Below are 56,812 nucleotides of genomic sequence, written 5' to 3'. Positions count from 1 at the left end.
TACGGACAGCGCGCTGAAAACGAGCACCATGCGGATCATCCGCGTGCCGAGTTGATGCGCGCCGGCCAGCACATCCTCGAGCGGTTTCGCGAGACCGAGCACGATGAAGCGGTTGCCCGCCGAGCCGCTGAACGGGCGGCGCGCGAACGCGAGCACCTGGCCGGCCGCCTGATGCGGGCGCGCGAGACCATTGGCGAGCACCGAGCCCTGGGTCTGGTCGAACAGCGGCTTGGTCACCGGGAAGCTGTCCTGCATCAGCACGCGCCGGCCGCGGTCGAAGCCGAACGTCCTGGACGGGTCCGGATGGACCAGGAAGTCGCCCCATTCGTTCGCCAGATAGACCTGGTAGTCGCTCGGCAGGTCACTCTGCAAACGCCGCAGCATGCCGGCCAGATCGATATCGATCACGACGACGCCGACCACCGTGCCGTTCGCATCCGCGATCGGCGTGCCCAGGCGCAGCGTCGGCCTGCCCTGCGCGGCGTGCGTGCCGTATTCGTGATTGACTCCGATCGGCGACGTATAGATGCGACCCGGCGAAAACGCGAGCGTCTCGAACACGTACGCGAACTGGCCTTTTTCCTGCAAGTCGTCGCCTTGCACGCGCATCAGGCCGTCGCGGTCGCGATCGAAGCGGATCAACTCGAGCCCATGATGCTGGCGCGTGATCAGTCGCAGTTGCAGATATTCCGGGTGATGCATCATGAAGCTCGAATACACCTGCGCGAGACGCTCACGCGCGGGGTTGCGGCCGAAGCCGTCGTCAGTCTGCGCGACGCTCACGGAAGACGGCATCGTCGCGAGCACGAGCGCGTCCGCCGACGCATCGTCGATCGAAAACCCGATGCGCTGGCCGAGCAGTTCCGTCGACGTCAGCAGGCTGCGCTCCGCTTCGTTGACGAGCATCGTGCGGTTCGCGCGATACGCGTAGTAGCCGGTCGCGCCCGACGCGAGCACGCCGATGCACGCGAGCAGCACCGAGAGCTTGAAGGTCAGGCCGCGTCCCCACATCAAAAGCGCCCCGAGCGGTCGCCCGACACGATCCGCGCCCAGAGTTCTTCGCGCCGCTGGATGTCCTCGACTGGACCGATCCACACGATATGCGCGTTGCCGCTCGCTTCCGCCGGTTCCGTCAGCGTGTTCGCGAGCCCCTGGCGTTGCGTGAGCAGTGCGCTGACGCCCGGCTCGAGCATGTAGTTGATCCATTCGAGCGCGAGCGGATTGTTGCTCGCCGCACGCGTCATCGACCAGCAATCGAGCCACGCGAGCACACCTTCGTCGGGAACCACATAGCCGACGTCGGCGCCCGCGCGGCGCAGCAACTGAACCTGCTGCGTGCCATAGTTGCCGAACATCAGCGCGACCTTGTGCTGGATGAAGAATGCGGTCGCCTCTTCCGGCAACGTGTAGTACGTGAGCAGGTTGCGGCGCAAGTCAACCAGCTTGTACGCGATCGCGCGCATCTGCTCGGGGTCGAGCTGAAACGGATGCGGATAGCCGAGCGCGAGCGCTGTGAACGAGAAGTTGTGCTGCGCGCTGTTGAAGTCGAGCACCTTGCCGCGATAGCGGGGGTTCCACAACTCACGCATCGAATGCGGCGCAACCGGAATCTGTTTGCGATCGTAGATCAGCCCCATCGTTGAATACGTGAAAGGGACCGCGTACACGTTGCCCCCGGACGTGAGCCCCTGGATCGCGCCGAGCGCCTGAAAACGCGGCAACTGCCGGCGCGTGTTCGGCAGCTTCGCGAGATCGAGCGGCGCGAGCAGGTTCGCCTCCGTATAGCGGCGGATTTCGGCGGTGTTGGCGGCGAGCACATCGAACGGCGGCGTGCCCCGGCTGTGCATCTGCGCCCATAACGCTTCGTCGGAATCGACCAGCGTGACTTCGACCTTCGCGTCGTAGCGCGTTTCGAATGCCTTCACGACGTCGGGATCCGCGTAGCCGGGCCATGCCAGCACACGCAGCACTTTTTCGGCGGCGACCGCGGGCGCGACGGCACCCAACCCGGCGCAAAAGAATACCGCGAGCAAAACCGGCAAAAGAGCGGAAAAAACGATTGATATAACCGCGGCCCATAAACCGGCGCCCGACGTTGGCCAAATTGCTGACGGAAAAATACTAAAGACGACGCGCCTCAATAACGGGACGCGCGCCGAAGCAGAAACGGGTGCGACTTGCCGTTGAAAAACCTGCTTACAACAGTCTTTTTCATCCGCCATCAACATCGTGTGCATGGATAACACCGTTTAGCAGAAGGCTTTTTGACGCGGCGCCGGTGCGCGGCGATTATATCGACGGCTTGCCGGCGACTTTTCTTCAGACCGATACGCCGTTTGTGCGGCGAGCGGCGGCGAACTCGAGGAGCAACGATGATAGCGCCAAAGCCCTGGTTTTTGCCCCTCCCGGAATGGTTTTCTAAGAAATATCCGCGGCCGCGTGATAGCGATAATGCATAAGCGACGGAATGTGGTTATTTAACGGCAGCTTATGGTGAATCTTTAACTGTCTGGAGGTTTGCTTCAGTTCACAAAGTATGGCAACCGTCATCCGCGACAAAACCGCCTGAATACTCGCCGATTACGCGAACCCCCCGCTTTTCAACACCCGTTCATTACATTCCTATTACGCAGCGGCGAAATAGCAGTGTACGCTCGAACTGTACCGATTCACATGCGGTGAAGCTTTAGAGGGTGCTCGCGCGCCATCCGGTGTTTTACTAGCATCCCAATTTTTTTGAACTGATAAGCTTGGCGCGCGCTGCAGGCCAGCCCGGCCGGCAGCATGAACGAAGCCCGGCCGCGAATCGCACCGGGCCACCCGGGGCGGCATAACCGCCGCGGGCGAAATTGAACTACACCGAGGAGTATGAACAGTGAAGAAACTGCTAGCGGCTTTGACGGTTGCTCTGCTTGCCACCGTCTCGATTGGCGCACACGCTAAAGATTGGTCGACGATCCGTTTTGGCGTTGACGCCAGCTATCCCCCGTTCGAGTCGAAAGGCGCGGACGGCAAGCTCGTTGGCTTCGATATTGACCTGGGCAACGAGATCTGCAAGCGCGTGGGCGCGAAGTGCGTGTGGGTCGAGAACGACTTCGACGGCATGATCCCGGCACTGAAGGCGAAGAAGTTCGACGGCGTGCTGTCGTCGATGTCGATGACGCCGCAACGTGCGGAGCAGGTCGCGTTCTCGTCGAAGCTGTTCAACACGCCGACGCGCCTCGTCGCGAAGAAGGGCTCGGGCATCCTGCCGACCGCCGATTCGCTGAAGGGCAAGTCGGTCGGCGTCGAACAGGGCACGATCCAGGAAACCTACGCGAAGACCTACTGGGAGCCGAAGGGCGCCAAGGTCGTGCCGTACCAGAACCAGGACCAGGTCTATGCGGACCTGATCTCGGGCCGTCTGGACGCTGCGCTGCAGGACGCGGTGCAAGCTGAGCAGGGCTTCCTGAATACGCCGCGCGGCGCGGGCTTCACGTTCGTCGGCAAGAACCTCGACGATCCGAAGATCCTCGGCAACGGCGCGGGCATCGGCATGCGAAAGGAAGACACCGATCTGAAGGCGAAGGTCGACAAGGCGATCGCCGACATGATCAAGGACGGCACCTACAAGAAGATCGAGAAGAAATACTTCGACTTCGACGTGTACGGCAGCTAAATCGGGCGGGCGCGCCGCACGGCGCGCCGGCTGGTTGCCTTCAAACGGGCTCCGCGTCGCGGAGCCCGTTTCGTTTTGGGGGCGCGCCGGGGCCGGCGTCGCGAGCCACATCGCGGGCCAATTCGGCTAAGATCGTGCGACACGCGGGGCGCACGACACACCCCGCAGCGCGCCGTCCCCGCGGACTTCGCCCGCATCGTGCCTGGAGCCAGCCCGTCGCGGCGCGCATCTTTCCCCTTCCACTCAACTACATGGCGCGGCTCACTGCGGTGAACCGCGAAGCCGAAAATCATGCAAACGCAAAATCATCCGCTGATCGCCCCATCGCTTGGCACCGCCCGCAGCCTCACGAGCTTCCACTACGGTCCGGGCGGCGGCCAGAAGATCTACATCCAGTCGTCGCTACACGCTGACGAGCTGCCCGGGATGCTGGTGTCGTGGGCGCTGCGCCGCAAGCTCGCCGCGCTCGAAGCCGCCGGCAAGCTGCGCGGCGAAGTCGTGATCGTGCCGGTGCCCAATCCGGTCGGCCTCAACCAGCATCTGCTCGGCCATTTGATGGGACGCTTCGAAACCGGCACCGCGCAGAACTTCAACCGCAACTTCCACGACCTCGCGGCGCTCGTACTGCCGGTCATCGAGTCGCGCCTGAGCGGCGACATCGACGCGAACCGCAACGCCATCCGCGCGGCGATGCGCGAGGCGCTCGGCGCGCAGGAGCCGACCACCGAACTTGCGTCGCAACGTCTCGCGCTGCAGAAGCTGTCGTACGACGCCGACGTGGTGCTCGATCTGCATTGCGACTGGGAAGCGGCGATGCACATCTATACGAACCCGGACCTGTGGCCGGAGGTGGAACCGCTCGCCCGCTATCTGGACGCGAAGGCATCGCTGCTCGCGCTCAATTCGGTCGGCAATCCGTTCGACGAGATTCACAGCTTCTGCTGGTCGGATCTGCGCGGCCGGTTCGGCGATCGCTTCCCGATTCCGAACGGCGGAATCTCGGTCACGATCGAGCTGCGCGGTCAGCGCGAAGTGTCGTACGAGTACGCGGAGCGGGATTCGCAGGCGATCATCGAATATCTGACCTCGCGCGGCGTGATCGACGGCGAGCCGGCGCCGCTGCCGCCACTCGAATTCGCCGCGACGCCGCTCGCCGGCACCGAGCCGCTGGTCGCGCCGATCAGCGGCGTGCTCGTATACCGCTGCGAAGTCGGCACCTGGGTCGACGCTGGCCATCCGATCGCTGACATCGTCGATCCGTTGACGGACCGCGTCGTCACGATCAAGAGCAGCGTGGCCGGCGTGCTGTATGCGCGGCACCTCACGCGCTTCGCGACCGCCGGTCTGGAGTTCGCGCGCATTGCGGGCGCGAACGCATTCAGAAGCGGCTCGCTGTTGAGCAACTGAAATACGACTGAAACGCGGCTGCGCAACTTGCGTGAAAGCCACATAGAACACCACTCGTTCAAACACGTAGGCAGATCCATCGATTGACAAAGAGAATCGCCCACCCCTCTGGTGGGCGATTCTCTTTTGTCCATCCGCGCAGCCGCGATGCGCGCGCGATACGCGAGACGCCAACCGGCGGAACGCGAAAACCGACTGCTTGCGCCCATCCTCGCCACTCTCCCGCCGCACGCCCGAGCAAGCACAGCCTTATGTGACAAAACCCGCGAAGTCCGCAAATGTGTCGCGCGGGCACGACATCGGGCTAGAAAATCCGGGCTGTCACATAGCGTTCTCAGCGTCCCCTTACATTCCCGCCCATCGCACGACATCGCCGCAGAGCAATGCGTCGCGATCGCCCAATTTCTAACTGGAGAGTGTTTTGAATAAGAAAATCCTGACCGCCGCTACGTTCGCCGTGTTCGCCAGCGCCGCTCACGCGCAAAGCAGCGTCACGCTGTACGGCATCATCGATGCGGGTATCAGCTACGTGAACAATTCAAAGACGGCCACCGGCCACGACAGCCTGACCAAGTACGACGACGGCGTCGCGCAAGGCAGCCGTTGGGGCATCCGCGGCACTGAAGACCTCGGCGGCGGCCTGAAGGCGCTGTTCGTGTTGGAGAACGGCTTCAACAGCGGCAACGGCACGCTCGGCCAGGGCGGCGCGATGTTCGGCCGCCAGGCCTACGTCGGTCTGTCGAAGGATGGCATCGGCTCGCTGACCTTCGGCCGCCAGTACTCGTTCTCGACCGATGTGCTGGGCAGCAACTACTCGACCGGCGGTCAGACCGTCGCGGGCAACTACGCTTACCACATCAACGATATCGACCAGCTGACGTCCAGCCGCATCAACAACTCGGTCAAGTACAGCAGCGCGAACTTCTCCGGTCTGACGTTCGGTGCGATGTACGGCTTCTCGAACCAGGCTGGCGCATTCGCAGGCGCGCCGACCGTCGGCACGACGACGGGCTCGTCGCGCGCGTACAGCTTCGGCGCGAACTACGCGAACGGTCCGTTCGGTCTCGGCGCGGCATACACCGACATCACCTATCCGGGTCTCGCCACGCCGGCATTCTCGACGGCAGTAGCGAACGTGTCGATCAGCGGCGTGCGCGATCTGCGCTCGTTCGGCGTGGGCGGCCGCTACATGTTCGGCCCGGCTACGCTGTGGGCGTTGTACACGAACACGCGTCTCGAGCCGACGACCGGCAGCTCGACGACGTTCGCGGCATACGAAGCAGGTGCGAAGTACGCGATCACGCCGGCTATCACGGCAGGCGCCGGCTACACGTACATGCATCTGAGCGACGCGAGCCGCGGCCACTGGAACCAGGTGGACCTGAGCGCCGACTACGCGCTGTCCAAGCGCACGGACGTGTACGTGCTCGGTATCTACCAGATCGCGTCGGGCCGCAACGGCACGCAGGATCTGCAGGCGCAGATCGGTTCGAGCACGAGCTACTTCGGCACGTCGGGCACGGCTGACAACCAGCTCGCGTTCCGTCTCGGCATGCGTCACAAGTTCTAAGGGGCAGCTTGCCGGCGAGGAACGCCTGCGTTCCTCGCCCGAGCGCTTCGATGCGAAAACGCCCCTACCAGGGGCGTTTTCGTTTGGCGGGCGCTTTTTGCGTGATGCGCTTGCGTCAATCCAGCAGCGCGGGATTGTCGATCGCGCCGGTCAGCAGTTCGACGAACGCCTGCATCACGCGCGGCAACGTGCGGCCCGCCATCGTCTGCACCTGCAACGTGCGCTGATGAAGCTCCGGGTTGCTGATCGGGATTGCCGCGAAGCCCTCCGCGTCGAGCCGGCCGCGCACGGTCAGGAGGCCGGTGATCGTGACCGCGTCGGTCTGCAACACGAAGCTGTGCAGCGCCGCGTGATAGTTGCTGACAAACACCGGATCGAACACGAGCCCTTCGAGGCTGCACGCGATATCGAATAACTGACGGATCGTCACGCCCGGGCCGTTGATTGCGAGCGGCCACGGCAGCAGGTCCGCGAGTGACACCGAGTCGCGCGCGCCGAGCGGATGACCGCGCCGTACCAGCGCGAAGATCGGCGCGCGCTGCGAATGCACGACGTTGATGTCCGGTTCGGGCGCCATGCTGAAGCACACGGCGATATCAGCGGTGCCGTCGCGCACGCGCTGTGTCGCGACCGACGGCGCCGACACGTCGAGTTGAAAATGCGCGGCCGGGTGCGTCTTCAGAAAGCGCGCGAACACCTGCGGCAGGAAATGCGGCGCGACGCCTTCGGAACTCGCGATGCGAATCGTCGCGCGCCCGCCGTTGCTCAGCCCGCGAATCTCCTCGGTCACGCGTTCCGCGTCAAGCAGGCTGCGCCGTGCGTAATCGGCGAGCAGCCTGCCCGCGTCGCTGAGCACCATGCCGCGCGGGCGCCGTTCGAACAGCGCGGCGCCCACCTCCTCTTCGAGTTTGGCGATCTGCCTGCTCAACGCCGACACGGCCACGTACAGGTTGCCCGACGCCTTGCTGAGCGAACCGCTGCGCGCGACTTCGAGAAAGTAGCGCAGCGCGGTGTTATCCATCTGGGTCATCGCCATCCCGCTTTGCCGTTTCGGCAACGATATCTGCCAAATATTGTAATTGTCCATAAATATCGTCCACGCGAAGATCGTGACAAGGCTTCGAATTCTGCGCCCCAACCGCGGCCGAGACACCGCGCGCACACCCACACGCCGCCAGAGGACCTCGTCATGAGCACAGACTCCGCCACCACGGCCGACACCATCGCGCAGCATGCGTCGCGATCGGGCATCTCGCGCCTGATCCTTGCCACGTCGATCGGCAATGCGCTCGAGTTCTACGACCTCGTGGTGTACGGTTATTTCGCCGCCGTGCTGTCGCGCACGTTCTTTCCTGTCCACGATCGCACCGTCTCTTTGCTGCTCACGCTCGGGACCTTCGCGCTGTCGTATCTGGCGCGGCCAGTCGGTGCGCTGGTGCTCGGCTCGTTCAGCGATCGCAAGGGCCGCAAGGCGTCGTTGACACTGTCGATCGCAATGATGACGCTCGGCACCGGCATGATCGCGCTGATGCCGTCGTATGCGTCGATCGGTGTGCTGGCACCGATCGGCGTGTTCGCGTCGCGACTGTTGCAGGGCTTTTCCGCCGGCGGCGAATTCGGCAGTTCGACCGCCTTTCTGATCGAGCATCAGCCGCAACGCAAAGGCTTCATGGCCAGTTGGCAGTTCTCGAGCCAGGGCGCGAGCACGCTGCTCGCGTCGCTGTTCGGCGCGGTGCTCACCGGTGTGCTCACGCAAACGCAACTCCAGGAATGGGGCTGGCGCATTCCGTTCCTGTTCGGCCTGCTGATCGGCCCGGTCGGTCTCTACATTCGCCGCCGTATCGACGAAACACCGGAGTTCGAACGCGCGGAAAAATCCGCGGCGCCGGTGCGCGAAGTGCTCGCATCGCAAAAGGAAGCCGTGCTCGTATCGATCGGCTCGCTGGTGCTGACCACCACGGCCAACTACATGCTGCTCTATATGCCGACCTACGCGGCGCGCCAGCTCGGGCTGTCGCCGTCGTCGGGCTTTATCGCGACGCTGGCGGCCGGTCTCATTATGTTCTCGCTCACGCCGATCGTCGGTCATCTGTCCGACAAGATCGGGCGTGTGCGCATCATGCTCGTGGCCGGCGTGCTGTTTTTCACGACGGTCTACCCGGCCTTCGTCTTCATGAATGCGCATCCATCGCTTGGCACATTGCTCGCCGCGGTCGTCTGGGTCGCTCTGCTGAAGACCACGTACTTCGCGCCGATTCCCGCGCTGATGTCCGAATTGTTCCCGACCCGCACCCGCACGACCGGCATGGCGCTCGGCTACAACATCGGCACGACCATATTCGGCGGCTTTACGCCGCTCGCCGTCGCCGCGCTGATCGCGGCGACCGGCAACAACCTCGCGCCCGGGCTTTATCTGATGCTCGCGGCGGTATTGAGCCTTTTTGCCGTGACGTGGGCGCGCGTGCGTCTGCATGCGCGCTAGAACCAACAGGACACTACCGATGCAAGACCGTTTGCAGCAAGCCGTGCAGTTCTCCGTAGATCACGAATCGCTGTGGGATCGCCATGTCAGTGGCGCATGGGGCGTACATGTGAACGACCCGCCGCCATGGAATCGGCTGCTCGGTCCCGTGCACGATCGCGGCCCCGTGTCCGGCGCGATTGCGCTCGACGGCCGTGTGCTGACCACCTGGGGCGAGCCCGAGCGCGCCGACCTGACCTTCAGTGTCGCGAAGATGTACCTCGCGCTGCTCGCCGGGGTCGCGCACGATCGCGGCCTGCTGCCCGACGTCGACGAACCGGTGCGTGCGCGCGTGCCCGACCTCGGTTTCGACGATGAACAGAATGCGCCGATCACCTGGGCACATCTGCTGCAGCAAACAAGCGAATGGCGCGGCACGTATTTCGGTTTGTCGGATCAGGCGGACCACTATCGCGCGGTCAATTTCGCGGCGCCGCCGGATGGCAAAAAAGGCGATCTGCGTCCGGCGCAACGCCCTGGCACGTACTGGGAATACAACGACGTGCGCATCAACCAGTTGTCGCTTGCGCTGCTGTATCTGTTTCGCCAGCCGTTGCCCGAGGTGTTTCGCGAGGCCATCATGCGTCCTTGCGGGGCGAGCGAACACTGGCAATGGGTCGGTTACGACAACGCGTGGGTCGAGATCGACGGGCGCCGCATGCAGTCGGTGCCAGGCGGCACGCATTGGGGCGGCGGCATGTCGGTCAGCGCAAACGATCAGCTGAAGGTCGCACAGATGCTGCTCAACGACGGCGTCGCGAATGGCCGGCGCGTGCTGTCGTCGGAGTGGATCGCGCGCATGCGCACGCCGTGCGCCATCGCGCCGTTCTATGGCTACCTGGTGTGGCTCAACACGGACCGCAAGGTGTTTCCGAGCGTGCCGGCGTCGAGCTATTTCGGTGTCGGCGCGGGCAGTTCATTCACATGGATCGAACCCGAACGGCGCATCACGGCGGTCGTGCGCTGGCTGAATCCGGCCGCCGCGAACGAGTTTTTCGGACTCGTGCTCGATGCGGTCGGTGCGATAGACCGATAGGCGGGCAATGCCGGAGAGCATCGCCCGCACGTTCGGATCGCGATAGGGGGAGACCGTTGCGCGGTGATCGATCACCGCGCAACGTCAGTGCGTCAACGCGTCAGTGCGAATGACGCGGCACCGCCGCGCCGCGGCACCCGACGAGAAAGTCCAGGTCGCAGCCTTCATCGGCCTGCAGTACGTGATCGACATAGAGGCGCCGGTAGCCGCCACCTTCCGGTGGTTCCGGCAACACATACTGCGCAAGACGGCGTTCGAGTTCCGCGTCGCTGATATCGAGGTGCAGCGTGCCCGCATCGCAATCGAGCTCGATCCAGTCACCGTCCTGCACCGCGGCAAGCGGACCTCCCGCCGCCGCTTCCGGGGTCACGTGCAGCACCACCGTTCCGTATGCGGTGCCGCTCATCCGCGCATCCGAAATGCGCACCATGTCTTTGACGCCCTGACGCAGCAACTTCGGCGGCAGTCCCATGTTGCCGACTTCGGCCATGCCCGGATAACCCTTTGGGCCGCAGTTTTTCATCACGAGCACCGACTCTGCATCGACGTCGAGCGCTTCGTCGACGATGCGCGCCTTGTAGTGCTCGAGGTTTTCGAACACCACCGCCCGGCCGCGATGCTTCAGCAATTCAGGCGTCGCCGCCGAGGGCTTCAACACCGCGCCGCGCGGCGCGAGATTGCCGCGCAACACGCGAATGCCGCCATCGGCGACGAGCGGTTTGTCGAGCGGACGAATCACTTCGTCGTTGGTGTTCGGCGCATCCTTGACGTTGTCCCACAGCGACTTGCCGTTGACGGTCAGCGCGTGCGGATGCGGCAGCAGGTTCGCTTCGCCGAGCCGGCGCAGCACCGCTGGCAAACCGCCCGCGTAATAGAACTCTTCCATCAGGAAACGGCCCGACGGCATCAGGTCGACGATCGTCGGCGTATCGCGGCCGATACGCACCCAGTCGTCGAGTTCGAGATCGATGCCGATGCGGCCCGCGATCGCCTTCAGATGTATCACCGCATTGGTCGAGCCGCCGATCGCAGCGTTGACCCGAATTGCGTTCATGAATGCGTCGCGTGTAAGGATCTTCGACAGCTTGAGATCTTCATGCGCCATCTGCACGATGCGGATGCCCGACATATGCGCGAGCACGTAACGGCGCGAGTCGACAGCGGGAATCGCCGCGTTGTGCGGCAGTGACGTGCCGAGTGCTTCGGCCATGCAGGCCATCGTCGACGCGGTGCCCATCGTGTTGCAGGTGCCCGCCGAACGCGACATGCCGGCCTCGGCCGACAGGAACTGATGCAGGTCTATCTCCCCGGCTTTCAGCGATTCGTGCAGTTGCCACACTGCTGTGCCCGAGCCGATGTTCTTGCCGTCGAGCTTGCCATTGAGCATCGGGCCGCCGGTCACGACGATCGCCGGCACATCGCAGCTCGCCGCGCCCATCAGTAGCGCCGGGGTGGTCTTGTCGCAACCGGTGAGCAACACGACCGCGTCGATCGGATTGCCGCGGATCGCCTCCTCGACGTCCATTGCCGCGAGATTGCGCGTGAGCATCGCGGTCGGACGAAGATTCGATTCGCCGTTCGAAAACACCGGAAACTCGACCGGGAAGCCGCCCGCTTCATAGACACCGCGTTTCACATGCTCGGCAAGCTTGCGAAAGTGGGCGTTGCACGGCGTGAGTTCCGACCATGTGTTGCAGATGCCGATCACCGGGCGCCCGTCGAACTCGTGATCGGGAATGCCCTGATTCTTCATCCAGCTTCGATACATGAAGCCATTCTTGTCAGCCGTGCCGAACCATTCGGTTGAGCGCAGTTTCCGCTTTTTATCCGACATGCTATGTCCTTGATGCATAGGCCGGGGGACCAACGCCGGCCAGTTTGACCGAACCGGCGCGGCGCGACCGGCGATACGACGGAAGCTGTCGCTCAGGCTCTGGGGATGGTGAAGTGTACGGAGCGGGTCGATATCTTTCCAATTACATTTTTTGCGATATGAATATCAGTTCTGGTATAGATCGGCGGCCCGCCGCGGCGCTGACTCGCTGCGGGCTCACCCGCGCCCGCCGTCAGGCAGTCTTACTGTTCGCTTTCGCCGGCGTGGACCGTGCGTTCGTCTTTCTTGATAATCGTCCGCAGTAACCAGGAGACGACGATGAACGCGATTCATGAAGTCTACGCGTACCTTCGCGTGCGCAGCGCCGTGGAGGCAATCGAGTTTTACACGGAGGCATTTGGCGGCGTCGAACAGTTCCGGCTGACCGAACCAGGTGGCCGCATCGGGCACGCGGAGGTAAAGCTTGGACCCGCGATCGTGATGCTGTCGGACGAGTACCCGGAGCACGGGATGCTTGGACCGAGCGCCGACAGCAGAACGAGCGTGCTGCTGCATATCCATTGCGACGATGTCGATCAACTCGTCGAACAGGCGGTGAATGCCGGCGCAACGGTGATCCGGCCGCCGACCAATCACTTTTATGGCGAACGCTCGGCGACCGTGCGCGATCCGTTCGGCCACGAGTGGATGCTCGGCTCGCAGATCGAAACGCTGACGCCCGAAGAAATGCAGCGCCGTTATACGGCACTGTTCGATGAATAACCGCCGGGTAGTCGCCCCGGCGAGGACGACTCGAAGACTGAAATCGCGCTTACTGTTGCGACGCGTGTGACATCAGAAACGGCACATAGCCGTTCTGCGTCGTCAGGATCTTCTCCGCGCATTCGTCGTAGTCCGAGCCTTTCGCGCTATCCGGACCGTACATGCCCCGACATTGCGCGAACAGCGTGAGCGTCGCGCCGCCGCCGCTCTTTTGGGCGCGGGTTGCCGAGAAAGCGGCCTTGCCGGAATCGTCGGGGACGTCGGTATCGATCGCCACCGCGTCCGCATGCGTGATGTGGGTATCGGAATGCTGCTGGATATAGCGCTTGGTCAACGCCCACGCGGCATCGCAATTGGCCGGCGTGCAATCGATCACCGCGGCGCGTTGCGCGGCCGCAAGATTGGGTTCGCTATGAAGGATTTGCTGCTGGGCCCGCTGCGCCTGTTTTTCCGGAGACGAGCAAGCGCTGAGTGCAAATGCAACGAGTGCAAAGGCAGTGATCTTTTTCACGAGTGACTTTCCTGAACATGTTCGAGCGCGATTATAGCCGCGCGGGACAGGGCGCTCGCAGATCGACAGTGCGCGATCTGGCGCGCCGCACGAGGGGTCGGATACACTGAAGCGTGCCGTGCAGCAACGCGCTGCAGCAACGCCACACAGCAATCCAACGGCTATTTCTTTTCATGCCCTTTCACACCGCCGAAGCCACCATGTGGCAACTCGTGCAGCGCCATACCGGCCAGGTCGGCTATCGCAGAGGCGTAAAAGCCGAAGGACTGTCGGCAACGCCAGCGGTGATCGACTGCTCCGGCTGGGTCGCGCTGCTTCTGAACGAGGCCATGCGAGCGAAAAACGACGCGGCCGGCCGCCCGTTGTTTCGCGCCGACGATATGCGTGCGTTGCACACATGGTCCGATCGGATGATCGACGTGATAGAAACGCGCACCGCATTCGTTCTGGCCGGGCAACACATGACGATGAGCAAGCTGCCGCGCTGCGCAACCCTCGGATTGAAAATCGGCGAACCGGCGTGGGCGAACAATCATCCGCGGCCGCGCGGCATCACGCATATCGTGCAGGTGGTTCGCCGGCCGGAGGATGACGCGCCCTTCGTGTCGGAGTCTTTCGGCGGCTCGGTCGCGCCGGGCATCAGCCTCACGCCGCTCGCGCAATGGCTCGCGCAGATGCAGCCGCATCTGCGTGCCGGCGACACATGGGCGGTCGATCCCTTCCGCCTCGCCGGGCGCTCGCCGCTGTCGCCGCGCTGACTGCACAGTGAGCGGCAATAACCGCTAGGTACTCGCGACCAGCAATTCCTCGGCGTTGCCCGGCGGCCGCAAACCGTCGGTCCGGCCCAGGAAATAGCGCTGCGTCAAATCTTCGGCCGACACGTGCCGCGCGTCGCTGAAGCCGGCTTCATGCGCGATCGTCGTGATCTGTTGCGGCGTGAAGAAGCTGATGAACGGCGTGCCGCTCGCGCGCGCGCCCTTCTCCGCCATCTCTAGCCCCGGACGCAGGTCCGGGTCCGCCATGTCGAGCGGCAACAGGAACGTCATCGCGAACGTCGAGCCGCGTGCGAGCGCGGCCACTTCGCGCAGCGTCGCCGCGTTGGCGTCCTTCGTCAGATACATGCTGACGCCGGTCGATACGACGACGGCCGGTTTGCCTGGATCAAAGCCCTCGGCAACCAGACGCTGCCGCCAGCTATCGCCCGCTTCGAAATCGACGGACACGAAACGCAGCCAGTCCGGCACCCCGAAGCCCAGCTCGAGCAGACGCTGGCGCTTCCATGTCTGCGGCCCCGGCGGATCGACTTCGAACACCGTCAGCCGCGACGCGATGTCGGGCCGGCGTTGCGCGAAGCTGTCGAGACCGGCGCCGAGAATCACATACTGCTGCACGCCGCGCCCGGCCTGCTCGACGACCATATCCTCGATAAAGCGTGCCCGCGCGACGATCGACGCGCGAAACGGCCGCGTGAAGCGCGGGTCCATGTCGCCGCGGCTGCGCCAGTCCTCGGACGGCGCCAGCAGTTGCAAACCGATTTCATCTTCGAGCACGTGCGGTGGCGCATCGGCCTGTACATGCAACGCGCGCCACAACGCGACGCGCGCGGCGGTGCTATCGGGTGCAATCTGTCGTTGGTCGGGCATGGCAGTGTCATTCCTGTTCACTGGTTGCAGCCTGCAAGCGGGACCGCGAGGCCGGACTCAGTACATTACTTCATAAACTCTACGTCGCTTGCGTGCGATTGCGTCGATCAAGCTCCATGCAAGAGCGGCAACACGAGAAACAGCTTGGTGACGACATCGTGGCTGGCGGCGATTGAACTCTGCTACGCTGCGTCCTTCACTATCCTTGCATTGAACCGATGGACAACCCTTTCAACGACCGTGGCGTGTCCGTGACGCGCAATGCGCTGTCATCCGCGGGCCAGGTCTTTCCGCTGCGCGACATCGTCGACGTGCGGGTCGTGACCGTGCAGAAGAACAAACCAGTGCCGATCGTGATCTCGGTGGCCGGGCTGATCGGCGCGATAGTGGGCGCCGTGCTGCATTCGCCGGCGGGGCTCGTATGCGGGATCATGCTGATCGTCGTCGGCTGGCTGACCTGGATCACGCAGGATGTTACGCATCGGCTGATCGTGAAAACGGCCGATGGTGAGCGCGAAGCGCTAATGAGCACCGACCGCGAGTTTGTCGAACGGGTGGGCGCTGCCGTGCAGCGGGCGAAGACGGCGGCGGCCGCGCCGAAGGCTTGAGATTGCCGCCGATTGTGCGCTGTTGGCGCTGGCCGTTGCGATTGCCGTTCCGTCTCGTTCGTTAATAGCGATCTGATTGAACGGCCTTCCGATCCGTTTCGCCAAACTCGCGCACTACGCGGTCGCTCATTCCATACTGAGCGGACTGACCCGCCAGATGTTGCGCGCATATTCGCCGATCGTGCGATCCGACGAGAACTGCCCCATCCCCGCGACATTCTCGATCGCGCTTTCGGTCCACGCGCGCTTGTCGACGAAACGTGCATCCACTTCGTCCTGCGCCTTCGCGAATGCGGCGAAGTCGGCGAGCACCATATAGTGGTCGCCCCAGTCGACGAGCGTGTGGAAGATATCGGAAAAGCGCAACGGATCGTCCGGGGAAAAGAAACCCGAGCGAATCTGATCGAGCGCGGTACGCAATTCCGCGTTCTCCTCGTAGATCTGCCGCGGCCGGTAGCCGCTCGCGCGCAGGCTGTCTACTTCGTCGGCGGTATGACCGAAGATGAAGATGTTCTCGCGCCCCACCGCGTCGCAAATCTCGATGTTCGCGCCATCCATCGTGCCGATCGTCAATGCGCCGTTGAGCGCGAGCTTCATATTGCCGGTGCCCGACGCCTCGGTGCCGGCCATCGAAATCTGCTCGGACAGATCGGCCGCCGGGATGATCAGCTCGGCCACGCTCACACCGTAGTTCGGCACGAACACAACTTTCAGCCGATCGCCGATCAACGGGTCGCGGTTGATCTTCTCGCTCACGTCGCCAATCAGCTTGATGATCGTCTTCGCCATCCGGTACGCGGACGCGGCCTTGCCCGCGAACAGCACCACGCGCGGCACCCAATCGCGCTCGGGGTTCGCGAGGATCCGGTTGTAACGCACGATCACGTGCAGCACGTTCAGCAGTTGCCGCTTGTATTCGTGAATGCGCTTGACCTGTAAATCGAATAGCGCGTCCGGATTGAAATGCAGTTTGGTGTGATGCGCGAGCCGATGCACGAGACGCAGCTTGCTTTGCCGCTTCGCGTCGCGGAACGCTTCGATGAATTCGTCGTCCTTGCGCAGATTGCGCAATTGCTCGAGTTCGAACAGATTGCGGCGCCAGTGCGTGCCGATGCGCGCGTCGATCAGCGAGGACATCGACGGGCTCGCCTGCGCGAGCCAGCGGCGCGGCGTAATGCCGTTGGTCACGTTCGTGAAGCGGTCCGGATAGACTCGCGCGAAGTCGGCGAAGATGTCGCGCGTCATCAGTTGCGAATGCAGTTTCGACACGCCGTTCACCTTGTGGCTCGCGACGATCGCCAGATACGCCATGCGCACGCGCCGCTGCCCATATTCGTCGACCAGCGAAATGCGGCGGATCATCTCGGCGTCATGGCCCGATTGTTCGCTCACGTGCTTCAGAAACTGCGCATTGATCTCAAAGATGATTTCGAGATGCCGAGGCAGCAGCCGTGCCAGCATCTCGACGTCCCACGTTTCGAGCGCTTCGGGCATCAGCGTGTGATTCGTGTACGAGAAGATCTGCGTGACGTGCTTCCATGCCTTGTCCCAAGGCACACGGTTCACGTCGACGAGCAGCCGCATCAACTCGGGAATCGCGAGAACCGGGTGCGTGTCGTTCAGGTGCACCGCGACTTTTTCGGAGAAGCGCCCAAACGTGCTGTGCGTGCGCTGATAGCGGCGAATCAGATCCTGCATCGTCGCGGAAACGAAGAAGTATTCCTGGCGCAGCCGCAGTTCCCGGCCGGCCGGCGTCGAGTCGTCCGGATACAGCAAGCGCGATACGTTCTCCGACATGTTTTTGGTGTCCACCGCGTTGCGGTAGTCGCCGCGATTGAACGCGCCGAGATCGAGTTCTTCGGTCGCGCGCGCCGACCACAGCCGCAGCGTATTGGTCGCATCGGTTGCATAACCGGGGATCACGGTGTCGTACGCGGTCGCATTCACATGCTCGGTGTCGATCCATTCGACGGTGTCGCCGCGCTGCACAGTGCGGCCGCCGAAGTGCACCATGTATTTGATTTCGGGCCGCGGGAATTCCCACGGATTGCCGGCGCGCAGCCAGTAGTCGGGCGCCTCGACCTGCTCGCCGTTGACGATCTCCTGACGGAACATTCCATATTCATAGCGGATGCCATAGCCGAAGCCCGGAATGCCCAGCGTCGCCATCGAGTCGAGAAAGCACGCGGCGAGGCGGCCCAGGCCGCCATTGCCAAGCGCGGCATCGGGCTCGATGTCGATCAGCGAATCCATGTCGACGCCGAGGCCCGCGAGCGCCTCCCTCATCTGATCGTAAATGCCGAGCGCGAGCAGCGCATTGCTAAAGGTCCTGCCGATCAGGAATTCCATCGACAGGTAGTAGACCCGCTTCACATCCTGCTCGTATTGCAGGCGCGTGGTCTTCATCCAGCGCGCGACGAGCCGGTCACGCACGGCCAGCGCGGCCGCGTGCAGCCAGTCATGCGGATGGGCGGTGACGGCGTCCTTGCCGACGCCATACATCATGCGATTCGAAATTGAGCGCCGTAGCGCGTCGACGGTACTGTTGAGCTGGTCGAATTCCAGATCGACGGCTGTCATCGAAGCCTCCGGGATAGAACGACATGGCAGACGCAAACCGCACAGTTGACGGACGGGAGGTGCGTGCCTGTCAGGCGGATTAAAAGAACAGAGTAGGACATTTTACGACTCGCGCACACCTGCGACGCGAGTGGATTTCCACGCACACCGCATGCCCGGCCTCGCCGGCCGATGTCATCGAGCGACGGGGGGGCTGGAGTTCGCATGTGGTGCAAAGCAGGTTCATGCGGAATGTGCTCGGCCATCCGCGACGCCGATCAGCGAAAGACGCCGCATCCTCCACGGCGATTATTTTTTTTGGCGCATGACGCAGGCGCGACGCACGCATGACGGGCAGACACGCCGGCCCACTGGCGCGATCGGAGGTCCAATCGTAGGTTCTTCTGGCCGACATGTGTTGAGAGCATACGCTTTGAAGGCCCCCGAGCGTTGCAGTTCGGCAGTGCCGTGCGCGGTCGACGGTTAGTTGCCTAACGACGGTTCGGACGATGCGCCGCTCCGCGCGCGTCGCTGCACGTTTACCCGGTCTCTGCAACAATCGCGGATAGTGTGCTGCGCCGCGCAGCTGGTCTTGCAGACTGCTTTCACAACAGGACCGCGCAGCGCGCACATTCCTTTCAACGCAACCCGCTGCTCACGCGCGCCCGCGCCTATCCTGTTACGGACCGGCCGGCGCGTCGGCATGTATAACCGACGAGCCACCCTTGTCCGATAAGCTCAGCCGTTCCGACGGCGCCTGCGCGCCCACCCTGCCGGCGGACGACTCGATGTCCGCCGCCAACCGCCGTGCGATGGGCGCGATCATGCTCGCGGTCACGCTCGCCACGCTCGACACGGCGATCGCCAACACCGCTTTGCCGACGATCGGCGCCGATCTGCACACGGCGCCCGCGGCATCGGTTTGGATCATCAACGCGTATCAACTGGCGATGATCGCGACGCTGCTGCCGTTTGCCGCGCTCGGCGACATCGTCGGGCATCGGCGCATCTACATCGGCGGCATCGCGTTGTTCACGCTGAGTTCGCTCGGCTGTGCGATCGCGCCGACACTGCTGCTGCTTACCGCCGCGCGGGCCGTGCAGGGACTCGGCGCTGCCGCGATCATGAGCGTGAACGCGGCGCTGATCCGCCATCTGTATCCGCCGCATCGGCTCGGACGCGGGCTCGGCACCAATGCGCTCGTCGTCGGGGTGTCGTTCGCGGTCGGGCCGACGGTGGCGTCGCTGATTTTGTCCGTCGCTGACTGGCCGTGGCTATTCGCGGTCAACGTGCCGCTCGGCGTGCTCGCGCTGGCCTTCGCGTGGCCCGCGTTGCCGCACACCGCGCAGGGCAAGCATCAGTTCGATCCGGTCGCCGCGCTGTTGAACGTCATTACGTTCGCCGCGCTGATCTTCGCGCTCGGCGAGGCGGCGCAGCGCGCATCGATGCCGCTCGTGCTGAGCGCCGCGGCGATCGCGCTGGTGTTCGGGCTGCTGCTGATTCGCCGCGAGGCCGGCCATCCCGCGCCAATGCTGCCGGTCGATCTGTTCAAGCGGCCGGTGTTCGCGCTGTCGGCGGTCACGGCCGTGTGCTCGTTCGCCGCGCAGGGCCTCGCGTTCGTGTCGCTGCCGTTCTATTTCGAGGACGTGCTGCTGCGCAGCCAGGTCGAGACCGGCTTTCTAATGACGCCGTGGCCCGTCGTGGTCGCGCTCGCCGCGCCGCTCGCGGGCGCGCTGTCCGACCGTTATCCGCCGGGTCTGCTCGGCGCGATCGGGCTCGCGGTGCTAGCGGCGGGGATGGCGTCGCTCGCGCTATTGCCCGCGCATCCGCACGTGCTCGACATCGGCATACGCATGGCGATTTGCGGCGCGGGCTTCGGCTTTTTCCAGTCGCCGAACCTGAAGGCGCTGATGGCGAGCGCGCCGCCGGAACGCAGCGGCGGCGCAAGCGGCACCATCGCGACTTCGCGGCTGCTCGGACAGACCTCGGGTGCGGCACTGGTCGCGTTGTGCTTCGGGATTGCCGGCCGGCAGCATGGGCCGATGCTCGCGCTCGGCCTCGGCGGGTTCTTCGCTGCCGCGGCGAGTCTTGCGAGTGGTTTGCGGTTGCTCGCGCCATCGCATCGCTCGGGCGTGCACGCGCAAGCGGCCGTGAAGTGACGCGGCGGCGGGGAGCGAGATTCGAGAGGATAAAGCGCCGCTCGTGCAGTCGGGGCGAACCAGACTAGATCAGCAGCAGTAGCACAAGAGCCTGAGGCGGCAATCGCAGCAGCCACCTCAGGCGTGTGATCACACAACGCGATCAGCGCATCATCGCGCCGCGAAGTACGCCTTTACCGCCGCAATAAACGTATCGATATCGGCACGCGACACGTCACTATGCGTGACGAAGCGCGACGCATACAGCATCTGCGTGAGGATGCCGCGCTCTTTCAGCCACGCTTCCAGCGGCGCGCAATGCTGCTGCGGAAACTGTGCGAACACCATATTGGTCGCAACCGACTGCACCTTCACCTGCTCGAGCGTCTCCAGCCCTGCCGCCAGATGCGCGGCGTTCGCGTGGTCGTCGGCGAGGCGCTCGACGTTGTGATCGAGCGCGTACAGGCAGGCCGCCGCCAGCACGCCGGCCTGGCGCATGCCGCCGCCCAGCACCTTGCGCCAGCGATGCGCGACGTCGATCAACCCGCGGCTGCCGACCAGCACCGAGCCCACCGGTGCGCCCAACCCCTTCGAAAAGCAGATCGACACCGAATCGAACGGCTCGGCGAGCGCCGCGACCGGCTTGCCCGACGCGACCGCCGCGTTGAACACGCGCGCGCCGTCGAGGTGAGCCGACAGGCCGCGCTCGCGCGCGAGCTGCGTCGCCTGCGCGACATAGTCGGCCGGCAGCACCTTGCCGCCTATCGTGTTTTCCAGCGCGAGCAAACGCGTGCGCGCGAAGTGGTCGTCGACCGGCTTGATCGCGGCGGCAATCTTCTCGAGCGGGATCGAGCCGTCGGCGGCGTTTTCGAGCGGCTGCGGCTGGATGCTGCCGAGCACCGCCGCGCCGCCGCCCTCGTATTTGTAGGTATGGGCGAGCTGGCCGACGATGTATTCGTCGCCGCGCGCGCAGTGCGCCATCAATGCGGCGAGGTTGCTTTGCGTGCCGCTCGGAAAAAACAGCCCCGCTTCCTTGCCGGCGCGCTCGGCCATCGTCGTCTGCAGACGCAGTACGGTGGGGTCGTCGCCCCAGACGTCGTCGCCGACTTCGGCCGCCGACATCGCCGCGAGCATCGGCGGAGTCGGACGGGTGACGGTATCGCTGCGCAAATCGATCATTGTGTGTCCTTGTACATCCATGAATGACAGCCTACGGCAGCCGGCCGCGTGTGTATTCCATATGGAAAGCACACGCAGCGGCGAACAAGCCACACAGTGTATTTCAATTGAAGCGGCGCCGAAAATCGGCGCATCCCCGAAGGGGGCGCACAGCCGGCCGCTAAACGATCGATGCTCAGCCGCCCGGTTTCGGCAGCCACTGCAGCGGGTCGACCGGCTGGCCGTTCTGACGCACTTCGAACTGGATCGACGCGACGCCGCGACTATCGACGCCCACTTCGCCGATGGTCTGCCCTTGAGCGACCGCGTCGCCTTCCTTGACCAGCAACTGGCTGTTCTGGCCATACGCGGTGATCAGCGAGTCGCTGTGCTTGATGATGATCAGCGGGCCATACGCTTCGATGCCGGTGCCCGCGTAGACGACCCGGCCAGTCGCCGCGGCTTTCACTGGGTCGCCCGGCTGCCCGCCGATCACGATGCCGTTCGACTTGCCCGGCGAGAATGTCTTCAGAATCGGGCCGCGCAACGGCCATTGCAGCACGCCCTGCTGCGGCCCCGCCGGGCTCGGCGCGCCTGGCACCGTGCCCGGCGTGGCTGGCGCGGCCGCCACCGGCGGTGTGACGATGCTGCCGGAGGCCATCGGCGGCGATACCCGCAGCACCTGGCCGGGTGCCACCGGCGAGTTGACCGCGAGGCCGTTCCACGCGGCGATCTCCTGCGGCTTGCGGCCATACGCCGAGGCGATGCCGCCGAGCGTGTCGCCGGCGTTCACGCGGTAAAAGCCGGCGGGCACGGGGACCGTCGACAGACTCGTCGGATTGGACGGCGCATTGCTGTAGAACGGCGTGCTGTCCCACGGCATCGTCGTGCAGCCGGCGACCGCCGCGCCCAGCGCGGCCGCCGTCAGCACGCGAATCCCCGTCAGTTGCCATTGTTTTGTCATGTGATTTTCCTCGACGAGTTTCTCAATCGGATTCAATCGATGCCCTAGCATTTTGCGTGCCGCCACGCGGTCGCTGCGCGGGACGCTGCACAGATTGTCTCGCTGCACAGGCTGTCTATTATGCGCGACCGCCACATGGGCGCCGGAATCGATGCGCGGTCAAACTGCCGTGTTCTTCAGACGCTGCCCTGCGTTTCGACGACCAGCACGCGCGCGGCGCCGAGCGGATGCGCGACGTGCTCGGTGCCCGCAGACGCATAGAAGACGTCGCCGGTTTCGAGCACCGTCGAGCGTTCAACGCCGTCCTCGCGATAGCGCATCTCGACCCGCCCGTCGAGCACCGCGAACACCTCGTCGCCGTCGTTGACGTGCCACTTGTACGGCTGGTCGGTCCAGTGCAGACGCGTGGTGATGCCGTTCATATTGGCGATCTCGAGCGCGCCCCATGGACGCGTCGCGGTAAAGTCCCTGCTGCGGATGATCTTCATGGTCGATGGGCGGTTGGCAAGCGCATGGACCGCGCGGCGCGCTCGGCTGGTATTCGGCGGCGCTTGCGCGGGTGGCCCTCATTATAGGTCTGGCGCTTGCTCGCCTCCGATCGGGCGTCATCGGGGGGGCGATTCGTCCGATTAGTGAAACCCCGAGGCGGTCGCCTATACTCACTCAAGCCGCGTGGCACACCCTGTACGACAGCGTCTGGATTCTGGGAGGAGTCGAGGATGAACAAAGCCACTTTTCTGGCCGTGCAACTGAACGTGGACGATGTAGCGGCGTCCCCCGGCCTCGTCGAGTTGCTGAACACCCACCTGGTTTTTGCGGCCGACGTCGCCGAGGCCGCCGATGCGCTCGTGCAACTGGCCAGCATTGCGGGGCTGGCGAGCGGCGTCGAGGCGAGCGTCGAGCTTCCCGCGGTGGCGATCGAGCGGCTGCGCGAGGCGCTCGATAATCTGAGCGGCTACGACGAATCCTGGCTGCTCGCACTCGAACCGAGCAGCGCGCTTTTCGACGAGATCGGCCGCCGGCATCGCACTTTGCATTGAACCGGTAACTTCAGGCGGTAAACGACAAAACGCCATCCGATCAAACCGGATGGCGTTTTTTCTTGCCTGCCGCGGTGCGCTGTGGCGCGACGCGGCGTCTACATCAAACCTGCTGCAACTCGTATCGGCGATTAATTGCCGAAGTAGACCGAGTTACGGTCGGACTTGGCCGGGCTCGCTGCACGGCCAGCTTGCGACGTGCTGACAGCCGGTGCGCCGTAGCCACTGGTGTTCGCGGTGTTCGCTGCGACCGCCGTACCGTTTTGCGCCTGGACGCGAGCCTCGGCGGCCTGGATATCAGCCGGATAGTCGATCTCGCTGGCGACCGGGTTGTAGCCTGCCTTTTCGAGTTGAACCAGTTGCGCGCGAACTTCGGCGCGGGTAACCGGCTGGTTCGCCTGCGCGAACGAAGCAACAGGAGCAGCAAGGGCGGCGGCGATAGCAACGGCAGAAATAAGAGTCTTCATGATCAACCTCCAATAACTTGTTTGTGTTGCGCTTCGGTGTTTCTCCCTCAGCGCTTGAATGCAAGTTTAGGAGCATGGAGACCTAGGGTAAACCCCTAAAGCAATGAAACTCTATTTCGATCCTCACAATAATCACCGTAGCTTCTACGCCAGAGACTGAAACGACAACAGATTCCGCAATAATCTTACGCGTTGAAAGCTTCCGGCGAGGGGCAAGCCCGGCACGCGTGCGATGACGCGCAGCGGGCCGCTATCGAGCCGTTCACCCCCAATGCGCGTGAAAGCTGCCCGGCTTGTCGATGCGTTCGAACGTATGCGCGCCGAAGAAATCACGCTGTGCCTGGACGAGGTTCGCGGGCAGACGCTCGGAACGGTAAGCGTCGAAATATGCGATCGCCGATGCGAACGCCGGCACCGGTACGCCCGCGTTGACCGCGGCCACCACGACTTCGCGCAGCGCCGTCTGGTAGTTCTTCGCGATATCGCGGAAGTACGGGTCGAGCAGCAGGTTGGCGAGCGCCTTGTCCTTCGCGTAAGCGTCGGTGATCTTCTGCAGGAAGCGCGCGCGGATGATACAGCCCGCGCGGAAAATCTTCGCGATGGTCCCGAAGTCGAGATCCCAGTTGTACTCTTCAGAAGCCGCGCGCAGTTGCGCGAAGCCCTGCGCATACGAGATCACCTTGCTGAAGTACAGCGCGCGGCGCACCGATTCGATAAACGCATCGCGCGCACCGCCAAGTGGCTTCGCCTGCGGTCCTTCGAGTACCTTGCTCGCGGCCACCCGCTGATCCTTCAGCGACGACAGCACGCGCGCGAACACCGCTTCGGTGATCAACGGCAGAGGCGCGCCGAGGTCGAGCGCGTTCTGGCTGGTCCATTTGCCGGTGCCCTTCTGCGCGGCGCGGTCGAGAATCACGTCGACGAGATCCTTGCCGGTTTCGTCGTCCTTCTTGCCGAAAATCTTCGATGTGATTTCGATCAGATAGCTGTCCAGTTCGCCCTGGTTCCACTCGGTGTAGACCTTGCCGAGTTCTTCGTTCGACAGGCCGACCACCTGCTTGAGCACCGCGTAGCTCTCGGCGATCAGTTGCATGTCGCCGTATTCGATGCCGTTATGCACCATCTTCACGAAGTGGCCGGCGCCGTCCGGTCCCATGTACGCGACGCATGGTTCGCCGTCCGGCGCCTTGGCGGCGATTTCGGTGAGGATCGGGGCCACCAGATCGTACGCGTCGCGCTGGCCGCCCGGCATGATGGACGGGCCTTTCAGCGCGCCTTCCTCGCCACCCGACACGCCCGTGCCGATGAAATGCAGGCCCGCCTTCGCGAGTTCCTGATTGCGGCGGATCGTGTCGGTGAAATGCGTGTTGCCGCCGTCGATCAGGATGTCGCCCTTTTCCAGCAGCGGCTTGAGCGACGCGATCGTCGCATCGGTCGGCGCGCCGGCCTTGACCATCAGCAGAATGCGGCGCGGCTTTTCGAGCGAGTCGACGAACTCTTCCAGCGTGAAGGCCGGCACCAGTTTCTTGTCCGGAAATTGGGCGACGAGTTCGTCGGTCTTCTCGCGGCTACGGTTATAGACCGACACCGCATGGCCGCGGCTCTCGATGTTCAGCGCCAGATTGCGGCCCATCACCGCTAGCCCCACCACGCCGATTGCCTGTTTGCCCATGTGAATTCTCCAGAGTCCAATGAATGTCGTGACGCCGCGTTGCGCCAAACGCCGGCGCGGCGTCGAGGGTGAAAGAATAAAAGAAATGTACGCTCGCCGCTCGGCGGCGGGCAGTGAGCGCCGGTGTTTTGGCGTCTGCCCGAGCATCGGTCATGCACGGGCGCCGTTAGATCGCCATCTCACCCGCATATCAGGTTCCTGCCCGCTTCCTGAAAACCAGGCTGAAATTGTTTGCCGGCATCGCCACCACTTTTTCGCACGCCAGCCCCGGGGCCTCGCCGAGCGCGACGACTGCCTCCATATCGCGGACGCCCCATGCGGGGTCGCGGCTCTTCAGCCATTGATCGAACGCGTCGTTGCTCGGCGCGGTGTGCGCGCCGCCGCGCTTGTATGGACCGTACAGATACAGTACGCCGCCATCGACGAGCCGCCGTCCCACCCCGTCGAACAACGCCTGCGCGGCGCTCCACGGCGAGATGTGGATCATGTTGATGCAGACGGCCGCGTCGAGCGTATCGACGCCCCAATCCGGCTGACGGACGTCGAGCGCGAGCGGCGCGCGCAGATTCGGCAGCCCCGCATGCGCGGCCCACGCGGCGATCGACGCGCGGGCGTCGGCGTCGGCGTCGCTCGGCTGCCAGTCCAGCGTGGGCAGCGCGCCGGCGAACCAGACCGAGTGCTCGCCGGTGCCGCTGGCGATTTCGAGCACGCGGCCGCTGGCCGGCAGCGCGTCGCGCAGCACCGCAAGGATCGGTTCGCGATTGCGTTCGGCGGAAGGCGAATGTTGGCGGGCGTCGGTCATCGTCGGTTTGCCGATTAGTACAAGCTTGCCCGCACGCGCGCGGGCAGGTCGCGGTCGTAGGCGGCCGCGTCGAATTCTTCGCCATCGCTGGTCGCGATGATGCGCCGCAGAATCTCGCCCGCGCTCGGCAGTTGCGAGCGGTCGATGTGGCGCGCCGGGTCCCACAGCTTCGAGCGCACGATCGCCTTTGAGCAGTGGAAGTACACCGCGTCGACGTCGATCAGCAGCACCGTGCGCGGCAGTTTGCCGTCGACGGCGAAACTGTCCAGCAGCGCGGGTTCGTTCGAGATCCGGCCGCGGCCGTTCACGCGCAAGGTTTCGCTGACGCCCGGTATGACGAACAACAGCGCGAGCCGTGGATCCACGATGACGTTGCGCAAGCTGTCGAGCCGGTTGTTGCCGGGGCGATCCGGCAGCGCGAGCGTGCGTTCGTCGACGCAGCGCACGAATCCGGGCACGTCGCCGCGCGGCGAACAGTCGAGGCCTTGCGGGCCGCTCGTCGCAAGCACCGCGAGAGGCGCGGCCTCGATGAACGCGCGGTAATCGTCGTTGACATACGGAATTTCCTTGCGCAGCGCGCGCTCGCCGGGCTGGTCGTAGAGCGCTTCGAGTTGTTCGATCGTCGTCAGCATGCGGATTGCCTGAAAGAGAGTTGCGGTTCGGCGCCGGCCGTCAAGCGCCGGCCAGCATCCCGGCGAGCGCGCTCAACGTGTCGCCGCACGGCGCGGCCACTTTCAGCGCGAGCAGCGGATCGGCGCGCGTGCGCCCGAGGTTGATCGCCGCGATCGGCTTGCCCTGCCGCTGCGCCCACACACAGAACCGGTAGCCGGAATACACCATCAGCGACGAGCCGGCCACCAGCACCGCGTCGGCCGCGTCGAGCGCGTGCGACGCCACTTCGACGCGCGCCTTCGGCACGTTCTCGCCGAAAAAAACCACCGACGGTTTCAACAGCCCGCCGCAGTTCGAACACGCGGGTACGCGAAAACCGCCGAGATCGTGCCATTCGAGATGCGCGTCGCCGTCGGCGGCGGCTTCGGTCGTGACGTCGAGCAGCGCCGGGTTATCGGCTTCGAGTGTCTGCTGGATCGACGCGCGCGCATGCTGCATCCCGCAGTCGAGACAGGTTACGCCGTCGATGCCGCCATGCAGTTCGATCACGTCGCGGCTGCCCGCGCGCTGATGCAGGCCATCGACGTTCTGCGTCACCAGCGTCGGCACATGCCCCGCCGCTTCGAGCCGCGCGAGCGCGACATGCGCGGCGTTCGGCTGCGCCCGCGCGACCAGCGGCCAGCCGATCATGCTGCGCGCCCAGTAGCGCTGACGCATCGCGAGCGTGCCGAGAAATTCCTGCAGCGTGATCGGCGGCGAGCGCTTCCATGCGCCATTGTCGTCGCGATAGCCGGGGATGCCGGAGTCGGTGCTGATGCCCGCGCCGGTCAGTACGAACAAACGCGGATGACGCTGCACGAACCGATGCAGGTCGTCGAGCGTGTGCGCTTCGATCAAAGAGTCGTTCGGCGGGAGCTGAAGATCGGTCATGAAGGGGACGGTGCAAAATCGTGCGCCACTCAGCGGGGCCTGCGCGGCGCTTTCGACCGCCGCGGCGACTGCGTCGCCGAGCGCTGCGGCGCCTCGTGGGACTGCCGCCATGCGGCCAGCGCGATCTCGTAGCGTTCGAGCGCTTCGTCGTAGAGATCGAACACACACTGAATGCAGCCGCTATGACAGCAGTCTTCGAGATCGGGCTTCACGGGCGGCTGCGGCGGCGGATCGTCGTCGCCGGATGTGGCTCGGGGCACGGCGGGTGTGGCTTTCGCGCGGAGACGGAAAGCGCTCAGTATAGGTTGAACGCGAGTCGAACGCGCGCGCCGCGTTGGCGCCCGCGCTGCCGCCCTACCGCGATCAGGCGCCGCTCAACCGCGCCCGACGAACGGCATCTTGCTGGCCATGATCGTCATGAACTGCACGTTCGCCGATAGCGGCAGATTCGCCATATGCAGCACCGCGTCGGCGACATGCTGCACGTCCATCAGCGGCTCGATCGCGATTTCGCCGTTCGCTTGCGGCACACCGCGCGCCATCCGCTCGGCCATCTCGGTCGCCGCATTACCGATGTCGATCTGTCCGCACACGATGTCGTATTTGCGGCCGTCGAGCGACACCGCCTTGGTCAGGCCGGTGATCGCGTGCTTGGTGGCCGTGTAGGCCGCGCTGTTCGGCCGCGGCGCATGCGCGGAAATCGAGCCGTTGTTGATGATGCGACCGCCGCGCGGGTTCTGCGTCTTCATCAGACCAAACGCGGCGCGCGTGCAGAGGAACACCCCGTTCAGGTTGGTATCGACGACCGAGCGCCATACGTCGATGTCGAGTTCGTCGAGATCGACCGGCGGGCCGTTGCGTCCCGCGTTGTTGAACAGCACGTCGAGCCGGCCGAAGCGCGCGCGGACCGTGTCGAACAGCGCGGCCACGCTATCCGCGTCCGTTACGTCGCACGACACCGGGAGCGCGTCGCCGCGCTGTGCGGTGATTTCGCCGGCCACCGCATCGAGCGCCGCCTGACGCCGCCCGGCTAGCACGACGCTATAACCGTGCTGTCCCAGCGTGAGCGCGCACGCGCGACCGATGCCGCTGCCCGCGCCCGTTACTAGCGCCACTTTCCTGTTTGCCGTTTCCGACATCGTGCATCTCCTGTTGGGTTGTGCTGGTTGACGCGCACATGCCCACCGTGAACAGCCTGGCGCGCGCGTCGTTTTCGCCCCGCACCATACAACAGTGAATGGCCGATCGCAAACCGCGCGCCGCCATGACACGCTGAATGCCCAAGCGACAGGCCGGGGTCTTTCAGCCCCCTTTCACCGCTGCGCCCGAATGCGAACGCGCAAGCGTCCATGCACGCTACGCCCGAGTGCACGCCGCGACGCGCGCCGCCCTGGTAGAATCGGCCCATGCGCCCAATCCGTATCCGGCAGCGCGAGCCCGAGCTTCCGCTGCACACACCCAGTGTGTCGTCGCTGACGCTGGCGGCGGTCATCGCCGTGATCGCGTGGATTTCGCTCCTCGCGCAAGCCGACGTGACGATCGATCGCACGCTCGCGCGCGGGCTGACGGTGTTCGACGGCCTCGCGCGCATGAGCAGCTACCTGACCAATCTGACCGTGCTCGCGTGTGCGATCTGCTTCACCAGCGTCGCGCTGTGGCAGCATCGCTCGCCGCTCGTGCGGTTTTTCCGTCAGCCGACCGTCGTGACCGCGGTGGTCGCCTATATGGTGTTCGTTGGCATCGCGTATAACCTGCTGCTGCGCGGCATCTGGACACCGACCGCGTATCGGCGGCTGCTCAACGAGTCGCTGCACAGCGTGCTGCCGATGCTCGCCGCGCTCTACTGGGTGTTGTTCGTGCCACGCTTTCAGTTGCGGCCGCGGCACTGTGTACTGTGGCTCGTCTATCCGCTCGCGTATCTCGGCATCACGTTCTGGCGCGGCAGCCTGTCGGACTTCTATCCGTATCCGTTTATCGATGTCGACACGCTCGGGCTGCGACAGGTACTCGTCAATGCGTCGCTGCTGTTCGGCGGGTTTCTGGTGCTGCTGGCCGTGTTCGTCGGCATCAACGCACGGCGGCGGCGCTGACGTCCGATTGGCTTTCGCCTGCGTTGCGCTTGCAGTTTCTTTGCGGTTCGGTGCCGCCGCACGCCTTCCCCTCTTGCCAGGCGCACTTCTTGCGCCCTCCAGTGACTGTCGCAGGTCATCGCCTTACTAGCGCGGCCCGCGCGACGCCCTGGTGTGACGCCGTTGCAATCGCAGCGGGCTCACACGTAAATATGACAACGGGAGCGATGCTATGGATACGAATTCAGCGGAAGGCACAGTCAAGGAAGTCGCCGGCAAGGTGCAAAGCGCGGCGGGCGACGCGCTCAGCGACGCCAGTATGCAAGTGTCGGGCAAGGCACGCGAATTGAGCGGCAAGGCGCAACAACTCTGCGCGAATACGACCAGCCTCGTGCGCGACACCGCGGTCGAAAATCCGTTCACGACGCTCGCGGTCGTCGCGCTGGCCGGGTTCGTGGCGGGTGCGCTGTGGTCGAACAACTCGTCGGACCGCGATTACCGGCGTTGATCGATAGGCAGGGCGGGCGATCTGCCACCAACGGTCGCCCGCTGCATCGTCAGGCGCTTTTCTTCCTGCGGCCGGCGCCCATATCCAGTTGCACCCAGGTAGGCGCATGGTCGCTCGCATGCGGCTCGCCGCGCACCCAGCGGTCGACGCCCGCATCGCGCAGACGCGGCGCAAGATCGGCGCTCAGCAGCAGATGATCGATGCGCAGCCCCGAATTGGTATCCCAATGCCGGCGGAAATAATCCCAGAACGTATAGACACGCTCGTCGCCGAAATGCGTGCGTAGCGCGTCGGTCCAGCCTTGCGCGAGAAGCTTTCGATAACGCTCACGGCTTTCCGGCTGCAGCAGTGCGTCCTTCAGCCACGAGCGCGGGTTGTAGATGTCTTCGTCGGTGGGCACCACGTTGTAGTCGCCTGCCAGCACGACCGGCTGACCGCTTTTGAAGAGCTTCGCCGCATGCGCGAGCAGATGGTCGAACCAGACCAGCTTGTAGTCGAATTTGGGACCGGGCTGCGGGTTGCCGTTCGGCAAGTACAGCGACGCGATCACCAGCCCGCCCGCTTCGGCCTCCAGATAGCGGCTATGCGTATCCGCCTCGAAACCCGGCAAGCCGCGCCGCCGTTCGACGGGCGCCGCGCCCTTCGCCAGAATCGCAACGCCGTTCCACGCGCTCTGCCCGTGCCACAGCGCGCCGTAACCGGCCTCGCGCAGCGGTTCGACCGGAAACGCGCTGTCCACCGCTTTGAGTTCCTGCAGGCACACGATGTCCGGCGCCTCGCGCTCCAGCCATTGCAATAGCGCCGGCAAGCGCGAGCGAATGCCGTTGATGTTGAACGTCGCAATCCGCAGTTTTGCCACGATCGTTTCTCCTCTACAGCGGGCAGGACCGGCGCAGACCTATCCCGCCGCGACGTCGCACCACTCGATCGCCCACGAGCGCGCGCAGCAGATCGCATCGGCTTCATTCGCAAAGCAATCGATGTCGCCCGACTCGTGAGACTGGAATGTTTCGTTGCGCCGCGGCACGCGGGTGATCTTCGCGCGCGCGTAGTAGACGCCCTCATCCGCGTGACGGGCGCGGCAATCGATATGGAAGTGCTTGTAGTCGAATTGCATGGGCTCTCCTGTGAACCTGGCCGTATCCAGTCACGCATCAGCGCCGCATCAGCCGTGGCCGAGCGGAGATTCCGGCGGCCATCGCGACTGACGATAGCACCGCTCATACCCGGCCCATGACCGTCGATCGTGAGTTCATTGCGAATACTAGCGTGCATTAATTGCGCGAATCGGCTTTGCTCTCACCGTGATTTTTTTATACCGTTCTACCTGCACCGGCACCGAGCGTGTTGTGCTTTGCTTTGCGCGTTTTGTTTCTACGCGATGCGTTGGACGTCGACGCGTCGTCAGCCTGCATTGACCTTTCAATGGAGTGAACCGAACGTCATGTCCACGCATACCGAATGTCAGGATTCAGGCGACGCAGCGTCGCCAGAGCCCACTTCGCAGTTATCACATCCGTCGCGCCGCCGCTTCCTTCAATCGGCGGCGGCCGCCGCGACGATCGGCGCGGCCCCGCATCTGCGCGCGCAAACGCAATCGCCAGCCGCGCCGCCCGCGCCGGCCAGTCCAGCGGTGCCGCCACGTCCGGTCACGCTCAACGTGAACGGCCGCCCCTATGCGCTGCAGCTCGAACCGCGCGTGACGCTACTCGACGCATTGCGCGAATACGCCGGTCTGATGGGCACGAAGAAAGGCTGCGACCGCGGCCAGTGCGGGGCCTGCACGGTGCTCGTCGAGGGGCGCCGGATCAACTCGTGTCTGACGCTCGCGGTGATGCATGAAGGCGAGAACATCACGACCGTCGAAGGACTCGCATCCGATGACGGCGCATTGAGCCCGTTGCAGCGCGCGTTCATCGAACACGACGCGTTTCAGTGCGGCTACTGTACGCCCGGGCAGTTGTGCTCCGCGACGGCGCTGCTGAGCGAATTCAGCAACGGCGCGGCGAGCACCGTCACCGCCGACGTGCGCGCACGTCCCGCCGCGCTATCCGACGCCGAGATTCGCGAGCGCATGAGCGGCAACCTGTGCCGCTGCGGTGCCTATGCGAACATTGTTGCCGCGGTGCGCGCCGCGCACGGCAACGCATAACGGAGACCGGCATGGATGCGATCTCCTACGAACGTGCCGGCGATGTCGCAGGCGCCGTGCGCGCCGCGCAGCAACCGGGCGCGGTATTTATCGGCGGCGGCACCAATCTGCTCGATCTGATGAAGGGCGGCGTCGCGCGGCCGGTGCGGCTCATCGACATCACCCATATCGACGGGCTGGACTCGATCACCGCGTTGCCCGGCGGCGGCATCCGCATCGGCGCGCTGGTGCGCAACAGCGATGCGGCCAATCACGCGCTGGTGCGCGAACAGTACCCGTTGCTATCGCAGGCATTGCTCGCCGGTGCGTCCGCGCAGTTGCGCAATATGGCGACGGTCGGCGGCAATCTGCTGCAACGCACCCGCTGCGGCTACTTCTACGACACCGCCTTTACTCAATGCAACAAGCGCATGCCAGGCAGCGGCTGTGCGGCACTGGACGGCCATAACCGCATGCACGCGATCCTCGGCGCGAGTGCCCAATGCATCGCGGTCAATCCGTCGGATATGAGCGTCGCGCTCGCCGCGCTGGATGCGACCGTACGCGTGAACGGCCCCAGTGGCGAGCGCACGATCGCGTTCGCCGAGTTCCATCGGCTGCCCGGCGACCGGCCCGATCTCGACACCACGTTGCAGCCCGGCGAACTGATTACCGCGGTCGATCTGCCGACGCCGCTTTTCAGCGCGCACTCGCACTATCTGAAGGTGCGTGATCGCGCCAGTTATGCGTTCGCGCTGGTGTCGGTGGCCGCCGCGTTGCAGATGGACGGCGAGCGCGTGCAGTCCGCGCGCATCGCGCTCGGCGGCGTCGCGCACAAACCGTGGCGCGCGAGCGCGGCCGAGCAGATGCTCGCGGGCCAGCCGCTCACGCAGACCACGCTCCGGCACGCCGCCGCAGCCGCACTCGAGGGCGCCCAGCCGCGCCGCGACAACGGCTTCAAGGTGCAGCTCGCGCAACGCGCGATCGTGCGCGCGGTCAACCAGGCGGCCGGTAACGCGGGAGGTATCGCATGAATCTGATCGGACAGCCAATCGATCGCATCGACGGTCTGCTCAAAGTGACCGGCGATGCGCGCTATGCGGCCGAATTCCCCGAAGCGCGTCTCGCGCATGCGGTGCTCGTGACGAGCACGATTGCGCGCGGCACGATCGCGTCGATCGATGCAAGCCGCGCGCAGTCGCTGCCCGGCGTGCTGCTCGTGATGACCTACCAGAATGCGATGCGCCTGCCCAACGGCGGCCGGCCAGCGCTTGCGCCGCCTGCGGGCCGCCGCCTGTCGCTGCTGCAGGACAACGAGGTGCACTACAACAACGAGCCGGTCGCGGTGGTGGTCGCCGATACGCTCGAACACGCGACGGATGCCGCGCACCAGTTACGCATCGTCTATCAGACGGCTAACGCGGCGCTCGATTTCGCGGCGGCGAAACCGAACGCGCATGCACCGGTGAAACCGCAGGGCCGCCAGACCGACACTCAGCGCGGCAGTTTCGAGGACGGCATGCAAAGCGGCGCGGTGCATATCGACGTCACCTATACAACGCCGATCGAGCATCACAACCCGATGGAGCCGCACGCGACGATGGCGCGCTGGGACGGCCCGAAGCTCACGCTGTTCGATTCGACGCAGGGCGTGACCAACGACGCGCAGGCGGTCGCCAAAGTGTTCGGCATTGCGCCGACCGATGTGCGCGTGATCTCGCCTTTCATCGGCGGCGGCTTCGGCTGCAAGGGCTCGTCGTGGTCGCACGTGTCGCTGTGCGCGATGGCCGCGCGGCAAACCGGACGGCCGGTGCGGCTCGCGCTCGAACGCCCGCAGATGTTCGGCCCGGTCGGCGCGCGCCCGCGCACCGAACAGCGCTTCGTGATCGCCGCGAAGCGCGACGGCACGCTCACCGCGATGCGCCACGACAGCATCTCGAACACGTCGACGATCGAGGATTGGACCGAAACCTGTTGCATGGTCACGCGCATGCTGTACGCGGTGCCGAATCAGATCACCACTCACCGGCTCGTGCAGTTGAACCTTGGCACGCCGACCTTTATGCGCGCGCCGGGCGAAACCACCGGCTCGTTCGCGCTCGAATCGGCGATGGACGAACTCGCGGTCGCGTTGAAGATGGATCCGCTCGCGCTGCGCATCAGGAACTATGCTGAAAGCGATCCGCAGGAAAACAAGCCGTGGTCGGGCAAGTCGCTGCGCGAGTGTTACCAGATCGGCGCCGAGAAATTCGGCTGGTCGCGCCGTCCGGCCGCGCCGCGCTCGATGCGCGACGGCAACACGCTGATCGGCATGGGCATGGCGACCGCGACCTATCCGGCGAATCGCAGCGAGGCATCCGCGATTGCACGGATACTGCCCGACGGCACCGCGATGGTCGCCTCGGGCACCCAGGACATCGGCACGGGCACCTATACCGTGATGACCCAGGTCGCCGCCGATGCGCTCGGCTTCGCGCCGGAGAACATTCACTTCGCGCTCGGCGATTCGACGTTGCCGCGCGCGCCAGGATCGGGCGGCTCGCAATCGGCGGCGAGCGTGTCGCCGGCGGTGCGCGACGCGGCGAGCCAGGCGCGCAGCCAGTTGATCGCACTCGCGTTGGCCGATCCGGCGTCGCCGGTGCATGGGCTGCCGCTCGACGACGTCACCGTCGCTAACGGCTGGGTGGTCAGCCGCGCACAGCCGGGCAAACGCGATCCGGCCGCGGCGGTCATCGCGCGCGCGGGCGGCCAGCCGATCGAGGCGACCTCGACCGTCAAGCCCGGCGACGAGAAGCAGAAGTACTCGTTCCATTCGTTCGGCGCGGTCTTCGTCGAAGTGCACATCGATGCGGAACTCGGCACCATCCGCGTGCCGCGCGTGGTGGCCGTCTACGACGTCGGGCGTGTACTCAACGAGAAGACCGCGCACAGCCAGATGTTGGGCGGCATCGTGTGGGGCATCGGTGCGGCGCTGCAGGAGGAAAGTACGCTCGATACGCGCTACGGACGCTTCACGAATGCGAACCTCGCCGAGTATCACGTGCCGGTGAACGCCGATATCGATACGCTCGACATCACGTTCATCGGTCGGCCCGATCCGTATATCAACTCGCTCGGCGTGCGCGGCATCGGCGAGATCGGCATTACCGGCGTGCCGGCGGCGATTGCCAATGCGGTGTATCACGCCACCGGGGTGCGGGTGCGGGATCTGCCGATCACGCTCGATAAGGTGATGGGCCCGGTGCCGGTGTGACGTGTGGGAGGCGGTCGCGGGTTCGCGCGACGAGGGAACCGGTGAGCGGCTGCGCCGGCGTGCGGCCGTAACGCGAGCGCTTGCATTCGCGCTTGCCTCTCACCGCGTTGCATCGCACAATCGGTGCCATTCCCTCCTTCCGGTATCCGCCGATGGCCTATGCCTCGCTCGCCACCGGCGTGTTGCTCGCCGCCGGGTTCGGTTCGCGCTTCGATCCGTCTGGTCTGCACAACAAGCTTCTCGCGCGCCTGCCCGACGGCATGCCGGTCGCGCATGAAGCCGCGCATCGGCTGCTGCGAGTCGTCACGCGGGTACTCGCCGTGGTGCGGCCAGGCTCCGATGCGTTGGCCCGCGTGCTCAACGATGCCGGCTGTGACGTCGTGTTCGCGGCGAGCGCCGAGCGCGGGATGGGCGCAAGCCTCGCCGCGGGGATCGAGGCAAGCGAGGACGCGGAAGGCTGGATCGTCGCGCTCGCCGACATGCCGCGCATCGAAATCGCGACGGTCGAAGCGGTGGCCCGCGCGCTCGACGGCGGCGCCCCGCTCGTCGCACCGTTCTACCAGGGGCAGCGCGGCCATCCGGTGGGTTTCGGCGCGCAGCACCGCGATGCGCTGCTCGGGCTCGACGGCGACAGTGGCGCGAAAAGCCTGCTGCAGACGCAACCGCTGACGCGCATCGACATCGACGATCCCGGCATTCTGCGCGACGTCGATACGCCGGACGACTTGCAGCGGATTTAACGGCCACGGCTCGCGCCTGCATCCGCGGCGGGCTTTACGGGCATCGGTATGTCCAACGATTTTTGGCAGGACCCGACGCGCATTCCGGTCGACCCGGCTTTTGCCACGCACCGGCATTCGCATTTTTCCGCCACCGCGGGCACAGCAATTGCACGCTCTACAACCGTGCGCAAGCCGCTGCGATTGCGCCTAAGCTGTGTCGACGCCGCGTTTTTCCGCGCCGGGCAGCGCTTCGCGAGCCGACGTCTCGACGCTCCGCCCGCCGCGCCTCGAACCGTACCCGCACGCCCATGAGCGAAACCAGCCCACGCCTGTTCATCGTCTCCCCGCACTTCGACGACGCCGTCTTCAGTTGCGGCGCGTTGCTCGCCGCGCACCCCGACGCGGCCGTCTGCACTGTCTTCGCCGCGCCGCCCGAGCACCGGATGCGCACCGAGTGGGACGAAAAATCGGGCTTCGCGAACGCGCACGACGCGGTCCATGAACGCACGCTCGAAGACGATCGCGCGCTCGAAATGCTCGACGCTATTCCGCTGCGTATGCCGTTTCGCGACAGCCAGTACGCCGATTCGCCGTCGATCAGCCAGATGGCGGCCGCGCTGGAGGAAACGATCTACCGCTCGACCGCAAACACGCTGCTGATGCCGCTCGGCCTGCACCACGACGACCACGCGCGCGTATTCGAAGCGTGCTGCGAAATCCTGCCGCGGCTCGCCCATCTCGACTGGTTCGGCTACGAGGAAGCGATTCACCGGCGCACGCCGGGCGCGGTGCAGGCGCGCCTCGCCGATCTCGCGCAGCGCGGTATCGTCGCGACGCCGGCGACGCCGGACGCCGGCCATACGATCGACGTGCAGCGTCGCGCGCAGATCAAGCGCGAGGCGGTCAACGCGTATGCAAGCCAGTTGCGCGCGTTCGGCGCCGGCAATTACGACGACGTGTTCGCAATCGAGCGTTACTGGCAGTTGAGCGTCGGCCGCCGTGGCACGAAAAAGTAGGAAGCAGGAAGCGCGGCGAACGCCTACGCTAGAAGCAAAACGGCCGGCGCGGCAATGGAGTTGAGTAGCCTGAAGCAGCGGCAACAGCCGAAACAGCAGAAGCAGGCAAAAATCGGCGGCACTCGCCGGACCCGCGCTTTTCAACCGCAAAGGAACCGCAATGAGCTACGACATGCACACCAGCCCGATTCCCGATCCGAACGCCGACCCGAACCGCGATCCGGAAGCCGACCCGCTCGTGCCGCCGTCGCCCGGCCATCATGTCGAGGAACCGCAGCGGCCCGACGGGCCGCCGGACAAAGATCCGGTGTGAGCGGTGCGGGGATGTGAGCCACGTCGGCGACGGGTTGCATCCGTTCGCCCACATATTCGTTCCCGGACGCGCGCGACGCGGGCCGCCTGAATGCTGTCATCGCCGGCCGGACCAACACCCGGCACAACCACCGGCGCTAACCGCCGCGCCCGCGCAGCGGGGCGCTCAGCGCATCAACTCGTCAAAGCCCTGCAGCAGACGGTCGATATCGGCCGCATGAATGTTGCCCATCGTCGAAATGCGGAACAGCTCCGCCGACAGACCACCCTGCCCCGCATAGATCACGAAGCCGCGCGCCTTCAGTTCGTCGTGCAGTTGCGCGTACGCGATGCCCGCGGGCAGCCGGTACGCACGCAACACCACCGACGACTGCTGCGCCGGCAGCACGCCGGCGACGCCGCGCGCGGCAAGCCCCGCGCGCGCCTGTTCGGCCAGCGCCGCATAACGCGCGTGACGCGCGCGCCAGCCGCCTTCGTCGGCGAGTTCGCGCAACGCTTCGACGAGCGCGTAATACGCATGCACGGACGGCGTAAACGGCGTGTTGCGCTGGTCCTGCAAACGCGCGAGGCGCCCGAGATCGAGGTAATACGTGCGGCTCGCCGCCTGCGCGAGCGCCGTGCGCCGCACCAGCACGAACGATGCGCCCGGCACGCCGTGCAGGCACTTGTTCGCGGTCGCGGCGACCGCATCGAGACTTGCATCGGCGAAATCGATCGGCTCCGCGCCGAAGCTGCTGACCCCATCGACCAGCAGACGCAGACCGCGCTCGCGACAGAGCGCGCCAAGCGCCGCGATATCGTTCAAACGCCCTGTGGTCGTTTCGTGATGGATCACCGCGACGTGCGTGAACGACTTGTCCGCGTCGAGGCGGTCGGCGATCAGCGCCAGATCGGGCGCGGCCATCCAGTCGTGCTTTAGCGCTTCATGCGCGATGCCGTATTGCGTCGCGATTTGCGCGATCCGCTCGCCGTACACGCCGTTTTCGATCACCAGCAGCTTGCCGTGTTGCGGCACCAGCGCGGCCGTCATGCTTTCGACCCCCGCCGTGCCGGATCCGGTCATCAGCACCGCCTGCCATTCGTTCGGATCGAGCCCGTACACGTCGACCAGACGCGTGCGCGCCTCTTCCTGCAAGTCGAAAAACTCGCTTTCGCGGTGGCACAGATCCGTCTGCAACAGGCTGTTGCGGACGCGTTCGGTGAGTGTTACCGGGCCTGGGTTGAGCAGCAGCATCGGTGTTCCTTTCGTGCGTTGGGTTGCATCGGGTTCAGCCCGCGCCGATGTGGCGCATCAGCCGCGTCTTCACATCGGGCGGCGTGATGGTCGGGCGCGGCAGGCCATCGGGCGTGCCTCGGCGGATTGCCACGCGCGCGAAGCGCGGGCCGTCGAGCGGCGGCGCGGCGAACAACTCGTCGATCACGGCCGGGTCGTCGCTCTCCACCGCCGACGCGTAGCCGCACGCCGCCGCCACACCCGCAAACGACACCTGCGGCGACACCGTCGCCTGGCCGCCCGTCGAGTCATGCGCGCCGTTATCGAGCAGCAGGTGCGTGAGGTTCGACGGACCGTACGCGCCGAGCGTCGCGAACACGCCCATGCGCATCAGCGCCGCGCCGTCGCCGTCGAGCGCAACCACCTGCAGATCCGGACGCGCGAGCGCAAGGCCGAGCGCGAACGGTGTCACGCAGCCCATCGAGCCCACCATGTATAGCTGGTTCGCGCGATCGTCGATCGCGTACAGCTCGCGACCGCAGAAACCGGTCGATGCGAGCACCACGGTCGAATCAAGCGGCGTGTGCGCGATCACCTTTCGCAGCGCGTCGTGGCGCGTCGCCAGTTCGTTCGCCGCCACGCCGCGCAACTGCACGTGCGCCGCAACGTGCGGGCGCTGCGCGGGCGCGCCGACGTCCTTCAACTCATAGGGCGCGACGCTGCCCTTGTGCATCACCAGCGCGTAAGGCCGGCCGGTTGCGTCCATATGCGCGATCGCGCGATCGAGCGCCGCGCCGATCGCGTCGGCCTCGGTCGGGAAGGTCTCCCACGGAATCTCCATCGTATCGAGCATCGCCGGCGTGATCGGGCCCATCAGTGCGTGCTGCGGCTCGTCGGCGACGCCCGGCTGCCCACGCCACGTGACGATCAGCAGTTGCGGCAAACGGAAAGTCCACGTGAGCGACGTCAACGGACTCACCGCGTTGCCAAGCCCCGAGTTCTGCATCATCGTGATGCCGCGCCGGCCGTTCTTCGCGCCGAGCGCGACGCCCGCGATCAGCGCGACCGCGTCGCCTTCGTTGGCCGCCGACACGTAATGCAGCGATTCGTCTTGCAGGACATAGTTGATGAACGGCGTCAGATACGAACACGGCACGCCCGCATACCAGTCGAAACCGCGCTCGCGCGCCGCTTCGACGAATTGCGCGGCTTCGATCATTGCGCGCCTCCGCTTGCCGCGTTGTTCTTCGCCGCGGTTGCCACTGCGGTTGTCGCCACAGTCGTCGCCGCAGTCGTCGCTGCGGTTGTCACATCGCCGAGCGCGCCGGCGAACGGGGCCTGCGCATGCGCGAAGTCGCCCGCGCGGCGGAAGTCGTCCAGATCGTTGACGCCGCGCCAGTGGCCGTGCACGTATTGCACCTCGATCGACTCGCCGGCTTCGATCAGCGCGTTGAGCAGCGCGGGCATATCGAGCGACGCGAAATCGTCGCGTGCCTGCAATTCGCGCATCACCGCCTGCAAGCGTTCGCGGCCTTCGCCGCGCACCTTCAGCAGCCCCACCCAGCGGCCGTGCGGCGCCTGCGCCGCAAGCGCCGCCGACGACGCATGCTGCCCGCTCGCGACGTGACGCAGCATCACCTTGCTGCCGAACAGACCGCGATCATCAGCGGCCGAGCACCACGCGAAATCGCGCACGCTGGCGTTTTCCGCGTCGGTCAACGACGAATCGACGACCACGCTGAACGCGGCCTCGCTTTCCACCAGGTCGCGCAGGATATAGCTGCGGAACAGCAGATCGCCGTATGAGATCACGGTATCGCCGGCGAGCTTGTCGACGGCGCACGCGAGCGATGCAAGCTCGCCGGTTTGCGCATGCCGCTCGTTGACGACGACGCGAATCCCCGCGGTATCGATTGCATCGGCGCGATAGCCGCCGACCACCGTGATGTCGTTGACGCCCTGCTTCTTGAACGCATCGACGAGCCAGCGCAGCAGCGGCTTGCCGGCGATCGGCAGCATCACCTTCGGACGGTCTTCGGTGACGGCTTCGAGCCCCTTGCCGCGGCTCGCGGCCAGCACGACCGCCGAGCCGGCCGCGCGAGCGCTCGACAGATAGCGGTCTTCCGCTTCCGAATATTCGTCGGCGTCCTGCAAGCGGAAGATCTCGTTGACCCCGGCAATGCTGTCTTCGACGTTGACGAGCGTTTCGCTCGAATGGATTTCCTTCGCGACGGCCTGCATCGCGGAGGTCGCCGCGCGAATCAGATGGTTCGCCCAGATCACCGTGCTGATGCCCGCTTCGCGGAACACCTCGGTCGGCGTGCTGTAGTACTTGGTCGGCACGATCACGAGCGGCCCGCGGCCGGCCCATTCGCGTGCGAATTCGAGAATTTCGTCGGGACGCGACAACTTGCTGTGGATCAGGATCGCGTCGGCTCCGGCCCGGCGGTATGCTTCCGCGCGGCGCAGCGCCTCCTCCATCCCCCAACCGGCGATCAGCGCCTCGACGCGCGCGACGATCGAGAAATGCTCGTCGGTCTGCTAGTCCTTGCCGGCCTCGATCTTGCCGCAGAATTCGTCGATATCGGCGAGCGGCTGCGCCTCGCCGTTGATAAAGCTGTTGGTCTTCGGAAACTGCTTGTCTTCGATGCATACGCCAGCGATGCCGCGTTGCTCGAGCTTGCGCACCAGACGGCGCACGTTGTTGAAGTTGCCGTAACCGGTGTCGCCGTCGAGCAGGATCGGCAGATCGCTCGCGTCCGCCATGAATTCGAGCGTGTCGACGACCTGGGTCCAGCTTGCTTCGTTATTGTCGCGCACGCCGAATTGCGCGGAGATCGCAAGGCCCGAGCCCCAGATTGCTTTAAAGCGGGCTTCGCGAACGATTCGCGCGGACAAACCGTTATGGGCCTCCATCATGAATTCGAGTTCGTTACTGACGAGCATCTGGCGCAGACGCGCGCTACGGGATGCGGCAACGAAAGCGGGTTCGCGAGCGTTCATTTTCTGTACTCCTGGTGGCGGGCTCATTGACGCTTTTTTATGCCCGGCTGGGACTGGAAAAGGGCGACTATAGCGGAATTTCTATCGACTGGTTTTCTGAAATACCCACGGCTTTTCGTCGTTGCGATTAAGTGGAGAAATGTGTCGTTTTTTGCGTCCGCATGCCGATAAAGCGTTTGGCGTTTCCTTGGCGTTTTGTGGAGTTGTGACTCCACTGCTGGCGCCCGAGGGCCGCCAGGCGGCCAGATCGTTTATTCTCTTTCGATCCTTCGACTGCCGACTTTCAAGCGTTGGATTAAATCAAATCATTATCCCGCCGCTAAAAACGTTTCGTCGATTCGGGCCTGTTCTTTCATAACACCAGCGAATCGAGATACAGAAACAGGTTTTTACCCAGCAAACTCGATTGTTCCCTCAGCGCGATTTTTCGCTTGTGAATCAAGTAAATGAGCAACAACTGCTCAATCAAAAAACCCGGGCCAATAATCATACAAATGTCTGCGCCCGACAGCGGGTTTCCCCTGCCCTGCATTAATACCTTGCCGCGCCGTAAACATAGAAAGCGGCAAACAGACCGCATCCAATGGACTCAAGTGGCGAAAGCCCATTTTCTTGCTATGACTCTGAACCGAAAACTGGCTTCGATGATTGCCGTCCTGTGGACCGGCCTGATCCTGATCGGCGGCTTTGGCGCGTGGCAGAACCGTGCGTCGATGATCTCCGACCGGCGCGACCAGTTGCGCTCGCTGATCGACCAGGGCAATCACGTCGTCGCGCGCTATTACGCGCTCGCGCAGCAGCACACGCTGTCCGAAGACGACGCCAAAAAGCAGGCGCTCGCGACACTCGCGGCGATGCGCTATGGCACGGACGGCTACATCTCCGTCAACGATTCGCAGCCGGTCATGCTGATGCATCCGATCAAGCAGGATCTCGTCGGCCAGAAGCTCGCGCAGTTCACCGATCCGGCGGGCAACCATCTGTTCGTCGATATCGTCAACGCGGGCAATCTCAACGGCGGTGGCTTCGTCGATTATCTGTGGGCCAAGCCGGGCAGCGAAAAGCCTGTCGCGAAGACCAGCTATGCGGCGCACTTCGCGCCGTGGGACTGGTATCTCGTAACCGGCATGTATATGGACGACGTCGAAAGCGCGTTCTATCGCAATCTGCTGCGCTGGTGCGCGATCACCGTAACGCTCGGCGCGCTCGCCACGGCCGTGATGCTGCTGGTGCTGCGCAGCATCCGCCGTTCGCTCGGCGGCGAACTGGAAGTCGCGGTTGAACACGCACAACTGATGGCGCAGGGCAATCTCGCCACGCGCGTGCCGATCGCGCCGCACGATACCAGCAGCCTGCTGCATGCGCTGCACACGATGCAAACGGGCCTCGTCGACACCGTATCGCGCGTGCGTCAGGGCACCGAGAACATCAACGTCGGCGCGAACGAAATCGCCGCCGGCAACACGGATCTATCGCAGCGCACCGAGGAGCAAGCGGCGGCGCTCGTCGAAACCGCGTCGAGCATGGACCAGATGACGGTCAACGTGAAGCAGAACGCGGACAGCGCAGCGCAGGCGGCGAACCTCGCGAGCGAAGCCGCCGGTGTCGCCACGCGCGGCAGCCTCGTCGTCGAAGACGTGGTGCGCACGATGGGCGAGATCACCGCGAGCTCGCGGCAGATCGGCGACATCATCGGCGTGATCGACGGCATCGCGTTTCAGACCAACATCCTCGCGCTCAACGCGGCGGTCGAAGCGGCCCGCGCGGGCGAACAGGGGCGCGGCTTCGCGGTGGTCGCATCCGAAGTGCGCAGCCTCGCGCAGCGCTCGGCGACGGCCGCCAAGGAAATCAAGGCGCTGATCGAAACCTCGACCCACACCGTCGAAACCGGCGCATCGCTCGTCGCGAACGCCGGCGCGACGATGGGCGAGATCGTGCAGTCGGTACGGCGCGTGAACGAAATCCTCGAGGAAATCAGCCATGCGTCGCGCGAACAGAGCGCGGGCATCGAGCAGGTCAATCGCGCGGTCGGCGAAATGGACCAGGTCACGCAGCAGAACGCGGCGCTCGTCGAACAGGCCGCGGCTGCCGCGCATTCGCTGAAGGATCAGGTCGGCGTGCTGCGCGAGGCAATCGCGAGCTTCGCGTTGCCGGCTTGACAGAGGATTAGCTGCGGGCGCGCGTCAGCTAAGGCGACCGGCCCACAAAAAAGAAGGCGCTCCACAGGCAGGGAAGCGCCTTGTCAACATGCCACGTCGTGTCGACGCATCAATCGAACGAGCCGGCCGCGCGGATTTTGCAAGTCCGCGCGGCTTTTTGCTGTCGGCTCGTGCATGCCATTCACGCCGGCATGCTCTTCCTCACGGTCTCGCGTCGCCTTGGCTCAAATCGTCCTTTTTGACGATGCTCGCGCTTGTATTACGTTTTATTTACAATCTGCCGACGACGGTCCTGTTGACGGCTACCTGCCCGCATCGAACGCCCGGCACTCGCGCAGCCCACAACGGCCCTCTCCCCCTCCGCCTCCGACTATCAGGGCGGCCCCGCTCCATCGAGACGTCCGTTATCCGCGCCCATGATCCGACAGAAGAAACCGCAGTCGCACGAGCGCTACTCCCCGGCCGCGAAGCATCCGCTGCTCGCCGCACGCCTGCCCGCGTGGCGCTCGAAGCTCGTCGTGCTGCTGATGTTCGGTGCGTTCGGGGCGCTCGCGGCCCGCGCGTTCTGGGTGCAGGTCCTCAACCAGGACTTCTATGTCGACCAGGGGCAAAAGCGCTATCAGCGCACGCTCGAACTCGACGCGACGCGCGGGCGCATCGTCGATCGCCATGGCTCGATGCTCGCGGTCAGCCTCGCGACTTACGAGATCTGGGCGTCGCCGAAGCTGATCGACGAAGCCGCGTTCACGCCGCTCGCAAAGTTGCTCGATTTGCCGCTCGCCGAGCTGCGCCGACGCCTGAACGGCGAGCGCAGCTTCGTCCTGCTCAAGCGTCAGGTCGACGCCGACACCGCCGCGCATCTGTCACGCCTCGGCCTCGCCGGCATCACGCAGATCGCCGATTCGAAACGCTTTTATCCTGAGGGCGAATCGGCCGCGCACGTCGTCGGCTTTACCGACATCGAGGACAACGGCCAGGAAGGCGTCGAACTCGCGGCCAACGAGCGCTTGCGAGGCGTGCCAGGCCAGCGCGAAGTGATTCGCGACCGGCTCGGCCGGGTCGTCTCCGAGACGCGGCCGCGCGTGCCCGCGCGCAACGGCGACACGATCCATCTGACGATCGACCGGCGCATCCAGCAGCTCGCCTACGCGCAACTGAAAGCGGCGATCGCGAGGCATCGCGCCGAAGCGGGCAGCGTGGTCGTGCTCGATGCGCGCAACGGCGAGATCCTCGCGCTCGCCAACTACCCGAGCTTCGATCCGAACGACCGCGCGGGTCTGAGTGGCCGGCAGTTGCGCAACCGCGCGGTGATCGATACGTTCGAGCCCGGTTCGACGATCAAGCCGCTCGTCGTCGCGCTGTCGCTCGACGAGGGCAAGGTGCGGCCGCAAAGCATCATCGACACGGCGCCTGGCTGGTATCGGATCGGCCGGGCCGTGATTCACGATACGTCGAATCACGGCGCGATGACGATCGCCGAAGCGGTGCAGAAGTCGAGCAATATCGCGCTCGCAAAGCTCGCACTAAGACTGCCGGCCGAGACCATCTGGACCAAGTATCAGCAGTACGGGCTTGGCACGAAGCCCGAGCTGACGTTTCCGGGCGCGGCCGCTGGCAAGCTGCGGCCGTACCAACGCTGGCGCCCGATCGAGCAGGCGACGATGGCGTATGGCTACGGCTTGTCGGTCTCGCTGCTGCAGATCGCGCAGGTCTACACCGCCTATGCGGGCGACGGTGCGATGCAGCGCGTAAGCCTGTTGCGCGCTCCGCTCGATGCACACACAGGCGCGACGGCCACGGATCGCAGCCGGCCGGTCACCACGCCCGCGACCGCGCGCGCGATCCGCAACATGCTGGAAATGGCGATCGGCGCGGGCGGCACCGGACGCGCGGCGGCGGTGCAAGGCTACCGCGTCGGCGGCAAGACCGGCACCGCGCGCAAGCAGATCGGCGCGACGTATGCGAAGAACCGTTATCGCGCGCTCTTTGTCGGCATGGCGCCAATGAGCGACCCGCGCCTGATCGTCGCGGTGATGATCGACGATCCCGCCGGCAAAGCGTTCTACGGCGGCACGGTCGCCGGGCCGGTGTTCAGCGGCGTGATGGGCGGCTCGCTGCAACTGCTCGGCGTGCCGCCGGATGCGGCGGGGGTTTGACGCGCACGCGGCGCCAGCGCGCCGGCGCGATTCGCGTCGTCTTGTTTTGATCCGTCGGTTGGCATCGCGTTGGCGACCGCGTTCTAGCCGTTCAACGCGCGAGCTGCTGCGCATCGGCCTCCACGACTACTGCCTCGATACGATTGCGTCCGTTGCGCTTGGCCTGCTACATCGCTCGATCGGCCTCCTTGATCATCATCTGCGCCAACGACATCGCGTCGGCCGGTGCGTAGTCGTGCATGGGCTTTTTTCCGTCCATATGCGTTTGCTTCCACTCGCTTACCGGCATTGAAAATCGTTTGCGCAATGGCCGTGCTTCTTAAGTTTCGCTTAATTGTTCGCTGCAAGTATGTCGCTCATCCCCTGTTGAGCCGCCAGAACATCGGCGGCATTTTTTCTTGTGGGGATGTCGCCGCAATTGGCCACTGCCAGAGAAGAAGAAGGAGGCAAGTCATGGTTGAACAGATGGTAGTCGAACACCTGCGTGCGATGCCCGGCCATGAATGGACTCGCCAGATTCATTCCTGCAAGGTTTCCGATCCGTTGCAACCGCCCTGGGGCCGCTCCTACCGGCTCGTCGAATGGACGATGAAGCACGCAGCCGAATCGAGCCGTCGCGTCGTTCCCGCCGAAAGTACTCCCCTCGAAATCGCTCAAGCCGTGGTGTCCCACGTGCCGGGCCGCCGCTTTTGCCAGCAAGCCGACTGATAGTGGCATTGACGGCGCCCCATCCCGCCAAGACCGCGCTAGCCGCGTGGCGTCATCGAATCGCAGTAGTCCAGCGCATCTTCCAGCCTGTCGTTCCCCCAAAACATTTCGCCACCGACAAAAAATGTCGGCGCACCGAATATGTGTTTGTTCATCGCGGATTCGGTCTGTTCGCGCAGGCGCAACTTATTGGCGTCGCTTTGCGCATCGGCAATCAGACGTTGCGCCGGCAACCCGAGTACGTCGAGCGCTTCACTCACGACTTCGACTGAACCGATGTCGCGGTCATCGGCGAAATTCAGTTGCACGATCTTGCGGCAATAGCCGGCGATCCATGCCTCGTTCGCACCGAGCACCGCGACCCGCATCGCGAGAAGCGCCGCGCGGGGAAACACGCTGGGACGGGTGAGTGCGATATCGTATTTGCGGCATTGCCGCTCCATATCCTTCCACACATACGCGCCCTTCTCTTTCTGCAATACGAATGGCGAGTTATCGAAACCCAGCTGGCGAAACACCGGGCCGAGCAGAAAAGGACGCCAGAGGATTTGCACGTGCCGCGCCGCCGCCAACGCTTCGATGCGCATCACGCTCAGATAGCTGTAGTTGCTGCCGAAGTCGAACCAGAACTCGATTGCGCGCGTCGCCGTATTCGTGAACGGCACCGCGGAAGAGACTGAAGAAGTCGTCGCGTCATTCACTGCTGTCTCCCGAATCGCCAGCGATGCGCTTTCGCACGTGTCACCGCATCGCACCTTGCAAACCTTAACAGTCGCACGAAGCGCTTCTGCCTATGATGCTTCTTTCGCTTCGTACGTTCTCACCCGATCATGAATTGTCCGTATGACCTGGTCGCCGCGAGCTTCCTGCTAATCGTTGTTTTCGCGTCGGGATTCTGCTCGCGTTGACCTAGCAATCCAACCCTTCTCACAAACGCGCCACCGACGCGGGGCGGCTTCGCTCCAGCCTGCAAGCAGCGCAGATGCAAGCGACGCAGCGGGTTTGAGTCAGCGGGTTTGAGTCAGCAGGTTTGACTCAGCGTGTTTGCACCGCCACCCGCAGGCCGAGGGAAATGAACAGCACGCCGATAATCTTGTTCTGCCAGCGCGTGAGCCACGTCAGCCGCTTCACGAGTCTGCCCAGCGGACGCATGGTCAGTACGATCAGCGTCGTATAGAGCGCGCTCATGCCGACGAAAATCAGCCCTAGCGTCGCGAACTGAAAAAACGTCGAGCCATGCTCGGGCCGCACGAATTGCGGCAGGAACGCGAGGAAAAACAGCGCGGTCTTCGGATTCAGTACTTCCGCGGGAATCGCCTGAAAAAACGCCTTTGAGCCGGACACCGGCGCGACGGCGGGCAAATGCGGATTTGCCCGCTTCTCGCGCAATGCGCGAATGCCCAGATAGACGAGATAGGCGGCGCCGATGAATTTGACCGCATTGAAGGCCAGCGCGGAAGTCATCAGCAGCGCCGAAAGCCCGATCGCCGCGCCCAGCGTGTGCACGAAATCGCCGGTTGCGATACCGAGGCCGGTCAGAATGCCGGCGCGACGTCCGCCGTGCATGGTGCGCGTGAGCACCAGCAGCACGGCCGGCCCCGGTATCAAAAACAGGCCGAGTACGACGGCAACGAAAGTCCCTAACGTCGAGAAGTCAAGCATGTCATCTCCTTGGGAACGCGCTGGATCGGGTCAATGGACCCGCGTTCAGCGGCCCATTGTAGACGAACGCGCGAACGTCGCCACGGGCCCGGCGCAGCGGCGATCCGTTACCATGGCGGGCACCGCGCCGCTTGCGCGCCTTTTATCGACTGACGTTCCTGGCTTGCCGACCTACACCTTGCCCGCGCCGCTGAGCGCGGAACTCGAGATTCGCAAGAGCCGTTTCGTTGCGCACGCGATACCGGTTGCGGATCGCGACGCGGCGATGGCCGAATTGCAGCGTCTGCGCGAACAACATCCGTCCGCGACGCATGTGTGCTGGGCGCTGCTAGCCGGCGGTCAGTCGGGCATGTCCGACGACGGCGAGCCCTCTGGCACCGCAGGCCGGCCGATTCTCGAAGTGCTGCGCCATCACGATCTCGACGGCGTACTGGCCGCGGTCGTGCGTTATTACGGCGGTGTAAAACTCGGCGCGGGCGGTCTCGTGCGCGCGTACACCGACGCGATCGCGACGGCGCTGCTCGATGCGCCGCGGGTCGAGAGAATCGCTCAGGTTTCGCTGGGCGTGGAAGTCAGCTATGCGGACGAAGCCAAGGTACGTAGATGGATCGATGCCGAAGCTTATGCGCTCATCGAAAGCGTGTACGGCATGCTGGTGAAGATGACGATGCGCGTGCCCGCCAACGCGGTTGACGACGCAAAACGTGCGCTAATCGACATGACGCAGGGCAAAGCCGGTTTCTTCTGATCGACTCCCCGCCGGTATCCATCGCAAACGCAGCCAGGTATGATGGCCGAACTTGCCGGCCGGATCAGCGAATCGAAAGGTCCGGTCTGAAAGTCGACGGTGTGACTCACTACGGCCATGCAGTTCCCGACCGGTACGACTTCATTTGAAAGGCGAACTCCCCTGACTTCGACCGCAGCTTTCTCCAGCATGGCCGCCGCAGCTTCGCCGCCGAGATCCGCGATCCTCAAGCGCTGCGGCACCGTGCTCCTGCCGCTGATGCTGTCCGCCTGCTCATGGTCATGGTTCGGCCTCAACAGCAGCGCGCAGCACACGAGGACGCATGCGACCGGCTCGCTCAGCGTCGCCCCGGCTCGCGACTTCCTGTATTTGCCGGCCCGTGATGGCCGTATTTCACCGAACCGCATCGAAAACACCGCGATGACCGGACTGGTGCTGAAGGACGATATCAGTCAGGTCGTGCGCAACAGTGTCGCCAACAGCCTGCGGGTAGCCGGTTTGCGTATCGATAACAACCGCCGCGTTTTGAGCGGTTCCATTGAAACGTTCACGGTCGACGACATTCGCTCGCCCGCGCTCTGGACGCTGAAGATGCGCTACGTCGTGATCGATGCCGGGACGCAGAAAGTGCTGTTTTCCACTACCCGCACCGTCAAGCAGAAGTCGCCCAAATTCACGAGCAATACGATCGCGATCGAAGACACGGTCAAGCTGAGTGTCCAGACGCTGCTCGGCGACCCCGGCTTCATCGAGGTGGTGAACTGATCTGAATCGCGTGGCCACCGGAAGTCTCGCGCCGTTTCGCTACAATCAGCCCACACGCGTCGCGCGACAGGGCGCGCAATCCATCGCCATCGTCCGTTCCGTGTGGGCCCGTCATGTCCGTTACCGCCTGGCTGTTCTTTTTGCCCGCCTGCTTTGCGATCAATCTCGCGCCTGGGCCCAATAATCTGCTTTCCATCAATGTGGCCGCGCGTCACGGTTTCATCAAAGCGTTCGTCGGAGGCAGCGGGCGGCTGCTCGCGTTCGCGATGATGCTCGCGCTCGCCGCGACGGGTCTGGCCGTCGTACTGCATGCGTCGGAATGGATCTTTCTCGCAATCAAGGTGACCGGCGCGGCCTACCTGATCTGGCTCGCGATCCAGTTGTGGCGCAGCGACGCCGCCGCCGTCGATACGTCGCAACCGCAGCCCGCCGGGCTGACCCCGATTGCCCGCCGGGAGTTCTTCGTGGCAGCGGGCAATCCGAAGGCCATCCTGGTTTTCACCGCGTTCCTGCCGCAATTCATCGATGTCACGCAGCCGATATTCCCGCAATTCGCCGCGCTTGGCGCGAGCTTCCTGGTCCTCGAATGGATCGCGATTGCACTGTATTCATGGGCCGGTATGTACCTCGGCAAATGGCTCGTGCGCGCGAACGTGCGGCGCTGGTTCAATCGCTGCTGCGGCGGATTGCTAGCGGCGATCGGCGTGAGCTTTCTGCTGGTGAGGCGGGGTTGAAAGTGCGCAACGGCATCCAGTCCAGTCAGCGGAATGCTGCCGTCGCGTCGTTGATGAATAAACCTGCGTCGCGCTTCCATAAACGATCGCTAATGCACGCAGGGAAAAACTTTAACTATCGCTATTCGTTCGCCGAACTTATGCTCCAGAAGTAACTGCCGCCGCGGCTCGAAAAATGCGGTGTCACGCAAACGGCTTTTTCATCGTCATGGGAGCGACATCATGAAGATCTGTGTCTTCGGAGCGGGAGCGATAGGCGGTTTGATGGGCGTGCAATTGGCGCGCGCCGGCGCGGACGTGAGTTTTATCGCGCGCGGCCCGCACCTGGCCGCAATGAAAGAGCATGGCGTGCGTCTGATCATGGATGGCGAAACCTTCAGCGCACCGGTTCGCTGCACGTCCGATCCGCGTGAGCTCGGCGTGCAGGACCTGGTAATCATCACCCTGAAGGCACATTCGCTGCCGGCCGTGGTCGATTCGATGCAGCCGCTGCTCGGCGAGCATACGGCGATCGTCACCGGCGTGAATGGCATTCCGTACTGGTACTTCTATCAGCATGGTGGACGCTTCGCCGGCACGCGGCTCGCGAGCGTCGATCCGGACGGTAGCCAATGGACCAAGCTCGGACCCGAACGCGCGATCGGCTGCGTGCTGTATCCGGCGGCCGAGATCGTCGAGCCTGGCGTCATCAAGCATGTGTATGGCAAGAAATTCCCCATTGGCGAACCGAGCGGCGAGCGCACGCCACGCATTCAGCAATTCCACGAAATCATGCAGGCAGCCGGATTCGAAGCGCCGATTCGCGACAATATTCGCGACGAAATCTGGCTCAAGCTGTGGGGCAATCTTTGCTTCAACCCGATCAGCGCACTGACGCACGCGACGCTCGACGTACTGACGAGCGACCCCGGCACGCGCGCGGTATCACGCACGATGATGCTCGAAGCGCAGCGCATCGCGGAGCAGTTCGGCGTGCATTTCCGCGTGGACGTGGAAAGACGCATCGACGGCGCGGGCGCGGTCGGTGCGCATAAAACATCGACGCTCGTTGACCTGGAGAATCGTCGTCCGATGGAAATCGATCCGTTGCTGACGGTCGTGCAGGAGATGGGCCGCCTCGTCGCCGAACCGACGCCGACGATCGACGTCGTACTCGCACTGATCAAACTGCGTGAGCGGATGGCCTTGCAAGGCGATTGACTCGAACAGCTACCCGGATCGCGAACTCGTCGCGGCTCGTGGTAGTTCGTGATATCGGCGAAAGGATCGAGCGCAACCGTGCGCTCGATCCTTTTTTTATGGGCCCGTTATTGATCGATCGCGAGCCACACCGCTTTCGGCTCCGTGAAGTTCTCGATCGCCACATCGCCATGCTCGCGGCCAAAACCTGAATCGCCCGAGCCGCCCCATGGCAGGCGCACGTCGGTATAGCCATAGGTGTTGATCCACACGGTGCCCGCTTTCAGATCGCGCGCGACGCGGTGCACACGGCCGAGGTCCGCGCTCCACACGCCGGCCGCGAGACTATACGCGGTGCCGTTGGCTATTCGGATCGCGTCGGCCTCGTCGTCGAAACGGATCACGCTGGCCACCGGTCCGAAGATCTCTTCTTGCGAAATGCGCATTTCGTGCTCGACATTGGCGAACACGGTCGGTTCGACGAAAAAGCCGCGTTCGCCGACTCGCGCACCGCCTGTAACAAGTGACGCGCCTTCCGTGCGGCCGGTGTCGACGTAGCCCAGCACCGTCTTCATCTGCGCGGCGGAGATCAGCGGCCCCATCGACGTATCCTTCACCGACGGATCGCCGACCTTGATCGACTTCGCGCGCGCCGACAGGCGCTCGACGACTTCGTCATACACGTCGCGGTGCGCGAGAATCCGCGAGCCCGCCGAGCACACCTGGCCCGTGTTGAAAAACACGCCGGAGGCCGCCGCTCGCACCGCATTGTCGAGATTCGCATCGGCAAAGATCACGTTTGCCGATTTGCCGCCCAGCTCGAGCGTCACGCGTTTGAAATTGCCCGCCGCGCCTTGCAGAATGCCTCGGCCGACCGACGGCGAACCGGTGAACGTGACCTTGTCGATGCCGGGATGCGAAACCAGCGCATCGCCGACCACGCTGCCCTTGCCGGTCACGATATTCAGCACGCCCGGCGGCACGCCCGCTTCGAGCGCGAGTTCGCCGATACGCAACGCGGTGAGCGGCGTGATCTCCGCAGGCTTGACGATCAGCGTGCAGCCACATGCAAGCGCCGGGGCGATCTTCCACATACCGATCATCAGCGGGAAATTCCACGGCACGATCGCGGCGACCACGCCGACCGGTTCGCGCAACGTGTACGTCAACGCATCGGGACGGGTCGGCACGACCTGGCCGTTGATCTTGTCGCACCAGCCCGCGTAATACTCGACCGTATCGATCGCGGCGGGAATGTCCTGGCGCATCACCGCGGAAATCGGTTTGCCGCCGTCCAGACTTTCGAGCGCGGCGAGTTCTTCGAGGTCGGCGCGCATGAGGCCGGCAAGCCGCTGCAGAATACGCCCGCGTTCAGCGGCCCGAATCGAATTCCACACCTTCAACGCGCTGCGTGCCGCGCGCACCGCGGTATCGACATCGGCCGCGCTGCCCTGCGCCACTCGCGCAATCGGTTCCTCGGTGGCCGGATTGATGTCGACCGAATATTCCCCGGTGCCGGGCGGCAGGCGTTTGCCGTCGATCAGCAGATCATGGTGCCTGAGGTCGGTTTGGGTTTCCATCATGAAGCTCCTCGAGTAAGACGTTATGTGGCTTGGCGGTGCATCGGGTCAAGACCGCTACTGGTTCGCTGTGTTGCGGCCGGCACCCGGTCTACGGTTCATGCAAAAGCCTTTGGCCTGGTGCGACGGGCGGCCAGTCGAAGGGTCGCTCAACGGAGCACGCGCTATCGGCGCTATCGGCGCAATCGCCGGCAGGTGAAGGCGCGCTCGCGGCCGCGGCGAACTGCGCCCAGGCCGCGGCCGCGTTCGGACGCAGCGAACGGTTCCGGCGATGCACGAGCACGGTGGTAAGCGTGGCTTCGGGAACCAGCGGACGGCTGACCAGCGACGAGTCCGGTAAAGGCCAATAGGTATCGACCGGCAATACGCCGATGCCAAGGCCCAGTTCGACCATCCGCGATACCGCCGCCACATGCCCGAGTTCCTGGATCGGCCAGCGTTTCAATTCGTTCGCGGCGACGGTCGACTCCAGCGCCGCACGTGCGCCCGTGTCGGCGTTGAGCGTGATCAGCGGCGATTCGCGCAGCGCCCGCCACCCGACACTGTCGTGCCGCGCAAGCGGATGCGTCGATGGCATCACCGCATGGAACGGTGTGGTGAAAAGGACTTGTGCGTGCAGCAGATGGTGATCGAACGGCTCGGCGCCCGATACCACGCCGAAGTCCACCTCGCCATGCTCGACGCTCGCCAGCACCCCGCTTTGCGGCTGATCCCGGACCGACACCATCAGTGCGGGAAACGCGCGCGCGCACCGCGCCAGCGCGTGCGGCACCCAACCCGACGACAGCACGGGATTACTCGCCAGCACCACGACGCCCGTGTGCCCATCGTAGGCGGCGCGTTCTTCGAGCAGCGTCAATTCGATTTCGTCGAGCAGCCGGCCGATTCTTCGCTCGAGGCTCGCGCCTGCATGGGTCAGTTCGACCTGACGCGTGGTGCGGTCGAACAGTTTCAGTTCGAGCGCCTCTTCGAGTTCGCGTACGCAACGGCTCACCGCCGATTGCGTCAGGTGAAACTCGCGCGCCGCGCGCGTGAAACTGCGCTGGCGCGCGACCGCGACGAACACCTTGAGTTGCTGCAGCGAAACATTCATGGCGTCGGCTCGGCTCGCGCGCGGCTCACGCTATTCGCCCGTCTGCTCGGGCCAATGGCTCATGCGCGACGCGTTGCCGCTTGCCGCCATCGCCAGTGTGCCTGGTTGCTGCTCCGGTTCATTGTGCGACTCGATAAAGCGCCGGCGCATCGGCTCGAGTATGAATTTCGCCGAGACGCCCGCGACAATCGTAATCACAGCGGCGACGACAAAGACCAGGCTCCAGCCGCCCGTCGCCGCCAGTATCGACGCGATCGGCACCACCAGCGAAGCCGTGCCTTTGGCGGTGTACAGCGTGCCGGCATTGGCCGCCGCATTCCTGCTGCCGAACGTATCGGCGCAGGTCGCCGGAAAAATCGAGAAGATCTCGCCCCAGAACAGGAAGATCAGCGCGGCAAATACCATGAACGCATACGGATTGCTGCCGAATTGCATCATGCCGAGCAGCGCGAGACCTTCGCCGATGAAGATGATGAACATCGTATTTTCACGGCCGATCTTGTCCGACACGAAGCCGCACAGCGGCCGCGTCAGCCCGTTGAAGATGTTATCGATCGACAACGTGAGGGTAAGCAGCGGCAAGGTTGCGCCGAAAATCGTCATCGGGATGCGCGCGATGCCCCAGTCTTTGGCGATGGGCCCGAGTTGCGCCGTTGCCATCAGGCCGCCCGCGGCCACCGCGACAAATGACGCATAGATCACCCAGAACACCGGCGTTCGGATCATCTGGCGTGCGGTGAAGTCGACCTTCGATACCGCAAACCGGGTTTTGCGTGTCGCCTTCTGACCCAACGTCGGACGGATCAACAGCATCGCGAGCAGCAGAATGCTGATGCCCTGCACCAGTCCGAAGAAAAAGAAAGTGTCCTCGTAGCCACGGCGCGTGATCATATTCGCGATCGGAATCACGGTGAGCGCGGCGCCCGCGCCGAAGCCCGCTGCCGTCAAGCCGGCGGCGAGACCGCGCCGGTCCGGAAACAGTTTCAGCGCATTGCCGACGCAAGTGCCGTACACGCCGCCCGCGCCCATGCCGCCGATCACCGCGGCCACATACAGCATGCCGAGCGTCGTCGCGTGGGAATTCAGAATCCACGATAAACCCGCGCAGACCGCGCCGGCCGCCACCACCGGCCGCGGACCGAACCTGTCGACGAGCCAGCCTTCGAACGGCACCAGCCAGGTCTCAGTCAGGATGAAGATGGAGAACGCCAGCTGAATCGACGCTTCACTCCAGTTGTGCCTCGCATGCATAGGCGCCACGAACAACGTCCACGCATATTGCAGATTAGCCACCAGCGCCATGCACACCATGCCGATGACCAGTTGCCACCACCGATTCCGCCAGAAGGTGCCGGCGGTTGTTTGCTGGGTGATATCGTCCATGACTTGTCTCCACTATTTATTTAGTGCAGCCGGCCTAAGCGCCGTGCTGGATGCGTCCCACCTTATTTTTATGTCCGAAAAGAGCTCCGCCATTTCGGAAGATTCAAAAATTGGCGCCCCGTATTGCGCTGGATCAAAGCGTTCGACGCTTTTCTCAAGCGATTCTTTCTTTATTCCGATCAGATAAGAACGCCGCGCCGGTAAGCATTACAGCCTGTTTCCCGCCATTTCGTGCGCTGTCGCGCCCTATCCGTGCGTTAACCCGAGTATTCAGCCGTGCATTGAACGAATTCACTGATTACTTCGTCGGGTAGTGCAGGGCATTTTCGCCGCTTATGAGATCCATGCTAGGGTCTATGCTGAATTACCCATAATTAAAGTTTGTTATTATGTCGATTCACGATTCCTTATACATCGACCATGACGATGCGCAATGCGACTCTGCGGCAACTGAAGGTCTTTGAAACGGTCGCGCGACACCTGAGTTTTTCGCGCGCCGCCGAGGAATTGCATCTCACGCAGCCCG

General features: G+C 64.3%; 52 protein-coding genes and 1 pseudogene (1 of these 53 cut by a window edge). 26 read left to right on the top strand and 27 right to left on the bottom strand.

Annotation, left to right across the window (positions count from 1 at the left end):
- Both VGH68_RS20700 and VGH68_RS20695 read right to left on the bottom strand, forming a co-directional pair.
- Positions 1-1,011, bottom strand: partial view of a diguanylate cyclase domain-containing protein gene (locus VGH68_RS20700; RefSeq protein WP_331605555.1) — the 5' portion only. It extends 885 nt beyond the left edge of the window; 1,011 of the gene's 1,896 nt are visible here — the first part of the coding sequence; its start codon is at positions 1,009-1,011; its stop codon lies beyond the left edge, outside the window.
- On the bottom strand, positions 1,011-2,237 hold the full coding sequence (locus VGH68_RS20695; protein WP_331605554.1) for an ABC transporter substrate-binding protein: 1,227 nt from the start codon (positions 2,235-2,237) through the stop codon (positions 1,011-1,013). The genes VGH68_RS20700 and VGH68_RS20695 overlap by 1 nt, the downstream gene beginning before the upstream one ends.
- A 638-nt stretch (positions 2,238-2,875) precedes the next feature.
- On the opposite strand from VGH68_RS20695, the gene VGH68_RS20690 reads away from it, so the two are divergent.
- The 3 genes from VGH68_RS20690 to VGH68_RS20680 all read left to right on the top strand — a co-directional run bounded on the left by VGH68_RS20690 (position 2,876) and on the right by VGH68_RS20680 (position 6,635).
- Positions 2,876-3,658: an ABC transporter substrate-binding protein gene (locus tag VGH68_RS20690; protein ID WP_331605553.1), complete on the top strand. Its 783-nt coding sequence runs from the start codon at positions 2,876-2,878 to the stop codon at positions 3,656-3,658.
- Positions 3,659-3,949: 291 nt separating this feature from the next.
- Entirely contained in the window at positions 3,950-5,065 is a 1,116-nt protein-coding gene (locus VGH68_RS20685) for a succinylglutamate desuccinylase/aspartoacylase family protein (RefSeq protein WP_331605552.1), read from the top strand.
- Between the two features lie 421 nt (positions 5,066-5,486).
- Positions 5,487-6,635 carry a porin gene (locus tag VGH68_RS20680; RefSeq protein ID WP_331605551.1) on the top strand — a complete coding sequence of 383 codons (1,149 nt, stop codon included), beginning with the start codon at positions 5,487-5,489 and terminating at the stop codon, positions 6,633-6,635.
- 115 nt (positions 6,636-6,750) lie between these two features.
- Here the strand turns inward: VGH68_RS20680 and VGH68_RS20675 are convergent, their stop codons facing one another.
- A complete protein-coding gene (locus tag VGH68_RS20675) occupies positions 6,751-7,656 on the bottom strand; it encodes a LysR substrate-binding domain-containing protein (RefSeq protein ID WP_331605586.1) in 906 nt (301 codons plus the stop codon).
- 168 nt (positions 7,657-7,824) lie between these two features.
- Between VGH68_RS20675 and VGH68_RS20670 the strand changes: the two genes are divergently transcribed.
- Complete coding sequence (locus VGH68_RS20670; RefSeq protein WP_331605550.1) at positions 7,825-9,117, top strand: MFS transporter; 1,293 nt, start codon at positions 7,825-7,827, stop codon at positions 9,115-9,117.
- A gap of 19 nt (positions 9,118-9,136) precedes the next feature.
- Entirely contained in the window at positions 9,137-10,192 is a 1,056-nt protein-coding gene (locus VGH68_RS20665) for a serine hydrolase (protein WP_331605549.1), read from the top strand.
- A gap of 100 nt (positions 10,193-10,292) precedes the next feature.
- Here the strand turns inward: VGH68_RS20665 and VGH68_RS20660 are convergent, their stop codons facing one another.
- Positions 10,293-12,026, bottom strand: a complete 1,734-nt coding sequence (locus VGH68_RS20660) for an IlvD/Edd family dehydratase (protein ID WP_331605548.1) — start codon at positions 12,024-12,026, stop codon at positions 10,293-10,295.
- A 318-nt stretch (positions 12,027-12,344) separates the two neighbouring features.
- Between VGH68_RS20660 and VGH68_RS20655 the strand changes: the two genes are divergently transcribed.
- Positions 12,345-12,788, top strand: coding sequence for a VOC family protein (locus tag VGH68_RS20655; protein ID WP_331605547.1), 444 nt, complete (start codon positions 12,345-12,347; stop codon positions 12,786-12,788).
- A gap of 49 nt (positions 12,789-12,837) precedes the next feature.
- On the opposite strand, the gene VGH68_RS20650 is transcribed toward VGH68_RS20655, so the two are convergent.
- Entirely contained in the window at positions 12,838-13,299 is a 462-nt protein-coding gene (locus tag VGH68_RS20650) for a hypothetical protein (protein ID WP_331605546.1), read from the bottom strand.
- A 173-nt stretch (positions 13,300-13,472) separates the two neighbouring features.
- On the opposite strand from VGH68_RS20650, the gene VGH68_RS20645 reads away from it, so the two are divergent.
- Complete coding sequence (locus tag VGH68_RS20645) at positions 13,473-14,057, top strand: hypothetical protein (protein WP_331605545.1); 585 nt, start codon at positions 13,473-13,475, stop codon at positions 14,055-14,057.
- A gap of 24 nt (positions 14,058-14,081) precedes the next feature.
- Here the strand turns inward: VGH68_RS20645 and VGH68_RS20640 are convergent, their stop codons facing one another.
- Positions 14,082-14,942 carry a class I SAM-dependent methyltransferase gene (locus tag VGH68_RS20640; protein ID WP_331605544.1) on the bottom strand — a complete coding sequence of 287 codons (861 nt, stop codon included), beginning with the start codon at positions 14,940-14,942 and terminating at the stop codon, positions 14,082-14,084.
- A 218-nt stretch (positions 14,943-15,160) separates the two neighbouring features.
- Between VGH68_RS20640 and VGH68_RS20635 the strand changes: the two genes are divergently transcribed.
- The gene (locus VGH68_RS20635; protein WP_331605543.1) at positions 15,161-15,550 is read left to right on the top strand and encodes a DUF6232 family protein; all 390 of its coding nucleotides are present in this window, start codon (positions 15,161-15,163) and stop codon (positions 15,548-15,550) included.
- Between the two features lie 126 nt (positions 15,551-15,676).
- On the opposite strand, the gene VGH68_RS20630 is transcribed toward VGH68_RS20635, so the two are convergent.
- Positions 15,677-18,130: a glycogen/starch/alpha-glucan phosphorylase gene (locus VGH68_RS20630; RefSeq protein WP_331605542.1), complete on the bottom strand. Its 2,454-nt coding sequence runs from the start codon at positions 18,128-18,130 to the stop codon at positions 15,677-15,679.
- A 767-nt stretch (positions 18,131-18,897) separates the two neighbouring features.
- On the opposite strand from VGH68_RS20630, the gene VGH68_RS20625 reads away from it, so the two are divergent.
- On the top strand, positions 18,898-20,268 hold the full coding sequence (locus VGH68_RS20625; RefSeq protein WP_331605585.1) for an MFS transporter: 1,371 nt from the start codon (positions 18,898-18,900) through the stop codon (positions 20,266-20,268).
- Positions 20,269-20,418: 150 nt separating this feature from the next.
- Here VGH68_RS20625 and ltaE read toward each other — a convergent pair whose 3' ends face one another.
- From ltaE to VGH68_RS20610, 3 genes are all read right to left on the bottom strand, one after another.
- Complete coding sequence (ltaE, locus tag VGH68_RS20620) at positions 20,419-21,426, bottom strand: low-specificity L-threonine aldolase (protein WP_331605541.1); 1,008 nt, start codon at positions 21,424-21,426, stop codon at positions 20,419-20,421.
- A gap of 175 nt (positions 21,427-21,601) precedes the next feature.
- Positions 21,602-22,369, bottom strand: coding sequence for a peptidoglycan DD-metalloendopeptidase family protein (locus VGH68_RS20615; protein WP_331605540.1), 768 nt, complete (start codon positions 22,367-22,369; stop codon positions 21,602-21,604).
- A 176-nt stretch (positions 22,370-22,545) separates the two neighbouring features.
- A complete protein-coding gene (locus VGH68_RS20610) occupies positions 22,546-22,857 on the bottom strand; it encodes a cupin domain-containing protein (protein ID WP_331605539.1) in 312 nt (103 codons plus the stop codon).
- Between the two features lie 231 nt (positions 22,858-23,088).
- Here VGH68_RS20610 and VGH68_RS20605 point away from each other — a divergent pair, with 231 nt between their 5' ends.
- The gene (locus VGH68_RS20605) at positions 23,089-23,409 is read left to right on the top strand and encodes a hypothetical protein (protein ID WP_331605538.1); all 321 of its coding nucleotides are present in this window, start codon (positions 23,089-23,091) and stop codon (positions 23,407-23,409) included.
- Between the two features lie 131 nt (positions 23,410-23,540).
- On the opposite strand, the gene VGH68_RS20600 is transcribed toward VGH68_RS20605, so the two are convergent.
- The 7 genes from VGH68_RS20600 to VGH68_RS20570 all read right to left on the bottom strand — a co-directional run bounded on the left by VGH68_RS20600 (position 23,541) and on the right by VGH68_RS20570 (position 29,031).
- Positions 23,541-23,876: a DUF4148 domain-containing protein gene (locus tag VGH68_RS20600; RefSeq protein ID WP_331605537.1), complete on the bottom strand. Its 336-nt coding sequence runs from the start codon at positions 23,874-23,876 to the stop codon at positions 23,541-23,543.
- A gap of 262 nt (positions 23,877-24,138) precedes the next feature.
- Positions 24,139-25,548, bottom strand: coding sequence for an NADP-dependent phosphogluconate dehydrogenase (gene gndA, locus VGH68_RS20595; protein ID WP_331605536.1), 1,410 nt, complete (start codon positions 25,546-25,548; stop codon positions 24,139-24,141).
- Between the two features lie 190 nt (positions 25,549-25,738).
- On the bottom strand, positions 25,739-26,350 hold the full coding sequence (locus VGH68_RS20590; RefSeq protein ID WP_331605535.1) for a DUF938 domain-containing protein: 612 nt from the start codon (positions 26,348-26,350) through the stop codon (positions 25,739-25,741).
- Between the two features lie 14 nt (positions 26,351-26,364).
- A complete protein-coding gene (locus VGH68_RS20585; RefSeq protein WP_331605534.1) occupies positions 26,365-26,982 on the bottom strand; it encodes a pyridoxamine 5'-phosphate oxidase family protein in 618 nt (205 codons plus the stop codon).
- Between the two features lie 40 nt (positions 26,983-27,022).
- Complete coding sequence (locus VGH68_RS20580; RefSeq protein WP_331605533.1) at positions 27,023-27,892, bottom strand: NAD-dependent protein deacetylase; 870 nt, start codon at positions 27,890-27,892, stop codon at positions 27,023-27,025.
- A 29-nt stretch (positions 27,893-27,921) separates the two neighbouring features.
- Entirely contained in the window at positions 27,922-28,104 is a 183-nt protein-coding gene (locus VGH68_RS20575) for an oxidoreductase-like domain-containing protein (protein ID WP_331605584.1), read from the bottom strand.
- A 162-nt stretch (positions 28,105-28,266) separates the two neighbouring features.
- Positions 28,267-29,031, bottom strand: a complete 765-nt coding sequence (locus tag VGH68_RS20570; RefSeq protein WP_331605532.1) for an SDR family oxidoreductase — start codon at positions 29,029-29,031, stop codon at positions 28,267-28,269.
- Between the two features lie 267 nt (positions 29,032-29,298).
- Here VGH68_RS20570 and VGH68_RS20565 point away from each other — a divergent pair, with 267 nt between their 5' ends.
- Together VGH68_RS20565 and VGH68_RS20560 are read left to right on the top strand one after the other, a co-directional pair.
- The gene (locus VGH68_RS20565) at positions 29,299-29,982 is read left to right on the top strand and encodes a Pr6Pr family membrane protein (RefSeq protein WP_331605531.1); all 684 of its coding nucleotides are present in this window, start codon (positions 29,299-29,301) and stop codon (positions 29,980-29,982) included.
- 211 nt (positions 29,983-30,193) lie between these two features.
- Entirely contained in the window at positions 30,194-30,469 is a 276-nt protein-coding gene (locus tag VGH68_RS20560) for a CsbD family protein (protein WP_331605530.1), read from the top strand.
- A 49-nt stretch (positions 30,470-30,518) separates the two neighbouring features.
- On the opposite strand, the gene VGH68_RS20555 is transcribed toward VGH68_RS20560, so the two are convergent.
- On the bottom strand, positions 30,519-31,328 hold the full coding sequence (locus tag VGH68_RS20555) for an exodeoxyribonuclease III (RefSeq protein ID WP_331605528.1): 810 nt from the start codon (positions 31,326-31,328) through the stop codon (positions 30,519-30,521).
- A 39-nt stretch (positions 31,329-31,367) separates the two neighbouring features.
- Positions 31,368-31,586: a hypothetical protein gene (locus VGH68_RS20550; RefSeq protein ID WP_331605526.1), complete on the bottom strand. Its 219-nt coding sequence runs from the start codon at positions 31,584-31,586 to the stop codon at positions 31,368-31,370.
- Between the two features lie 327 nt (positions 31,587-31,913).
- On the opposite strand from VGH68_RS20550, the gene VGH68_RS20545 reads away from it, so the two are divergent.
- The 6 genes from VGH68_RS20545 (at position 31,914) to VGH68_RS20520 (ending at position 37,904) form a co-directional block, all read left to right on the top strand.
- Positions 31,914-32,621: a (2Fe-2S)-binding protein gene (locus VGH68_RS20545; protein WP_331605525.1), complete on the top strand. Its 708-nt coding sequence runs from the start codon at positions 31,914-31,916 to the stop codon at positions 32,619-32,621.
- Between the two features lie 11 nt (positions 32,622-32,632).
- Positions 32,633-33,634, top strand: coding sequence for a xanthine dehydrogenase family protein subunit M (locus VGH68_RS20540; RefSeq protein WP_331605524.1), 1,002 nt, complete (start codon positions 32,633-32,635; stop codon positions 33,632-33,634).
- Entirely contained in the window at positions 33,631-35,853 is a 2,223-nt protein-coding gene (locus tag VGH68_RS20535) for a xanthine dehydrogenase family protein molybdopterin-binding subunit (RefSeq protein WP_331605523.1), read from the top strand. The genes VGH68_RS20540 and VGH68_RS20535 overlap by 4 nt, the downstream gene beginning before the upstream one ends.
- 152 nt (positions 35,854-36,005) lie before the next feature.
- Positions 36,006-36,593: a nucleotidyltransferase family protein gene (locus tag VGH68_RS20530; protein ID WP_331605522.1), complete on the top strand. Its 588-nt coding sequence runs from the start codon at positions 36,006-36,008 to the stop codon at positions 36,591-36,593.
- 290 nt (positions 36,594-36,883) lie between these two features.
- Complete coding sequence (locus VGH68_RS20525; protein ID WP_331605521.1) at positions 36,884-37,591, top strand: PIG-L deacetylase family protein; 708 nt, start codon at positions 36,884-36,886, stop codon at positions 37,589-37,591.
- 160 nt (positions 37,592-37,751) lie between these two features.
- Positions 37,752-37,904, top strand: coding sequence for a hypothetical protein (locus tag VGH68_RS20520; protein WP_008921009.1), 153 nt, complete (start codon positions 37,752-37,754; stop codon positions 37,902-37,904).
- A 165-nt stretch (positions 37,905-38,069) separates the two neighbouring features.
- Here VGH68_RS20520 and VGH68_RS20515 read toward each other — a convergent pair whose 3' ends face one another.
- The 3 genes and pseudogenes from VGH68_RS20515 to aepX all read right to left on the bottom strand — a co-directional run bounded on the left by VGH68_RS20515 (position 38,070) and on the right by aepX (position 42,119).
- Positions 38,070-39,137: a 2-aminoethylphosphonate aminotransferase gene (locus VGH68_RS20515; protein ID WP_331605520.1), complete on the bottom strand. Its 1,068-nt coding sequence runs from the start codon at positions 39,135-39,137 to the stop codon at positions 38,070-38,072.
- A 34-nt stretch (positions 39,138-39,171) separates the two neighbouring features.
- Positions 39,172-40,335: a phosphonopyruvate decarboxylase gene (gene aepY / locus VGH68_RS20510; RefSeq protein WP_331605519.1), complete on the bottom strand. Its 1,164-nt coding sequence runs from the start codon at positions 40,333-40,335 to the stop codon at positions 39,172-39,174.
- Positions 40,332-42,119 (bottom strand): annotated as a pseudogene (gene aepX / locus VGH68_RS20505) (phosphoenolpyruvate mutase). Before aepX ends, aepY begins: the two are co-directional and overlap by 4 nt.
- Positions 42,120-42,736: 617 nt before the next feature.
- Between aepX and VGH68_RS20500 the strand changes: the two are divergent.
- The 3 genes from VGH68_RS20500 to VGH68_RS20490 all read left to right on the top strand — a co-directional run bounded on the left by VGH68_RS20500 (position 42,737) and on the right by VGH68_RS20490 (position 47,142).
- Positions 42,737-44,278: a methyl-accepting chemotaxis protein gene (locus tag VGH68_RS20500; protein ID WP_331605518.1), complete on the top strand. Its 1,542-nt coding sequence runs from the start codon at positions 42,737-42,739 to the stop codon at positions 44,276-44,278.
- Between the two features lie 416 nt (positions 44,279-44,694).
- Positions 44,695-46,434: a penicillin-binding protein 2 gene (locus VGH68_RS20495; protein WP_331605517.1), complete on the top strand. Its 1,740-nt coding sequence runs from the start codon at positions 44,695-44,697 to the stop codon at positions 46,432-46,434.
- A gap of 453 nt (positions 46,435-46,887) precedes the next feature.
- A complete protein-coding gene (locus VGH68_RS20490; RefSeq protein WP_331605583.1) occupies positions 46,888-47,142 on the top strand; it encodes a DUF2866 domain-containing protein in 255 nt (84 codons plus the stop codon).
- Between the two features lie 38 nt (positions 47,143-47,180).
- Here VGH68_RS20490 and VGH68_RS20485 read toward each other — a convergent pair whose 3' ends face one another.
- Positions 47,181-47,807 carry a 2-hydroxychromene-2-carboxylate isomerase gene (locus VGH68_RS20485; protein ID WP_331605582.1) on the bottom strand — a complete coding sequence of 209 codons (627 nt, stop codon included), beginning with the start codon at positions 47,805-47,807 and terminating at the stop codon, positions 47,181-47,183.
- A gap of 370 nt (positions 47,808-48,177) precedes the next feature.
- On the bottom strand, positions 48,178-48,804 hold the full coding sequence (locus tag VGH68_RS20480; protein WP_331605516.1) for a LysE family translocator: 627 nt from the start codon (positions 48,802-48,804) through the stop codon (positions 48,178-48,180).
- A gap of 112 nt (positions 48,805-48,916) precedes the next feature.
- Here VGH68_RS20480 and VGH68_RS20475 point away from each other — a divergent pair, with 112 nt between their 5' ends.
- The 4 genes from VGH68_RS20475 (at position 48,917) to VGH68_RS20460 (ending at position 52,251) form a co-directional block, all read left to right on the top strand.
- Positions 48,917-49,552 carry a YigZ family protein gene (locus VGH68_RS20475; RefSeq protein ID WP_331605515.1) on the top strand — a complete coding sequence of 212 codons (636 nt, stop codon included), beginning with the start codon at positions 48,917-48,919 and terminating at the stop codon, positions 49,550-49,552.
- Positions 49,553-49,741: 189 nt separating this feature from the next.
- Positions 49,742-50,317: a hypothetical protein gene (locus tag VGH68_RS20470; RefSeq protein ID WP_331605514.1), complete on the top strand. Its 576-nt coding sequence runs from the start codon at positions 49,742-49,744 to the stop codon at positions 50,315-50,317.
- A 113-nt stretch (positions 50,318-50,430) separates the two neighbouring features.
- Positions 50,431-51,051 carry a LysE family translocator gene (locus VGH68_RS20465; RefSeq protein ID WP_331605513.1) on the top strand — a complete coding sequence of 207 codons (621 nt, stop codon included), beginning with the start codon at positions 50,431-50,433 and terminating at the stop codon, positions 51,049-51,051.
- Between the two features lie 222 nt (positions 51,052-51,273).
- A complete protein-coding gene (locus VGH68_RS20460; protein ID WP_331605512.1) occupies positions 51,274-52,251 on the top strand; it encodes a 2-dehydropantoate 2-reductase in 978 nt (325 codons plus the stop codon).
- A 107-nt stretch (positions 52,252-52,358) separates the two neighbouring features.
- Here VGH68_RS20460 and VGH68_RS20455 read toward each other — a convergent pair whose 3' ends face one another.
- From VGH68_RS20455 to oxlT, 3 genes are all read right to left on the bottom strand, one after another.
- Positions 52,359-53,810 (bottom strand): aldehyde dehydrogenase family protein, encoded by a 1,452-nt coding sequence (locus VGH68_RS20455; protein WP_331605511.1) that lies wholly within the window; start codon positions 53,808-53,810, stop codon positions 52,359-52,361.
- Between the two features lie 91 nt (positions 53,811-53,901).
- A complete protein-coding gene (locus VGH68_RS20450; protein ID WP_331605510.1) occupies positions 53,902-54,903 on the bottom strand; it encodes a LysR family transcriptional regulator in 1,002 nt (333 codons plus the stop codon).
- 30 nt (positions 54,904-54,933) lie between these two features.
- Positions 54,934-56,286: an oxalate/formate MFS antiporter gene (oxlT, locus tag VGH68_RS20445; protein WP_331605509.1), complete on the bottom strand. Its 1,353-nt coding sequence runs from the start codon at positions 56,284-56,286 to the stop codon at positions 54,934-54,936.
- A gap of 420 nt (positions 56,287-56,706) precedes the next feature.
- Here oxlT and VGH68_RS20440 point away from each other — a divergent pair.
- Positions 56,707-56,812, top strand: a 106-nt coding sequence (locus tag VGH68_RS20440; protein ID WP_331605581.1) for a LysR family transcriptional regulator, incomplete at its 3' end; no start/stop codon positions are given.

Source organism: Paraburkholderia sp. (assembly GCF_036488505.1).
In the GTDB taxonomy this organism is placed as follows: Bacteria; Pseudomonadota; Gammaproteobacteria; order Burkholderiales; family Burkholderiaceae; genus Paraburkholderia.
The sequence above is the reverse complement of the archived record's forward strand: the minus strand, read 5'-3'. Positions and strand labels throughout refer to the sequence as shown.

Excerpts from the sequence above, each read along its gene's own strand:
- VGH68_RS20695 (WP_331605554.1), bottom strand. The coding sequence starts at position 2,237 with ATGCACACGATGTTGATGGCGGATGAAAAAGACTGTTGTAAGCAGGTT.
- VGH68_RS20685 (WP_331605552.1), top strand. The coding sequence starts at position 3,950 with ATGCAAACGCAAAATCATCCGCTGATCGCCCCATCGCTTGGCACCGCC.
- VGH68_RS20675 (WP_331605586.1), bottom strand. The coding sequence starts at position 7,656 with ATGGATAACACCGCGCTGCGCTACTTTCTCGAAGTCGCGCGCAGCGGT.
- VGH68_RS20670 (WP_331605550.1), top strand. The coding sequence starts at position 7,825 with ATGAGCACAGACTCCGCCACCACGGCCGACACCATCGCGCAGCATGCG.
- VGH68_RS20665 (WP_331605549.1), top strand. The coding sequence starts at position 9,137 with ATGCAAGACCGTTTGCAGCAAGCCGTGCAGTTCTCCGTAGATCACGAA.
- VGH68_RS20660 (WP_331605548.1), bottom strand. The coding sequence starts at position 12,026 with ATGTCGGATAAAAAGCGGAAACTGCGCTCAACCGAATGGTTCGGCACG.
- VGH68_RS20655 (WP_331605547.1), top strand. The coding sequence starts at position 12,345 with ATGAACGCGATTCATGAAGTCTACGCGTACCTTCGCGTGCGCAGCGCC.
- VGH68_RS20645 (WP_331605545.1), top strand. The coding sequence starts at position 13,473 with ATGCCCTTTCACACCGCCGAAGCCACCATGTGGCAACTCGTGCAGCGC.
- VGH68_RS20640 (WP_331605544.1), bottom strand. The coding sequence starts at position 14,942 with ATGCCCGACCAACGACAGATTGCACCCGATAGCACCGCCGCGCGCGTC.
- VGH68_RS20635 (WP_331605543.1), top strand. The coding sequence starts at position 15,161 with ATGGACAACCCTTTCAACGACCGTGGCGTGTCCGTGACGCGCAATGCG.
- VGH68_RS20630 (WP_331605542.1), bottom strand. The coding sequence starts at position 18,130 with ATGACAGCCGTCGATCTGGAATTCGACCAGCTCAACAGTACCGTCGAC.
- VGH68_RS20625 (WP_331605585.1), top strand. The coding sequence starts at position 18,898 with ATGTCCGCCGCCAACCGCCGTGCGATGGGCGCGATCATGCTCGCGGTC.
- ltaE (WP_331605541.1), bottom strand. The coding sequence starts at position 21,426 with ATGATCGATTTGCGCAGCGATACCGTCACCCGTCCGACTCCGCCGATG.
- VGH68_RS20615 (WP_331605540.1), bottom strand. The coding sequence starts at position 22,369 with ATGACAAAACAATGGCAACTGACGGGGATTCGCGTGCTGACGGCGGCC.
- VGH68_RS20610 (WP_331605539.1), bottom strand. The coding sequence starts at position 22,857 with ATGAAGATCATCCGCAGCAGGGACTTTACCGCGACGCGTCCATGGGGC.
- VGH68_RS20605 (WP_331605538.1), top strand. The coding sequence starts at position 23,089 with ATGAACAAAGCCACTTTTCTGGCCGTGCAACTGAACGTGGACGATGTA.
- VGH68_RS20600 (WP_331605537.1), bottom strand. The coding sequence starts at position 23,876 with ATGAAGACTCTTATTTCTGCCGTTGCTATCGCCGCCGCCCTTGCTGCT.
- gndA (WP_331605536.1), bottom strand. The coding sequence starts at position 25,548 with ATGGGCAAACAGGCAATCGGCGTGGTGGGGCTAGCGGTGATGGGCCGC.
- VGH68_RS20590 (WP_331605535.1), bottom strand. The coding sequence starts at position 26,350 with ATGACCGACGCCCGCCAACATTCGCCTTCCGCCGAACGCAATCGCGAA.
- VGH68_RS20585 (WP_331605534.1), bottom strand. The coding sequence starts at position 26,982 with ATGCTGACGACGATCGAACAACTCGAAGCGCTCTACGACCAGCCCGGC.
- VGH68_RS20580 (WP_331605533.1), bottom strand. The coding sequence starts at position 27,892 with ATGACCGATCTTCAGCTCCCGCCGAACGACTCTTTGATCGAAGCGCAC.
- VGH68_RS20570 (WP_331605532.1), bottom strand. The coding sequence starts at position 29,031 with ATGTCGGAAACGGCAAACAGGAAAGTGGCGCTAGTAACGGGCGCGGGC.
- VGH68_RS20565 (WP_331605531.1), top strand. The coding sequence starts at position 29,299 with ATGCGCCCAATCCGTATCCGGCAGCGCGAGCCCGAGCTTCCGCTGCAC.
- VGH68_RS20560 (WP_331605530.1), top strand. The coding sequence starts at position 30,194 with ATGGATACGAATTCAGCGGAAGGCACAGTCAAGGAAGTCGCCGGCAAG.
- VGH68_RS20550 (WP_331605526.1), bottom strand. The coding sequence starts at position 31,586 with ATGCAATTCGACTACAAGCACTTCCATATCGATTGCCGCGCCCGTCAC.
- VGH68_RS20545 (WP_331605525.1), top strand. The coding sequence starts at position 31,914 with ATGTCCACGCATACCGAATGTCAGGATTCAGGCGACGCAGCGTCGCCA.
- VGH68_RS20540 (WP_331605524.1), top strand. The coding sequence starts at position 32,633 with ATGGATGCGATCTCCTACGAACGTGCCGGCGATGTCGCAGGCGCCGTG.
- VGH68_RS20535 (WP_331605523.1), top strand. The coding sequence starts at position 33,631 with ATGAATCTGATCGGACAGCCAATCGATCGCATCGACGGTCTGCTCAAA.
- VGH68_RS20530 (WP_331605522.1), top strand. The coding sequence starts at position 36,006 with ATGGCCTATGCCTCGCTCGCCACCGGCGTGTTGCTCGCCGCCGGGTTC.
- VGH68_RS20525 (WP_331605521.1), top strand. The coding sequence starts at position 36,884 with ATGAGCGAAACCAGCCCACGCCTGTTCATCGTCTCCCCGCACTTCGAC.
- VGH68_RS20520 (WP_008921009.1), top strand. The coding sequence starts at position 37,752 with ATGAGCTACGACATGCACACCAGCCCGATTCCCGATCCGAACGCCGAC.
- VGH68_RS20515 (WP_331605520.1), bottom strand. The coding sequence starts at position 39,137 with ATGCTGCTGCTCAACCCAGGCCCGGTAACACTCACCGAACGCGTCCGC.
- aepY (WP_331605519.1), bottom strand. The coding sequence starts at position 40,335 with ATGATCGAAGCCGCGCAATTCGTCGAAGCGGCGCGCGAGCGCGGTTTC.
- VGH68_RS20500 (WP_331605518.1), top strand. The coding sequence starts at position 42,737 with ATGACTCTGAACCGAAAACTGGCTTCGATGATTGCCGTCCTGTGGACC.
- VGH68_RS20495 (WP_331605517.1), top strand. The coding sequence starts at position 44,695 with ATGATCCGACAGAAGAAACCGCAGTCGCACGAGCGCTACTCCCCGGCC.
- VGH68_RS20490 (WP_331605583.1), top strand. The coding sequence starts at position 46,888 with ATGGTTGAACAGATGGTAGTCGAACACCTGCGTGCGATGCCCGGCCAT.
- VGH68_RS20480 (WP_331605516.1), bottom strand. The coding sequence starts at position 48,804 with ATGCTTGACTTCTCGACGTTAGGGACTTTCGTTGCCGTCGTACTCGGC.
- VGH68_RS20475 (WP_331605515.1), top strand. The coding sequence starts at position 48,917 with ATGGCGGGCACCGCGCCGCTTGCGCGCCTTTTATCGACTGACGTTCCT.
- VGH68_RS20470 (WP_331605514.1), top strand. The coding sequence starts at position 49,742 with ATGGCCGCCGCAGCTTCGCCGCCGAGATCCGCGATCCTCAAGCGCTGC.
- VGH68_RS20465 (WP_331605513.1), top strand. The coding sequence starts at position 50,431 with ATGTCCGTTACCGCCTGGCTGTTCTTTTTGCCCGCCTGCTTTGCGATC.
- VGH68_RS20460 (WP_331605512.1), top strand. The coding sequence starts at position 51,274 with ATGAAGATCTGTGTCTTCGGAGCGGGAGCGATAGGCGGTTTGATGGGC.
- VGH68_RS20455 (WP_331605511.1), bottom strand. The coding sequence starts at position 53,810 with ATGGAAACCCAAACCGACCTCAGGCACCATGATCTGCTGATCGACGGC.
- VGH68_RS20450 (WP_331605510.1), bottom strand. The coding sequence starts at position 54,903 with ATGAATGTTTCGCTGCAGCAACTCAAGGTGTTCGTCGCGGTCGCGCGC.
- oxlT (WP_331605509.1), bottom strand. The coding sequence starts at position 56,286 with ATGGACGATATCACCCAGCAAACAACCGCCGGCACCTTCTGGCGGAAT.